Annotated in this window: 26 protein-coding genes and 2 pseudogenes; 17 read left to right on the top strand and 11 right to left on the bottom strand. The window is 56.6% G+C overall.

All coding sequences use genetic code 11. From position 1 onward, the window contains the following. Positions 1-9 precede the first annotated feature (9 nt). The 6 genes from NG895_RS15465 to NG895_RS15440 form a co-directional block, all read right to left on the bottom strand. On the bottom strand, positions 10-1575 hold the full coding sequence (locus tag NG895_RS15465; RefSeq protein ID WP_252853425.1) for a glycoside hydrolase family 55 protein: 1566 nt from the start codon (positions 1573-1575) through the stop codon (positions 10-12). 850 nt (positions 1576-2425) lie between these two features. Further along, a complete protein-coding gene (locus NG895_RS15460; protein ID WP_252853424.1) occupies positions 2426-3778 on the bottom strand; it encodes a PEP-CTERM sorting domain-containing protein in 1353 nt (450 codons plus the stop codon). A 447-nt stretch (positions 3779-4225) separates the two neighbouring features. Next, a complete protein-coding gene (locus NG895_RS15455; protein ID WP_252853423.1) occupies positions 4226-5464 on the bottom strand; it encodes a mandelate racemase/muconate lactonizing enzyme family protein in 1239 nt (412 codons plus the stop codon). Continuing rightward, on the bottom strand, positions 5461-6417 hold the full coding sequence (locus NG895_RS15450) for a DUF6807 family protein (protein ID WP_252853422.1): 957 nt from the start codon (positions 6415-6417) through the stop codon (positions 5461-5463). The genes NG895_RS15455 and NG895_RS15450 overlap by 4 nt, the downstream gene beginning before the upstream one ends. 33 nt (positions 6418-6450) lie before the next feature. Continuing rightward, positions 6451-7782 (bottom strand): Gfo/Idh/MocA family protein, encoded by a 1332-nt coding sequence (locus NG895_RS15445; protein ID WP_252853421.1) that lies wholly within the window; start codon positions 7780-7782, stop codon positions 6451-6453. Between the two features lie 18 nt (positions 7783-7800). Beyond that, the gene (locus NG895_RS15440; RefSeq protein WP_252853420.1) at positions 7801-8790 is read right to left on the bottom strand and encodes a DUF6807 domain-containing protein; all 990 of its coding nucleotides are present in this window, start codon (positions 8788-8790) and stop codon (positions 7801-7803) included. Between the two features lie 1428 nt (positions 8791-10218). Here NG895_RS15440 and NG895_RS15435 point away from each other — a divergent pair. From NG895_RS15435 to NG895_RS15395, 9 genes are all read left to right on the top strand, one after another. Beyond that, positions 10219-16671, top strand: a complete 6453-nt coding sequence (locus tag NG895_RS15435; protein ID WP_252853419.1) for a lamin tail domain-containing protein — start codon at positions 10219-10221, stop codon at positions 16669-16671. Positions 16672-17097: 426 nt separating this feature from the next. After that, complete coding sequence (locus NG895_RS15430; protein ID WP_252853418.1) at positions 17098-17637, top strand: sigma-70 family RNA polymerase sigma factor; 540 nt, start codon at positions 17098-17100, stop codon at positions 17635-17637. Between the two features lie 3 nt (positions 17638-17640). Beyond that, entirely contained in the window at positions 17641-19419 is a 1779-nt protein-coding gene (locus tag NG895_RS15425; RefSeq protein ID WP_252853417.1) for a LamG domain-containing protein, read from the top strand. Positions 19420-19503: 84 nt separating this feature from the next. Further along, entirely contained in the window at positions 19504-20556 is a 1053-nt protein-coding gene (locus NG895_RS15420) for a DUF1559 family PulG-like putative transporter (protein ID WP_252853416.1), read from the top strand. Between the two features lie 21 nt (positions 20557-20577). Continuing rightward, on the top strand, positions 20578-21006 hold the full coding sequence (locus NG895_RS15415) for a hypothetical protein (protein WP_252853415.1): 429 nt from the start codon (positions 20578-20580) through the stop codon (positions 21004-21006). A gap of 23 nt (positions 21007-21029) precedes the next feature. Further along, positions 21030-23396 carry a BNR-4 repeat-containing protein gene (locus tag NG895_RS15410; RefSeq protein WP_252853414.1) on the top strand — a complete coding sequence of 789 codons (2367 nt, stop codon included), beginning with the start codon at positions 21030-21032 and terminating at the stop codon, positions 23394-23396. Positions 23397-23400: 4 nt separating this feature from the next. Next, positions 23401-26235, top strand: a complete 2835-nt coding sequence (locus NG895_RS15405; RefSeq protein ID WP_252853413.1) for a hypothetical protein — start codon at positions 23401-23403, stop codon at positions 26233-26235. A 200-nt stretch (positions 26236-26435) separates the two neighbouring features. Continuing rightward, positions 26436-29303 carry a PSD1 and planctomycete cytochrome C domain-containing protein gene (locus tag NG895_RS15400; protein WP_252853412.1) on the top strand — a complete coding sequence of 956 codons (2868 nt, stop codon included), beginning with the start codon at positions 26436-26438 and terminating at the stop codon, positions 29301-29303. 18 nt (positions 29304-29321) lie between these two features. After that, positions 29322-30806: a DUF1501 domain-containing protein gene (locus NG895_RS15395; RefSeq protein WP_252853411.1), complete on the top strand. Its 1485-nt coding sequence runs from the start codon at positions 29322-29324 to the stop codon at positions 30804-30806. 96 nt (positions 30807-30902) lie between these two features. Here the strand turns inward: NG895_RS15395 and NG895_RS15390 are convergent, their stop codons facing one another. From NG895_RS15390 to NG895_RS15375, 4 genes are all read right to left on the bottom strand, one after another. Beyond that, a complete protein-coding gene (locus tag NG895_RS15390) occupies positions 30903-32420 on the bottom strand; it encodes a glycosyltransferase family protein (protein ID WP_252853410.1) in 1518 nt (505 codons plus the stop codon). 664 nt (positions 32421-33084) lie between these two features. Further along, on the bottom strand, positions 33085-34197 hold the full coding sequence (locus NG895_RS15385; protein WP_252853409.1) for a glycosyltransferase: 1113 nt from the start codon (positions 34195-34197) through the stop codon (positions 33085-33087). A gap of 368 nt (positions 34198-34565) precedes the next feature. Then, positions 34566-34940, bottom strand: coding sequence for a hypothetical protein (locus tag NG895_RS15380; RefSeq protein ID WP_252853408.1), 375 nt, complete (start codon positions 34938-34940; stop codon positions 34566-34568). A gap of 168 nt (positions 34941-35108) precedes the next feature. Beyond that, complete coding sequence (locus NG895_RS15375) at positions 35109-39713, bottom strand: bifunctional serine/threonine-protein kinase/formylglycine-generating enzyme family protein (protein ID WP_252853407.1); 4605 nt, start codon at positions 39711-39713, stop codon at positions 35109-35111. 2088 nt (positions 39714-41801) lie between these two features. On the opposite strand from NG895_RS15375, the gene NG895_RS15370 reads away from it, so the two are divergent. The 5 genes from NG895_RS15370 (at position 41802) to NG895_RS15350 (ending at position 48984) form a co-directional block, all read left to right on the top strand. Next, positions 41802-43271 carry a LamG domain-containing protein gene (locus tag NG895_RS15370; RefSeq protein WP_252853406.1) on the top strand — a complete coding sequence of 490 codons (1470 nt, stop codon included), beginning with the start codon at positions 41802-41804 and terminating at the stop codon, positions 43269-43271. A gap of 94 nt (positions 43272-43365) precedes the next feature. Further along, positions 43366-45150: a LamG domain-containing protein gene (locus NG895_RS15365; protein ID WP_252853405.1), complete on the top strand. Its 1785-nt coding sequence runs from the start codon at positions 43366-43368 to the stop codon at positions 45148-45150. A gap of 219 nt (positions 45151-45369) precedes the next feature. Beyond that, entirely contained in the window at positions 45370-47193 is a 1824-nt protein-coding gene (locus NG895_RS15360; protein WP_252853404.1) for a glycerophosphodiester phosphodiesterase family protein, read from the top strand. Positions 47194-47262: 69 nt separating this feature from the next. Next, entirely contained in the window at positions 47263-48291 is a 1029-nt protein-coding gene (locus NG895_RS15355; protein WP_252853403.1) for a DUF1559 family PulG-like putative transporter, read from the top strand. A gap of 72 nt (positions 48292-48363) precedes the next feature. Next, entirely contained in the window at positions 48364-48984 is a 621-nt protein-coding gene (locus NG895_RS15350) for a hypothetical protein (protein ID WP_252853402.1), read from the top strand. A gap of 182 nt (positions 48985-49166) precedes the next feature. Here NG895_RS15350 and NG895_RS30905 read toward each other — a convergent pair. Then, positions 49167-49514, bottom strand: a pseudogene (locus tag NG895_RS30905) (hypothetical protein); the annotation flags it as partial. A 79-nt stretch (positions 49515-49593) separates the two neighbouring features. On the opposite strand from NG895_RS30905, the pseudogene NG895_RS15345 reads away from it, so the two are divergent. The 3 genes and pseudogenes from NG895_RS15345 (at position 49594) to NG895_RS15335 (ending at position 57365) form a co-directional block, all read left to right on the top strand. Then, a pseudogene (locus tag NG895_RS15345) lies at positions 49594-50405 on the top strand (IS5 family transposase). Between the two features lie 764 nt (positions 50406-51169). Next, on the top strand, positions 51170-51448 hold the full coding sequence (locus NG895_RS15340) for a MerR family transcriptional regulator (RefSeq protein WP_252853401.1): 279 nt from the start codon (positions 51170-51172) through the stop codon (positions 51446-51448). Continuing rightward, positions 51408-57365 carry a chemotaxis protein CheB gene (locus NG895_RS15335; RefSeq protein WP_252853400.1) on the top strand — a complete coding sequence of 1986 codons (5958 nt, stop codon included), beginning with the start codon at positions 51408-51410 and terminating at the stop codon, positions 57363-57365. The genes NG895_RS15340 and NG895_RS15335 overlap by 41 nt, the downstream gene beginning before the upstream one ends. Positions 57366-57671: the final 306 nt, after the last annotated feature.

The following is a 57671-nucleotide window of genomic DNA, read 5'->3' as shown; positions in this document are numbered from 1 at the left end:
GCGGTTGCTTTAGCGGCGTTCTGCTTCCCGGCGCTTGGCAAGTTGGGCGCGATACAGATCTTGCGGGGTGAGCTGCTCCGGCGGAATCGGTTCAAACCACCGTCCGCTAAGCATGGTAAGTTCGGTCCCGGTACCAGGTACTCCCACGAAGTTGATCATTTCCGGCGCCCAGTCGGCCGGGGACACGATTGGCCGGTCGGAACGCAGGTTCCACCATGTCGTCCAGGCACCGCAGTGACGCCCCAGGTTAGCGCCACCCCCGGAGTGAAAAATGTTGCTGCCGGCACCGACGTCGATGTCGGTGAACAGGTTTGCGTGATTGGCGTACTTGTGGTGATCGAAGCACAGGTCCTCGCCCCGGCCATTCGCCACGACATTGCCTGCCGATCCGTGCGTCATCGTGATGTCGTGGATGAACTTAGTGCGAAAGTCGAAATCGGTTAACAACAAATCGGTACCGCCCAACGTTATGCCATGGTGACCGGTGCTATTGCGAGTTGGGTGCCGACCTCGATCGGAGATTATCGTGATGCCCTGCAGGGTGTTGTTGCTGCCACTAATGAACATTCCACTATCGGCATTGTGAACCGTCACGTTGCGCACCCAACTGTTTTGCACACCGCTGTAAGCAATTGCATTGTGTCCCAACTCGCTAAAATGGCCCGCATAGTCAGATACTGGGAACTCGAAGGTCAGGTTCTCGATCCCGACTTCTTCTACACTGCTCGCGTCTTCCAGCAAAGTTGGATCCCACTTGATGTCGGCATCGGTCCTCAGTGATCGGTCCAAAGTGATAGTCTGCTGGGCTGGATCCACCTCCAGCACGGTTGCCGCGAAGGTGACATTCTTGCACTTCCCGCGGAGTTTGCTGTAGTTGCCCGGATCGTTGTCGTAAAGATGCTCGATCAGGCTGTGCGTTGGATCGTCTGCCAACCTCAATCGAACAATGTCTCCCACGCCGAAGCTTTCCGGTCGGTCGACATGCAATTGAGTGTCTCCGCGGTGGGCCGTCTTTGTCACCTTTGCCAGCACCTTGGAACTCGGTCGCCCCTTGGCCCAGACGATGCCGCCGGACCAGGAGTAATTCGATGTGGCTTTACCACTGGTGGTTGCGCCCATATTGGGGCGGATTTTCTCCAAGGGGATGGGGGCGAAGATGGTCGTTTGTTGAGGGCCAGCACCCTGCAGAACGGTGCCCGAGTCGCGAATCTCCAAAATGTCGGTAATCAAGTAACGCCCTGGCGGGATGGCAATGACTTTACCTGCCGCCTGGGATAGAGCGCGCTGGAAGGCGGCCGTATCGTCCGTCTCTCCGTCGCCGACTGCACCATAATCCTTGACGCTCGTTTCCGCCTCGCGATCGGGTAGCGAACGTTCTCCGCGATGATATCCAGCGTAAGAAAAGTCCGGCAGTCGACCTACAGGCGACCAGAGTTCCCCCTCTTCGCCCCAAAGTTGCGAGGTCGCCGGGGCATCGGCCTGTGCAAGTGAGCTCGGCGCGTGAAGTAGCCCCAGTACCCCAGCAACCGCCAACCACGCCCCACCAAGTGATCTCAGTGTAATTTGGAATCGCATCATTCGCTCCCTACGGCACACGCGGTCCACTACTGCTGCGCCGGTGGTAGAAGTCCTGGTGTGAAGTCGTCGTGCTTCACCACGCGGCCAAATAAGCCGATGCACTCCGGATTAAACATTGGCCGTTCAATACTTCGGTTCCATCGTAGTCGATCCCACGCTCAGGGATAGGCCAGGCAGGACGACCTGTGGTCAGTCCAGGACCCATGGTTGGCCACCCTGATCGCGATTTGAATCGCCGATTCCTGTGGGGTGCGATGGGGCACCATGGCTTATGCCAGAATCGCATCGATTTGCAGAGACTCCTGACCCACTTCCTGAGAGACCATTTCCGCTGGGAACAGCCGGGTAGCTTACCCTGCCGGCGAAGAATCTACTGTGGCGGCGAGTGAGGCGCGCTACCGCCAAGCTTCCAGTCGCTCGAACTCCAACGGTTTCCGGTTCTCCTTCGCGCTTTCCTTAACGCGCAGATCTCGAATCCGCTTTGTGCTCATTGGCGCAATGTGCATTGCCTACGTAGACTGCGGGCCGCGTCGAACGATGTGCGACGTGGAGAAATAGCGCCGCGGCAACTTCCGGAGTCGTCGATCCGCATGGCATCTTACAGAGGTCGTGGAGCGGCGCTTTATGGCTGGCTCGAAGTTAACAAAGGGACCAATGACCGTCTAAATAGTCATCAGTGAAGCGATAGCAGATCACGATCTGCTTGGCTCGCATGAGTCATGCAGCGGCGGTAATCGCTTCAAAGGAGCTTCCCACGAGCGAAACCTCACCCGACAAATCACGCCTGTCAGCCCCAAAAATGGCCTTCAATCGTGTTGTATCGAGCCGCTCACGAATGCGCCGTAACCTAGCGGCGCAAGCGAAGCACCATCAGGCCGATTGCGCCAAGCCCGGCTAACCACAATGTGGCAGGTTCGGGTATACGGGTTACCTCGATGCCGTTGATCAGCGGAAATGCCTCCAGTGGCGGACCTAGCGAGAATTCTGCCAGAGCGTACTCAATGTCGATCGGCGAAGTGCCATCGGAAGTGACTAAGAAACTAATCGACGCCGGAGGTGCTGCCACGCCGGGGTCACCGTTGCCCATGGAGAACATAGCCGTCTCCACGCCGTTGACCAGCACATTCAGATCTCCCATGAGGTCTTGCGGATCGTGGTGGTACGAAGTGATTTCGTAGACCCCAGCTTCGAGATTGCCGAGCGTGACCATCAGAGACTCGTTCAAGCCACCACTGCGAGCATCGGCCCCGATCCAGTCGATCGCCAGGTCGGCCAGTTCTCCGCTGTAGGTGTTGCCCGTGCGATCAATGGCGCGGGCGTTGCTATCGACGGCCGGGCCGCCCAAAGCAAAGGGTTCGATCTCTACGGTCAGGTCAACCATCCCCGCGTTACCCAGCGCGGAGGCATAAGACTCGGTGCGAGTGACACCATCGGGAGCCCCATCGACACCGTCTACCGCGTCGTAAGACATAAAGCCGGCTTCGGTCATCCCGCCAGTAGCCTGGAAATCGACGTTCAACATGTTGCCACCGGACGCCAATTCAAATCCGTTGACGAGGAAAAAGATACCGCTGGTCGTGGCATACGACAATTTGACGTCGTCGACGCCGTTAGCATCGAACATGTACTGTACCGACGCGGGGTCGTTACCAGCGCCGGGATCGCCGTCGACCATCATGCCGCTGTCCCAGGCGACGCCGTTGACCAGAACATCGAATGTGCCATTGAGGTTGCCGGTATCCTGATGGTACGAGGTCATTGTGTACGTGCCGGCGGCCAAGTCGCTGAGCGTGAACGACATCACCCGGGCGCCGTCGCCGTCGCGGGTGTCGATGCCAATCCAATCTTGGGCGAGGTCGGGAAGATTGCCGCTAGAAACTGTGCTGCGATTAACGGCGCGGCGATTGTCCGGAACTACGGAAATGGGCCGATCTGCCCCCGGCGGAATGCTCACCGTCAGGTCAACGACACCACCAATTCCGATGTCGGATGCGAACTGCTCCGTGCGAGCGACGCCGGTTGGTCCGCTGAGCACCTTGTCAACGGCATTGAACGTCTGGTAACCCGCTTGCGCCGGCGAATCGTCGATACCGACGGTGTTACCAAAGTCGATTAGAAGGTCAGAGGCGACCACCGTGGCGGTCGGGATGAGAAGGGTCAAGAAACCGATACAGCTCAGCGAAGTGAATCTACGTTGCATTACCGCCTCCAGATATGAGTTGCGTCGTCTACGTTAGCGATCCTCTCCAAATACTATCTGTCCGCGCGGCACTACGCACTTATTGCCTAATGCCACCAGCTTGCCTCGGCAGTATGGCCAACAATTCTCTCGATGTCCAGCAATTCGAGGCTTGTCGCGAAGAAAATTCCACCTTTCGCTGAACGATTGCCTTATGCGGCCAGCCGCCGGCGGCGTGCGATTTCGGTACCAGATCGCAAATACACTGGATAAATTCAGTCGGCAGCGGCTCGCTTAACTTCTCGATCTGCCGCATTGAGCCTCGATCCCCAGACCTCGTCGCCGACGGGTCGTTTCCCCCACATTTTCTGAGGAAGCTGAGTACGGCAACTCGACAGGAACACGACTAGATGGTGATTGGCTGGCGTTTCGAATCCTGCGCGCCGGACAATTCTTGCCAGCGGGGCCTCACTGCCGAAGTAGTGTGTCGCCGCCGGTCTTCGCCATGAGTTCTTTCACCGCTTGCTCGTCCACCTCCACGCCAAGACCGGGGCCCGCCGGTGGATACGCTTGGTCGCCTTCGATACGCAAGGGCTTGGCAAGCGGGCTCGCGGTGAGGAACTGTGGACCATTCAGTGCAGCAGGCTTCGTCAGGCCGTACGTGGAATAGAGGGCCAGTGTTGCTGCCAGCGAAATGTCGGGGTCGGTCAGACCACTTCCAAGCCACATCAAGTTGTGTTCCAGACAGAGTTCGATCTGGCGCTTATTGGAAAGCAAGCCGCCGCAGCGTGCCGGTTTCATGGCCACACCATTGAACATGCCTAGCTGGCGAAATTCGCCCAGGTCCGTCGGTGTTACCACGCCCTCGTCCATGAGTATGGGCAGTGCGGCCTGCTGTCTCAGCCGTTGGTAGCCGCGGATCTGATTGGGGCGAAGTGGTGCCTCCAGTACGTCCACTCCGGCGTCCGCCAACAGGGGAGCCGCCTGCAATGCCACCTCCGGCGAGTAACCACCGTTGGCGTCGGCCCACAAGAATCCATCTGGCGCATTGCGGCGCACCCGCTTGGCCAGTTTGACGTCAAATTCGGGATCAGGTGCAACTTTAATGTTGAAATTTCTGAACCCACGCTCTTGGCCTGCGGACATAACGGACTCGACATCATCGAGCGACTTGACGTTTACCGTCCAACTCAATGTGATGGGTCCGCCAGGACTGCGCCCCCACATCTCGGCGAGTGATTGTCCGCGGAGTTTACCGGTCAGATCGTGCAGGGCGATATCCACACCCGATCGGGTAATGGGCATTCCCGTGGAGAATCCAGGTGCGATCGCCCCGTCCATGGCGGCCATGGCCCCTTCGATGTCCGTGGGATCCCGGTCAACAAGCACGGGCGCGTAGTAGTCTCGCAGTGCGACGGTGGCGGTTTCGAGCGTCTCGTAGCTCCACTTGGCGATTGGCAAACTCTCGCCCCAGCCCACCGTACCATCGTCGGCGGTGACTTTGATCACGATGGCCGCCCTTCCAGCGGACCCATGCGGTCCGGTAAAGAACTTGAAGTAGCCAGTCATCGGGTAACGTAGCGGGAATAAATCGATACGTTCTATCTTCACGCCAGGTGTCTCCTTAGCAAATGCAAGCCGCCCAACGGTTCCGGCCACGGCTGTTGCGGTGGTTGCGGCGACAAACTCACGGCGGCTTATTCTCATAGCTGTCCCTCCACGTACTGCTGGTAACGCTCGGCGACGCGTCCAGCAGTTGCATCTCCCTGGTGGACGAAAATCGCAGCCCGTCCCTTTAGTGGCTGTTCGGGCTTGAGCGCAAAGCGAGTTCCACTCAGCCGATCCGGGCGGCGGGGACCAAAAGTGCCGTACTCACGAGTGAGCCACTTGATGGGTTCCGATTGGGTGAAGGAGAACACGGCGACCCCTTCGCTCTTACCTTCGACCGTGTTGGAATAGTCGATCCAGCGAGCATACTTGTCATTGGTCTGCGACTGGCCACGAGCGCCAGTGTCGGACAGAATCTTCCCACCATTTTCGCCGCTGAACTGCGGATGAACGCGAAGATAGGGCCACGCGTAGTGCACCCAGTCGCTAACGATGGTCAAGTCCTCCCTGTCATTTGCGGGACGCAGTTCCCATTGTAAGTCGAGCAAGTACTCACCATTTCCTAATGCCACGACGCGGTGGGTGTGGGTTTCGTGAATGACCGGCGTCGATTCGTTGACGATCCACCGAAGACGCGATGTGAATGTCGCGGTTTGTCCATCAGCTTTTGCATCGGCGAATTCTTCGTGTCGTATGAAGTGCTTGTAGCCCGACTCTGGGACCCCACTCTGGCGGAAGTTCTTGAAACAGTGGTAAAAGTCGACATCAAGTTCACTGCCAATCTTGATGCGATCAGCAATCCACAACGACCGATGGTGTGGGAATGGATCTGGCTTTTGCTCAGTGAGCAATTTGCCCGAAGGACTGCGCAGCGGCCAGATGTGTGGCAGGGCGAACTCGGACGCGTATTGGTAGGTCAGCAGTTCGTGATCGTCGCTAAGAACGGACAGCTTTCCCGTCTCGTCGTCACGTTGCAGCACCAATTCGGCGTCTTGCGCCGCTACGTGATGGCACATTACGAGCAGCGGCAGTAGGCAAAAGCAGGAACGCATTCGAGTTACCTCCAGCTAAGAAGCCATGATCGTTTACGCCCATGGATCGCGATGTTCGTAGTCCAGGGTTTCGTTCGCTTCCTGGTCATCGATGAATTGCTCTGCTTGCGGGTCCCATCTAAGGTTCCGCTCCAGTTTCATCGCTGTGTGCGCAAGCACACAAATGGTATTTGATCGATGGCCTGTTTCGACCGGGCAGATTGGGTCCTCGCGACTGCGCATGCAATCCAGGAAGTTGCCCATGTGGTTGTTGCTGACATACAGACGCGTTTCGTCGTCGCCGATTTGGCTCTTCAGCACTTCCGGGTGTTCCGCCTCGATAAAACCGCGTCCGACGGTAAGCCAGCCGTCACTCCCTTCGAAGGTTACACCAGGGTCTCCGTTCACGGCGATGAGTTCCACGCCATCGGAATATCGTCCGTGGGCTTGGAAACCGACGTGAACATTGAACAGTCCCCGATCGGGGAACTCGCCGGTGGCTTCCATCTCGATAGGTCCGGAGTCGTCCGATCCGTGACCCCACTGCGCGATGTCGAACATGTGCGAACCCCAACCGGTAATCATGCCGCGGCAGTAAGGTTCGATCTGCAACCACCCTGGACGGGCGCCGATGCTCGATTGGGAATGTACGCGGTCTTCGGTATATTCGGCCAGTGGCGTGGGACCAAGCCAAAGGTTGTAGTTGAGGTTGCCTGGCACCTCCATGGGCGTCGGGTCTCCTGTCCCTTTGTCGGTCGGCACGCGGACGACGATTCTTTGCAATTTGCCAAGGCGTCCGTTGCGCACCAGTTCGCAGGCGTGGCGGAAATTCTTATCCGAACGTTGTTGCGAGCCGGTCTGCAATACGACGTTGTTGCGACGTACCGCTTCGATTAATTGCTGACCCTCACCAATCGTATAAGTAAGAGGTTTCTGCACGTAGATGTCTTTGCCAGCTTTCGCTGCAGCGACAGCCACGGGACCGTGCCAGTGGTCGGGGGTCGAGATGGTAACGCCGTCGATGTCGGAGCGTGCCAGTAGTTCGCGATAGTCGTCGAAGATCTCAACCTCGGCAGGCGATTCGTCCGGCGTTTTCTCAACGTAAAACTCCTTCACGACTCGCTGGGCGTGCTGCGAGCGATTGCGGTCGGCATCGCACACGGCGACCACCCGCGCTCGGGCCCCCGGGCGAAGCCCATTGCTGAGGACTGCCTGCATGTCACCGTGCCCCATGCGACCGTTGCCAATGCAACCGATCCTCAATGTATTGCTGGGGGCGTCTTTGCCAAAGACGCGCGGTGATACGATTGCTGGGAGTGCGAGACCGGACGCACCGAGGAGCGTGGCCTTGGCGAAGTCGCGGCGATTAATTCCTGACTTACTCATAGTATCCTCCGAACGGGGCTAGTCCTCTACTTCGTCGAACGATTCATGCTCTGCTTGCAGTCGTTTTGCATCCCACTGACCGGGATGCGCGATGAGGCGATAGCGGAGCTTCAGTTCCTTGTTTTCTTGCAGCTTTAGCGGGTTGTCATGCAGCAGTGCGGCGTTGATGTAGCCGATTCCATTTGGATAGCGAATGACGTACCACTTAGTTGGGTACCGGGGATTCGAGGCGTGATCGAGGAAGGCCAGCCCAATCGGCTGCCCGTCGATGGTTCCGTTGTAGTCCACGGCCACCCCTGATTCGCGATGACGATGGTCGGTACCAAACTCGAGCGTTCCCTCAACACCAATGGCTTGCCGGTCCGTCAATTCCTTTGCGAAGCGAACCGACAATCCCGCGTAGCCTCCACCCCTTCCCTGCCTTGCCGGAGTGCGGTCGAGCGTCACGTCAGCGAGCGCTGTAAAATGCGAAGTCCAATCGATCGATAATTCACCAGAGTCTGACGGTGGAGAGATGTCAATCGTGCGCCGCTCGACGAGAAGTGTCTGGTCACCGTCCGCTGGCCCGTAACGGAGATCCATTTCTATGGTCGCTGAAAAGTCATCGCGTGTCTCGATTTGCGGTTGCGACCACGACGTTTTCCCATCGGGCTTGCCCGTCTTGGGGTTGAGCTCCCAGTAGTTGACTCCATCGATGTACTTCCAACTGAACCACACTCCGTGGTGCCAGACATGATCCGGAGGGCTATTCCAAGTTAACGTTCGCCCATCCACAGAAACGGGGTGAAAGTAGGGCTTGGCCAGCTTGCTGCCATAGTTGAATTGCCAGACGACTTGTTCGCCGTCGAGCAAGGCAACGTCGGAATCCGTTTGTCGCCAACTGAACGCAGTTGAGTCGGTGTTAGCTGCGTGCGAATAGGAGAGGCAAGCAGTCAACACGACAGTTGCGACACCCGCAGCGAGGTAAGAAGACGATTGATGGACAAGCACAAGGTGTCGATTGCGCATCTGGTGCCCCTTGGAGTTGGTTAATACAAAACACCATCACAAGTCGAAACGACTCAGTGTTGCTGAGGGAACCGCTTTCGAACGCATCGGGCCAAAAGGGTCGGCTTGCTGGCACACCATTCGGACCTGGTTGCCCGCTACTAGCAATTGGGGTTGCCTGTGCAAATCTCTCGCCCGGTTCTCCTGTGGCGCTGAATCATTCTCAAGAACCGCTCCAATCGGTTGGGAGAGTTCCCGTGTTCAGCATCTCGAATCCCCAGGCGATATGCAAGTCGTTTTTCTCACCTGTCCTGGACGATCTTTGGTTTCTGAAGCGAATGAAGTTCACCTTGTCGACAGTTGAGCGAATGGTCAGCGAGGCGATGTGTGCGATTGCGGCACAAGGTGCGTCACTTTCGTCAATTATTTCGGAACGCAGGAGCCCCAGCTGAACACGACCGCGAATGCGCCAGTTACGCTGCAAAGAAAATGCACGAACACCGACCGACCTATTCCAACAGGAAGTGGAGCTGCATTCCTGTGCATTGACGAGCGCACGTCAGCGCAACAGGCGCCCGAACTCCATGGCGCCGCAACCGTGAGGATGGCGAGCAAGCAGGCGGACGACGGTTCGGGCACTGCGACATTGGTAAATGCCACCGCATGGAGTTGGGAACGATTATCGTCGTCGCTCCGCTGCCCGTCTGCTGTGCATCCAAGGCGGACCAGCCAGTCTCGGTGATGGAATTGTCGGCGCCGTTGATGTCGATCAGGTAGCTCTGACTATAGCCGGAAGTTGCCGACGCGAAGATTCAATTGCTGCTGACAAGGAGAATGATCTAAAACGGCGTATCGCTAGACTATCCCCCGTCGAACAGGTGCTTGGGGGGTTTGCTCTATGTCCACAGAAGTCTCAGCAAAGAAAATGCCCATCAAGAAAACCAGAAGAATAGGCTATGACCGATCTCCCACGGTTTTCGGTCCGCCGGACGTGACTATAGTAAGCATCTCGGAGAATGTGAAGGAAAATGGACGAAGTGTATCGATTTCGTCTTGGCGGCTAAACGCAGGTGAGGGTGAGAGAAGGGCCCATTCTTGCAAGCGATATCCTGCAAGAATACGACTTTTCGTTTGCGTTGCGCCGGACGATGGACTTCAAATCGCCGGGCGTCATGCCGTTGCTGACTGAAGTGGTAAGCCATATTCGCCAGTCGTCAATACACATGTGTCACCGATGCCCGATGATGCTCCGCAACCCACTTGGCTTGGCAAGACGCCGCCTCGGCGAATGAAGCGAAGTGGCGGTGCTGGATTCGATTGCGGGTTCAAACGCGTACGATTTTTGGCAACTTTCTGGACGCTGATTGGGGGTTGTGGGTTAAGATGCGAAGTAGCTTGTGTTTACTCCGCAAGAAAATTCGCTCCGGACTGGCAGGTGGGAACCTTGGCGTGAAGTACTCTTTTCTGCGTTTCGAAGAACTTGAACAGCGGCACCTTCTTGCCGCCGATCCTGTCATTTCTGAGTTGCTTGCAGCGAACGATGGTTCGCTGCAGGACGAAGACGGCGAGTTCGCTGATTGGATCGAAATCAATAACCGCGGCGATCAGGCGATCGATCTGGCGGGGTGGTATCTCACGGATGATGAGGAGGATCTGACCAAGTGGCAGTTTCCTTCGCACTTCCTCCAGGCGGGGGAGTATCTGGTCGTTTTTGCATCGGGCAAGGACCGCGATATTAGCGGCAACCAGTTCCATACGAATTTCGCCATGTCCGCCGATGGGGAGTACCTGGCGCTGGTGCAACCTGATGGGCAAACAATCGCCAGCGAGTTTGCACCCGAATTCCCACCTCAGCGGGACGACGTGTCGTATGGGATAGGCAGCGAGTACCTGGCGACCACCGAGTTGGTTGGTTTCGGTTCCCCCGTAGACGCGGTGGTGCCAGCGGATTCGTCGTTGGGATCGAGTTGGGTTTCCCCCGGTTTTGCGCCCGACGCCAGTTGGCTCTCGGGGACGGTGGCAGCCGGCTATCAGGAGAATGTGATCGAAGAACCCTCGGTGGTGCTATTGCAGATCGACTTCAACGACCGAGGCGCCAGCAATCAGACGCATGCCGGGTTCGCCCCTTACGTAATTAACAGCGGGAGTGAAACGCAGTTCGGTTCGGTCACTCGAAACTTTGGCGCCTACAACGTGACGATCGACGACGCGTCGGGTGGAGAGGGTTTTCAAGATCGCTATCGCGGCGGCAGCCCTCCGAACAATGGCGATTTCGATGAGAGTCTGTTACTGACAGATTTTGTGTTCTCCAGCGATCAAGATTCCGGCGGGTTCGACGTGACCATCGACGGACTCACTCCTGGAAGCGTCCATACAGTGACCCTGTGGTCGTACGACGAAGTAAGTGGAGGCGCGGATCGTGTGTCCGATTGGACCGCGAACGGAGTGGTAGTTCAGGAGGACTATACCTTCCGCGGGGGCAATTCGCCGACGGATAACGACCGCTACAAGATGGCCGTGGTGGTAGAAGCCAACGCGCAAGGGGAGATTCAACTTCAGGGGCGGCGCGACCAAGAGCTTTCTTCCAGCTTCGCCGTGTTCTTAAATGCGTTGCGACTGGAGACAGGTGATACGCTGCACTCCACTGGTGGTGCTCAACAAGTGCTGCGCGTCGACTTCGACGATCGCACCCAAGGTGAGTCAGGACAGTCGAATACCGAGTTCGGCTACTCGCAGATGACACTCGACGAGAACGGGTCGACGTTCGATGGCGTGAAGCTGACATTCTCGCCGTTCAATGGCGGTGCACTTGACGATCGCGACCGCCCCTTGCCGCCAGAAAGTGGCGACTTCACGCTCGACCAGATTTACGACGATCACATCCTCTCCACGGGCGCTGCCGGGTCGGGGCTCGAACTGCTGGTCGAAGGCCTGGTGCCAGGTGTGGAATACGACGTGCTGCTGCGGGTGTTCGATTCCGAAGCCGGGGGCCCTAGATCCTCCACCTGGACCGAAGAGAGCAGCGGCGGGTCGGTGGACATCCAGTCGCCCTATGTCTTCGATGGCGATATCAATCCCACCGATAACGACAGCTACACCATGAAGGCCACCCTGGTTACTTCCGCCCAGGGTACTCTGTTGATCCGTGGAGTGCAGAACGAGGCGAACCGCAGCGTGGCCCTGTGTGGAATCGAACTCTCCAGGGCTACTTTTGAGGGGCTGGTGGGGCTGGACCTTGGCGGCGAGATGCACGATAGCAACGCATCGGCCTACCTGCGTCATGAGTTCAGCGTGACCGATCTCGATAGTGTGGATCAGTTGCTGCTGGGCATGCGCTACGATGCAGGGTTTGTGGCCTACCTGAACGGACAGGAGGTAGCGAGACGCTTTGCCCCAACGGCCGCGGGCGTGCCTCCCGCGTACAATGCAGCAGCAACATTGGAGCGTAGTACTCCAGAGGCGCTAGCCGTTGAGGATTTCGACCTGACAGCCTTCAAATCGCTACTCAACGAAGGGAGCAACAATGTCCTCGCGATTCATGGCCTGAACAGCGAGGCAGGCGACCAGGATTTTCTGATTCTGCCAACGCTGCAATCCATCACCACCTCGGAGGAGGGATTCCGATACTTCCTCACCCCGACTCCCGGCAGCGTGAATGGAGAGGGGGTGTTAGGTTTTACCGACTTGGTGGATGTTTCGGTTCCACGGGGAATCTACGACACGCCTTTCAGTGTCGAGCTGACAACATCCACACCAATGGCGACCATCTACTACACAACGGACGGCAGTTTGCCCGCAGCGACAAATCCCGCTGCTTCCATCTATTCGACGCCGATCGACATCGACTCGACAACCACCTTGCGAGCCGTGGCGACCAGCGTGCAATTTGCCGATTCGTCGTCGATTAGTTCGACCTACGTCTTCCTGCAAGATGTACTAGTACAAGATCCGCTTAGCGACCCCACTGCGCCCGACTATCCGCTGTTCTGGCAGGCGAACGCTGCAGGCGACTATGGGGTCGATCCGCGCATTGTCGCGGACTGGGATGATAACAACCCGGCCAACACGGACTTTGGTATTCGCGAAGCTCTCCAATCGATCCCTACCATGTCTATCGTGCTGGACCATGACGATTTGTGGGATTCAGCCAATGGGATTTATCCCAACGCCACCAGCGAAGGTTCGGCCTGGCGACGTCCGGGGTCGATCGAGTATTTCGATCCGGCAACCGGCGAGAACTTCCAGCACAACGTTGGGGTGCAGATGCACGGTAGCGCAAGTCGCGACAACAACCGGCTGAAGAAACACTCGTTCCGCTTGATTTTCAATCCCGAGTTCGACGGACCAGGACGACTCGAGTATCCCCTGTTCGACAACACCGACTTTGCGGACATCAATACCGTAGTCATGCGGGCGTCGTTCACCGACAGCTTCGCAACTCGCACCGTTTCGGGACGCTACTCGCCGCTCGATTCCACCTACACGCGCGATGTATTTATGCGCGATACCCAGCTCGCCATGGGAAGTCTGTCGCCCAGCAGCACCTACGTCCACCTGTACATCAATGGGCTCTACTGGGGACTCTACAGCCCAGCCGAACGGACGGACGATGCCTTCCTGGCAGCGCACTTGGGAGGCGAAGAGGAAGATTGGGATATTGTTCGCGACTTCAACGAGCTCTACCGTGGAAATCGCGATGTTTATGACCAGATGTTCGCCATTTCGCGTCAAATCGACTCCGCCAATTCAACCACGGCAAACACGTTGTTCCAAGCACTGCAGGGACGCAATGCCGATGGCAGTGATGACCCGAGTGGCACGGTGTATTTGGACGTCGACAACTTTATCGACTACATGATTCTCCATTTGTATGCGGGTGTCGAAGACTGGCCGTCGCACAACTGGGTGGCCGCTCGCAACCGAGTGGACCCTGGCACTGGTTATCAGTTCTTCACTTGGGATCAAGAGATCGCCCTGGACGGCCGATTCCGCGATCGCACCGAAGCCAGCAACACGTCGACACCCGGTGAACTGTTTGTCAATTTGCGCAACAGTTCGGAGTTTCGCCTCCGATTCGCCGACCGGGTGCAGAAGCACATGTTCAATGAGGGAGAGTTGACCACCGAGGCCAACACTGAGCGGTGGTTGGCAAGAGCCGAGCAGGTTGAGGCCGCCATTATTGGCGAATCGGCTAGATGGGGCGACGCACGAGAAGGCGAGGTGGTTAACGTGCCTCCCTCGACGGTAGTCCCCTTGATGACCGTCGATCATTGGCGACAGTCGATCGATGAAGTGGTGGGCTATTTTCCCCAAAGCCACAACCTTGCCATCAGTCGATTCACTTCCGATGGGCTATTTCCCACGATTTCCGCTCCACAATTCAACCAGTACGGCGGCCTGGTTTCTTCCGGCTTCGATTTGACCATGGACAGCCCGTCGGGGGGAACCATCTACTACACCTTGGATGGTCAGGATCCGCGCCTGCTCGGCGGAGGTGTGAACATCGGTTCGGCCGCAGCGTATTCCAGCTCGCTCGACATCACGCAGTCGGTTACCGTCAAGGCGCGGACGCTCGTGGGTGGCACCTGGAGTCCCCTGAGCGAAGCCACCCTGCTGGTGGCCACGTCGGGATCGCAGGGGGTGGTGATCAGCGAGATCAACTACCATCCCTATGACCCGACCCCCAGTGAGTCCGCTGCTCTGCCGGGCGTGGTGGGCGATGACTTTGAGTTTATCGAGGTCCTGAACACCCACCCATCGCAGACGGTCAATCTGCTGAACATGTCTTTGGCGAATGGCTTGAGCTACACATTCGGTAATGTCTCTCTTGCTGCGGGTGAAAGAGCGGTCGTCGTCGAGGATATCGCTTCTTTCCAGGCGCGCTATGGGACCGAGATTCCGATCCTGGGAGAGTGGAGTGGCGGAGTCAGCAACTCGGGCGAGACGCTCGAGCTGCGCGATGGTGTGGGCAACGTTCTGGTCTCGGTTTCCTATCTCGATGGGAACCCCTGGAGCGAAGCCCCCGATGGAAACGGGGCGACGCTCGAACTGACCGATCCCTACAACACGCCCCCCAGCGAACTGGGCAAATGGTATAGCTGGCGGGCCAGTACCGAATGGGGTGGCACGCCGGGTGCCGCCGGCGCGGGGCCGATGGGCGTCGTGATCAACGAGGTGCTGTCGCACGCGACAACGCCCGAACTTGATGCGATCGAGTTGTACAACAGTACCAATCATGATATCGACATCGGCGGCTGGTATCTGAGCGACGCCGGTGGGACTTTGCTGAAGTACCCCATTCCCGGCGGCACCGTCCTGGCTGCCGGGGCGTATATGGTGTTCGACGAGAACGATTTCAATCCGGCTGTGCCGAGTGGCGGTCAGATTCCGTTTGCGCTGGATGCCGAACAAGGCGACGACGTGTATCTCGCGATTCCCGACGGGCTGGGGGGCGCGAGCGCTATCGTCGACTCGGTCGACTTTGGCGCTACGTTTAATGGCCAAACATTGGGGCGAGTGACTGACGGCTCGGGCCGCTTGGCACCACTTGCCAGCAATTCGCTGGGCGAAGTGAACGGACCGCACGCGCCGAGCGGTCTGATCATCTCGGAAGTCGAAGCGGACGCAGGCAATCCCTCGCCGGGGGCGCAGTCCCTCGACCCCACGTTGACTTCCGACGAACTGCGGTTCATCGAGTTGTATAACGGATCGTCTGCGCCAATAGATCTCGCCAACTACATGTTGGATGGAGACGTGCTGTTCGCGTTCGAGCCGGGAGAAACGCTCGCCGCGGGCGAGGCCCTTGTGGTGGTCGGGTTTGATCCCCAGGCCGACGCTAGCAAGGCGAGCGCCTTCCGGGCCCACTACGGGGTTGCAGGAGATGTGACTTTAGTGGGCCCCTATTCGGGAAGTTTGCTGCCCTCTGGATCGCGGATCGAGCTGCAGGCCCCCGACGCCCCACCGCCTGATGCCCCCGATTTCATCCCGTTAGTCCTGATCGACGAGGTGCTATACGACGACCAAGCCCCCTGGCCAACGACGTCCGACGCGGGTTTCTCGCTACAGCGCAGTGCCGCCACCGCCTTCGGCAACGACGGGCAATCGTGGCGGGCACTGGCTGCCAGCCCGGGCAGTGTTGGGTTCACCGCCGAGATGGGCGACTTTACCGGCGACGGTGTGGTGGATCTCGAAGACCTGGAGATGCTGGCCGAAGCGGTGGAAAGCGGAAGTTCGCTGGCTTACTTCGACCTGAACAACGACCTTGCGGTCACGTTAGCCGATGTGACGTACTTGATTGATGTCATCGTCTCACCAATCCCAGGCGACTACGACTGGAATGGAGTGGTGGACACGGCAGACTACGCCGAATGGAAGAGTCGATTTGGCACGACCGTTTACCTGAACGCCGACGGAAACGCCAGCGGGGTGGTTGATCTTGGCGACTATGTGGTTTGGAGAAACAACCTGGGGGCGACGGCCCCTTCGCCCGCCTCGCTTGTGGTTGCCGCCACTCCGCAGGAGCTCGAGCCTGCTTCGGTGCTCGTGTCGTACAGCGGGGCTGAGAGCCAGGTGGACAACGGCCTGGCGACGGCTCGCCAGCCTCGGGAGTCTTCGCCCGACGCCTTAAGATCGCCCGTGGGCGTTGCCCCAGTTCCATACCCCCCTCGCGAGTGGAGGGGATTTGCGCAAGGCAGGCCTGAGATCACCGCAATCCCGGAAACGAGCGGCGAATTTCATCGCAATGACCTGGAGATTTTGTTAGCTTCCAATGATAGACGGACTGAACCGTCGCACACCCCTCATCGCTACTCCTCCCTCCGCTGCGGTCTGGACGAGAGGAATGATGACGAAGACACCGAGGTTGAAGTGGCTGCATTAGATGATGCCTTTGCGGTGCTTTAGGCGAAGCTGGGAAGACGACCCGCAAACAAAAACTATCACCCTCTGCAAAAAACGTATGCATTCGCGTGATGAGTCGGGTGTGCGAACAACTTGTCGCAGAAAGATGGCTGGGTGCCGTCGTTCGATACTCGGTTGTAGTTGATTAACCCAAGAGAAGGCTTAGTTGGCGTGTTGCGTGAACGCGCAGGCTACCACTGCTCGTCGAGCCAGCGAGTTAGTGGGGTCCTGAGCTCGGATGGCCTCCAGCCAAAGTAATTTGGACTTTTTGGCTCAAAGCTCCAGTTTAGACCGCCACCTGCGCGGGGTGTTTTGGAGTATTTCGGTGGGCCCTACGGTCCAGCGTTGCTGGTCGATTTCCTTATCTCACTTGTCTCGTTGCCTTTTTCCGCTGCAGGCGTGGCCGCACAGGTCTTCGCGCGTTGGAGTATGAATCAGCGAACCAAACAGTACACCGATAGCTATTTGGATTCCCTGACGCAGTACCAGAAGCATTTGCACGGGTACATTTTGGCGTCGTTGGGAAGCCGAGCAGATGCGGACGATGTACTGCAAAAGACGAACCTGGTGTTACTTCGGAAAGAATCATCATTTCCCGAAGACGGAGAGTTTCTGCCTTGGGCAATTGCGATTGCCAGGTTCGAGATTCTAGCCTTCTGTCGCGAGACGAATCGTGAGCGGATGGTCTTCGCCAGCCAGCTCGTCGAGTGGATGTCGGACAGGGCTGCCGAGGTCGTGCTAGACACCAGCGATCGACAAGCGGCTCTCGAACGATGTCTCAGTAGGCTTTCTCTTCGCCACCAGGAGGTGATTAAGCAACGCTACGGCGAAGATGTACCCCTTTCGCACATTGCCAAGGAGATGGGGCGATCGGTCGAGGGAGTGAAATCCATGTTGTTCCGACTCCGAAAGCGGTTGGAGCAATGCGTGGAAGAGTCGTTATCCCACAGACTAAGGGCGGAGGATTAGCGTATGGCCAGACCGTCAAAAACGGATGAGCTCCAACGGCTGCTCGCTCTTGGCGTGGAGGGAGACTTGCAGCCCGCCGAGCGGGATCGCCTCGCGGCGATGCTAGCTACCGACGACGAAGCTCAGGAGGCAGCTATTGCCTACCTGCTAAACGATTCGTTGCTGAGCAGTTCGCTCTCACACGTCGATGCCCTCGATCGTCAGTCGATTCTGGCACAGTTCTCCCAATCGGTACCCGAACCTGCGGTAAGTCCCAGTGCCGATGCTGCGGCGCCCCACGATCAGCATCGTTCCGCCATTAGCTCGCAGTCGATCCTCGAGCGCAGCCTCGTTTGGCGCCCTCGCATGTTATGGCCAATCGCCACTTTGGCGGCTGTGATTGCCCTGGTGGTCTCGAACGTCTTTCTGTTGCGTGAGTTACACAAGGGGGAAGAGGAGTCACTTCCCGTCACCTCCATCGCTCGTCTGTCCGAGTCGACGCAATGCCTGTGGGACGGAGACATTCCCGCCGTCCCTGGCAATCGTCAGGAACTAAAACTCAATCGGTCGCTCCGGCTACTGGAAGGCATTGCCGAGGTGGAACTGAGTTATGTGCAGGCTGGTGACGCGAGCGTGCACGTGGAAGGGCCAGCGGGTTGGTTGATTACCGATACCGGCCAGCCGTGTTTGAGCTATGGCAAGATGACGGTGAACTCCAGTTCGGGCTCCCACATCCGGTCTATCGACACGCCGATGGGGCGTGTGAGCTTTGAAGGGTACACATCGCTTGGTGTGATGTACTTCGGCAGCGAACTGGAGATACACGCTTTTAGCGGTGCAGCAACTTTAGACTCTCTGTGGTTCGAGAAAAATCCTTTTGGTCCCAATTGTTATATCGAGAGCCCGACCCAAACCATCGACTCTGGCCAGATGATGCGCATCAGCATCAGAGACAACGCGCCGGCCAAAGTAACGCGGGGCCTGGCCGATCCCTCTCGCTTTGCTTCGATGCTCTCGATGGCCGCCGACAGCATCCACTTCGATGCAAAGTACGAACGGGCCGTTCGCCGTGATAATCCGCTCGCCTATTGGCGGTTTGACCACATCGACGACAAGACGATTCCCAACGAAATGGGCGATGAGTTCGATGCCAGAATCGTTGGCGAAGTAGAAACCCAGGGCGACCGCCACAATCGCTATCTGGTGTTTGGCGAATCCTTGGATCCAGCCCACGTCGATGCGGCAATCGTGACCGACACCTCATTCGGCCAAAGGCTGTCTCGAAACTGCACGGTCGAGGTGTGGGTAAAGCCCAGCCACTACCAGCAGGCCAGCATCATTGGTTTGGTAAAAGGTCCCAACGACGACGACATGCGCGCCCGCCACGGATTGCTTCTCGAGCTCACCGGTCCGCGAGCGGTTGCAGTAACGGCGGCCTATCCGGGGCGCGTCCGATTTCTAAATCGCTTCCCCGCCGATCTGTCGCCGAAGAGTTTGGATGAGTCCTCTTTTTCCTCCGAGGTTTACATGCTCAGGCGTTGGCAGCATCTCGTAGCAGTGAAGGATGAGGACGAACGTCGACTCTACATCAATGGTCAGCTTGAATCGCGAGAGCACGACACACGGCCAATCGACGACGATTTGACTCTAATCCTGGGACGGCTGCATCGCGATCGTCCCGAACGCTCCTTTGTGGGGCAACTGGATGAGTTGGCAGTCTACGACTATCCCTTGTCCGAGCAACAGATCCGCCGACATCACGAACTTGTCCGAAGTGTTCCCAGCGTCCAGAAGGGCATCTGACGCACCGCGGGGTGCCTGCACATACCCATAGCAGATAGGTGTTCATACATTCCTGCTCTCATCCCTAAAAAGGAGTCCAGTTTCGTGGATAACCAACGATCCAGAACGCGATCCAGCAAACGAGGTTCCGAGCGATTGACGCGAGGTTTTACGCTTGTCGAACTTCTTGTGGTGATCGCCATCATCGGGATTCTTGTCGCGCTTCTGTTGCCGGCTGTGCAAGCAGCTCGCGAAGCTGCGCGTCGGACGCAATGCCTCAACAAGCTGAAGCAAATCTCTCTCGGTATCCTCAACTACGAGAACACCAAGAAAAAGCTACCCTACGGATCTGGCTATGGCGGTGATCCCTGGATTCCTGGCACCTGGGTCACCGAGGTGCTTCCTTTTGTCGAAAACGGCAATCTAGCCGACCGACTCGACTTCACAAAGTTCATGGATGACGACACTCGGAACGCTTCGGGCGTTAGCAATTACTCGCTGACGTCGACCGCGATTTTGCCCCTATTTATTTGTCCCAGTGATCCGCTGGCGTCATCCCCCATTCAGAGCCAAAGACGCCAAAGCGGCCACAACCCGAATCCGTGTCAGGGGTTGTGGTACAAGGGCAGCATGGGGCCCACCATTCCCGATCGCTGCGATTGGGGGGCGTCAGACCCCTTACTCTGCATGGGAGCCAATTACGGAAGCAGCCGAACGAACGCAGGATTCGAGTCGCAATGCTATTCGGCCGGAAGAGGGGCCAGCCGCGCGCAGCCTTGTCCCGATCAAAGCCGATGTGTGGGTTTGCTCTGTCGCAACGAGGTTGGTTTGGAGTTGCGGCGAGTTACCGATGGCATCAGCAATACTTTCCTCTTGGGCGAGACACTGCCTGCCCATAGTACGTACAACTCGCTTTTCGGCGACAACATGCCGGTCGGCTCAACCCACGTTCCGCTCAATATCATGGAGAACGAGCTCGAGGAGGGACACTTCAATCATTGGAGGACCAACGGTTTCAAGAGTATGCACCCCTCCGTCGTTCACTTCGCCCTGGCTGACGGCAGCGTGCGGCCAATTGAAATAACGATCGATAAGTACGCTTACAACGCCCTGGGCACTCGTGCTTCCGGTGAAGTTATTGCCAACGCATCGAATTGAATGACACAAGGAAATGGATTGATGCATTGCTTCTTGTTGCGATTTACCGTCCTTCTGTCGATTGCATCCATTGTTGGGTGTGGCGGCGGTGGACTCCCCATGGTTCCCGTCTCTGGTAAAGTCACCTTCGACGGAGCCGCGCCACCAAATAGCGGCAACTTGTCGTTTATTTCCATGCAATCGGATCCCGGCTTGCCGCAACGCGATGGTAGTTGTCGCTTCGAAACCGATGGTCTGTTCGTCGTGACCTCGTTCGAAAAAGGGGATGGTTTACTGCCTGGCAAGTATCGGGTGGAGGCAAGTTGCTACAAGTATCAGCCCGACTACAGCAAGAAAGACCCGTTTGCCGACGCCACGGCCGTCGATCCCAGCTACGAACCTATCGAAATAAGTGTAGAGAAGGGGACGCCGATTCGGGATCTAGTGATTGACATTCCGCTGAAAAAGTAACCGACGGACGGCAGGCGACTTTGATGGGCACCCGGCCATATACCATTTCGATACCAAAGCAAACCGGCGCCAGGCGACTAGCTGGTGTAGTGGTGTGTCTCTGCGCGTTGCTTGGCCACCGCCATACAGATGCCAAGGACGACGTCGTAGGGTCGCTGAAACTGCTGAACGACAACGGCGCGTGGTCGTGGTTCGAAGACGAGCGAATCATCATCGATCCCACGCATGGCAAGTTGCTCCTCAGCAGCGTGGCGGACGCCAGCGGTACGTCGGGAGGAGCACGGAACGGTGACATTGATATCGTGTCCCTCGATCTGCAGTCTGACCAAGTTGAGCGATTCGTCTTGGACCCAAGCCTGCAGGCAGACGACCACAATGCCGCTGCATTGCTCATTCGACCCGATGGACGTTATCTAGCGGTGTGGAATACACACGGCAGCACTCCCTATCACTATTACCGCATCTCGAATCAACCTGGCGATGTCTCGAACTGGGGTCCCATTCAGCTCTTCGATAACAATGCCGGTACGACCTACTCGAACGTCTATCGCTTGTCCGACGACAATGGTGGGGCTGGCCGGATCTATAACTTCGCGCGGACCATTGGATTCAACCCGAACTACAACGTGTCAGACGACGAAGGCGAAACGTGGAGTTATGGTGGGCGGCTGATGTCTTGGACGGCGGCAGACTTACAGGGCGACCCGAACTATACCGGCATCGATGGTCGGCGACCCTACGTGCGATATACCTCCAACGGCGCAGACGAAGTTCATTTCATTACTACGGAGGATCATCCGCGGGCGTACAACAACAGCATCTATCACGGCTACATCAAGCTCGTGGAGGGAGTGCCCGTGGTCTTTCAAACGGATGGAACCGACCTGGGGCCGCTCAGCAACACGAGCAATTCCTCGCTCAAGCCCAACAGCTTCACAAAGCTGTTTGCGGGCGATGCCGACAACGTGGCGTGGACTTCAGACATTGAACTCGACGATCAAGGCAGACCCTTTGTCGCGTTTAGTGTGCAGAAGGATGATGCCGGAGTGCCCACGGGCTCGGGCGGTTTCGATCACCGCTATTTCTCTGGTCGGTGGACAGGAACAACCTGGGACGTGCATGAAATGGCGTACGGCGGCAGCAAGCTGTATGCAGGCGAGGACGATTACACGGGTAACATTGGCCTCGATCCGGACAATCCCAACCGGGTCTTCATTTCGTCCGATGTTCATCCTGCAACGAAGACTCAGCTCATTGGCCCCGATGGCAAGCGGCATTACGAAGTGTTTCGGGGCGACACGGTGGATAATGGCGCTACCTGGCAGTGGACCCCAGTGACGTACAACTCGTCAACGGACAACTTGCGCCCGATTATCCCCGCCTGGGACGAAAACAATGTGGCCGTGGCTTGGTTGCGGGGTACTTACTCAACCTACACCAATTACGACCTCGACGTGGTGGCTCTCATCAACCCACCCGATCTCAATCCCGAAGAAGTGCTGAAGGTGGACTTCGGCGCTACCGGGCAGATCGTTCAGGATGGCTTTGCCCAGTTCACCGGTTCCACCAGTGCAGCGTCGCCACAATCGATGGCCTTCACGACGGATGGGGAAGACCTAGAAGTGGAGATTGCAGGCGACGGCCTTAGTTTCCGAGATCGTGGCGACGATATCGCCGGTCCGCTGGGTCGCGTGCAGGATGATTTTGTCTTCGCCCAAAGTGAGTTGTCACTGACATTCGACACTCTTGCGGCAGGCAGCTACCACTTAGTGTTGTACAGTCATGACCGGAACTTTGCGCAATCCGGAATGGAGATACGCTTGGAGGATACTCCGCTTGGCCAATTGATCACCGAAACGGGAGTCGATCCGCTGGTAGGAACGGCATCGGCCCGCATCGCCTTTTCTTCCGATGGTTTGTCTCCCCTGCAATTGATTTTAAAGTCGACCACCGGCGATCCGGTGGTGCTCAATGGCTTGGAACTCTACACGGTCGACTTCGCTTCGCCCCCGGATTCGCTCGCGGGGGATATTAATGGCAATGGCGTGGTTGACGTTCAGGACTATCAGATCCTGCTGCGCTACATGAGCACGATCCATCATGGTAAGTTGCCTACACAGACCTACGCTCTGGGTGACTTGAACGGTGACCTGGTCACCGACTTCTACGACTTAGCCCATTTTCGTATCGCTTTCGAAAGCATTACTGGAAACGGACGTCTCACCGACGCCCTGCATCAAGTACCTGAGCCCGCTGCTGTGATGGCGGCGGGCATAGGAATCAGTCTTTTCTGCTTGCAATCGAGGCAGCTTGCCACCCGGCAGGTTGCCCACGAGGCAGCACAAAACTCGTCGTTGCCTTGCTCCTCACCACGGACTATGGAGAACTGAGATCATGAGTATTTCGCTATCGGGCATTCGCTGCTGGCTATTTGCAGCTATGGCTTGCGTGTCTTGCAGTGTAGCTGGTGCTGTTGGCCTGACCTATGTGGATGGTAGCGACGATCTTCCGTTGCCAGGAAACAGCCCTTACACGACTACGCCACAGAACCTCTTTGCAGCCAATGGAGGTCCTTTGTCGGATGCCCTCGACGCCATCGGTGGCGATGCCTCTAACTTCACAGATGGCAAATGGGGCTATCGATCCAACGGCTTTGGCGCGCGTGGCACAATCTATGAGGCCAGCGAGGATACCCCGGAAATATATCAGCTTCTTACGGGGCTTACACCCGGCGCCTCCTACGACGTCTATGTTGCCTATTGGAGTGATCCGGGTAATTGGGGACTACGGGCCGGCCCTACTTCCAATCCGGGTGCGAATCCTATTTTCAACGCTCGAGGTGGTTACGGTGGAACGCAGGGATACGCCGCCCTTTATGCTGACTTTGATGTACTACCCGAGGATAACTACACCACGGCGGACGACGACGACGAGGATCCGATCGAAATTCCTCCCGTGCTCACTCAAACTCAAAACGCCGTGACCATGGAAGGCAACCGCGACCTCTTCCTGGGGCCCGCTGCACTCAACTATCAGGCAGATGGCAGCGGTGAAATTCGTATCTATCTGGATGACGTGGAAGACGTGGCTCCCGGCCAGCGTTCATTCTTTGATGGAATGGCTTATGCTCCCGCCGGGACTCCGATTGCACTTCGGATCGAGATCGACCGGACAACGGGCAATGCCCAGTTAATCAATGAGACCGACCAGGATTTTCGAGTAGCACGTCTGGGAATCAACTCGCCAGCGGGAACATTGGATCCATCAGAGTGGATCACGATCGCTGGAAACACCGATGGTACTGGAGATCAAAGCCGTGACACCGATCCCTGGACGGTTACCGATCCTGACCCAATGGCTCCGACCCCCGCTCGCGCAGTGTCGCTTCGCGAAATCGAAGTCGACGACGACGAGATGGGGCTCGACTCAGACGGGGCATTGATTCCCGCCGGTACGAACATCGACCTGGGCGACATTTGGATTGCTTCTCCCTTCGAAGACGTAAGTGTGTTGTTCGCTTCAATCTTGGAAGCTCCTACGCTTCCGAGCCCTGTGCTCAACCATGCTGTCCCTATTCAGGTAAATTTCGTCAACGGAACATCATTGCAGTTTGGCGACTTTGACCAGGATGGCGACATCGACGAATCCGACTACAGCACCCTGATTGGTAACATGCATCGCAGTTTTACTGACATGACTGGTAGCGAGACGCACATGTATGGCGACATTTCTGGAAATGGGTTGATCGATTTCAGCGATCTGGTCGGGTTCAAGACGGCGTATGAGGATGCGAACGGACTGGGCTCGTTCGCAGCCGCCTTCGGAACCGGAGTACCCGAGCCGTCGACAGTTACCTGGGTCGCCGGACTGATGATTGCAGGTCTGTGTTACCGCTTTCGTCGCGTGGCGGCCGGCGCGGTAGCCGTCAGTGCCTTTGCTTTCACTTTCATCTTCCTCAGCGGAACCGCTACGGCACAGAACGCCGTTTACATCGACGCGGATCCTTCCAACACGGTTGTCGAGGGTGTGGGGGCTGTCTCGTACAGTGCGGATGCAGGCGGTGGAGGGACTGTGATCGGCACGAACGATGGAGCCGATGGGTACTGGCGAGCCCGCAATTTTGCCAACGACAGCACTTCGGCCTGGTTAGCGGATAGCGCGGTATCCATCTTTGAAAGCGGCGGCAGCGAAGATGTTGACCGGCTGGTTACTTCGTTTACTTTGCCGGCTGCCGGGCTTTACCAGATCTATGGATTCTATTGGGACGATACTCCCGGTACAGGTTGGGACATCGACTTCCAGCTTGGTGACCGCGAGGTTGCCTCCTTTAAGGCACTTTCTGATGGAGTGAGCTTCGAAGCTGCCAGTTTCGACTCGATTACAGGCAACTCGATTGCAATGCTTCCCGGTACGGGAACGGGTAACGACGACGACGGCAATCGGAATATGTATGCAGCCCCGCTTGGCATCTGGAGCACTGAGTCAGACGGTTTGGATGTCACAGTGGCGGCGGACAGTTCTTTGATCTCCACCGAACGATCCTGGTATGACGGAGTCGGATACGCACCAGTGGAGGACCCCATTCTCGTGCTGGAGGTAGATCGTTCCACGGGGGTGGTGTCGCTGAGCAACACCTTCAATGCGCCGATTGACCTAAGCTACTACGAGGTCCGCAGCAGCGCGGGTTCTTTGGATCGTTCGGCTTGGAACAGCCTGGACCAACAGAACTTGGATGCGGTAGACGGCTCTGATGACGGATCCGAAGCTGGGGATAGCCTACTCGAAGGTTGGGACGAAAATGGCGCGGGCACCAACCCTGGAGACTTCAACGGCAATGGTACCGTCGACATCGTTGACTACACCGTGTGGCGAAACAACCTTGGAGGTCTTTACACCGCTGCTGACTACGACGTGTGGAAAGAAAATTTCGGCCAGACTGGCGAGTTGGCCAACTCGGTGCTCAGCGAGAACTTCTTGCTCGGTGTAACTTCGATCCCAGCCAATAGCTCGATTGACTTGGGCTCGATCTATAACACCGCGATGGATGCACAGGACCTTAACTTCAGCTATGGACTGGTCGGCGAGGGCGCTCTGACTCCTAGCGCCGTGGTGTACAGTGGCGGCAGTGGCGCGGTTGCTTCGGCCAATGTACCGGAGCCGAACAGCGTCGCGATCCTGGCAATACTGGTCGCAGCAGGAATGATTCGTATCAAACTTCGACGGGTGTGAGATTGCAACCGGGCAGCGTAGTCTCACAGCCGATACCGAGCGCCGCTGTCGGTCAACTTCCGGCAGCGGCGACTCTCCACCTGATCAGCGTTTTGCCGGCTTCCGGCGTCTCTGGCAGTTGTTAGAGACTGTCGCCGTTGCAGTAGGTACGCACACATTGTCTTGCTAAATCAAAACCAATAGTGCCATACGTATTCTATTTGCCTGATTCACTCAGAGGTACCGCGACTGTTGTCGTCGCGGTCGCCGTGTTGGTGTTGGCCGGATCCACACGACTGCTAGCAAGCGATTCGTCCGCGGCAATTGACTTCAACAGTCAAATACGCCCCATCTTCAACGCACACTGTTCAGCATGCCATGGTGGGGTCAAGCAGAGTGCTAACATCTCATTCGTCTATCCTGAACAGGTGGTGGCACCAGACGGCTGGATTGTGGAACCCGGCGAACCTGAATCGTCGTTGCTGCTCGAACGGGTAACTTCAGCCGATTCCGACCTGGTCATGCCCCCACCGGGCCATGGTCCTCCATTGTCCAACACCGAGATTGCGCTGCTTCGCCAATGGATTGCCGAGGGCGCCAAGTGGCACGTTCATTGGGCGTTCGAAAAGCCCGTGAAGGCGGAGATTCCCGGAGTGCAGAACGCAGCCTGGCCTAGGACGAACTTAGATTACTTTATCTTGGCCAAACTTGAGTCGCAGGGCCTAACCCCATCAGAAGAAGCCGAGCCGTTCCGTTGGCTTCGTCGAGTCAGCCTCGACTTAACCGGCCTGCCTCCTACCGCAGCCGAGTTGAAGCAGTTTGGCGAGTTGTTGAAGGTCGACAGGGAGGCCGCCTATGAGTCGACCGTTGATCGACTATTGAGTTCGCCCCACTTCGGCGAGCGTTGGGCGAGCGTGTGGCTCGATCAGGTTCGCTACGCCGATTCGCAGGGGCTGGGGCTCGACGCGCCCAGGACCATCTGGGCGTATCGAGATTGGGTGATTCGTGCCTTCAACGACGATCTGCCCTACGATGAGTTTACGGCCAAGCAGATTGCAGGCGATATGCTCCCCGATGCCACCCCCGGCGACATTCTGGCAACCGCATGCCATCGGCTGACCCAGACGAACGAAGAGGGAGGTACAGACGATGAAGAGTTTCGCGTTGCCGCCGTGCTCGATCGCGTCAATACCGTATGGCATACGTGGCAGGGAATGACTTTTGAGTGCGCCCAGTGCCATAGCCACCCCTACGAGCCATTCAAACACGAAGAATATTACCAGTTCGTAGCCTTCTTTAACAATACGGTCGACACCGATCTGGGCAGCGATGCTCCGCTACTCGGCGCGCCTCTGAATCCAAGCGACCACGAAAAGGCAGGCGCCCTGGATCATCAAATTGCTGATCTGGAGGAATCGATCTGGCGACGGGGATACAAGCTCCTTTCGGACAGCAGTGCTTGGACACCAATCAAGCAACTGGTTGCCAGTACGAGTAATTCCACGGTGGTGAAGACCGAGGTCCACAACGGCCATGGTGAGTTTCGGACCGTAGGAACGGTAACAGTGCGTACGCCGATAACCGTGGAGACGACCTTCGACGAGCCGCGTCAAATCACCGCGATTCGGCTGACCGGGGTGCCACAGGATCGGGACAAGGCCATCGCAGACTCCGAGTGGGGCTTTGTTTGGTCTCATGTCGCCGCCGAATTGGTCTCGGCAGCAGACCCGACGGCGCAGCCCATCACTTTTGCCCGCGTATTTGGGGACGAACCTCACCCACTGTTCGATCCCCAGGAAAGCTTGGATGAAAAGTCGCATCGCGGCTTTGGGGCTTATTCCCGCATCTACTATCCTCGTGCCGCAGCCTTTGTGCTCCGTGAGCCCCTATCGGTGGCACCCGGCGACACGCTTCGCATCACTCTCTCGCACAACGTGGTCTCCGTGGGAGCGTTTGGACTAGTGACCGATCGCGGTCATGTGTCCGTGTCCGATGATCCTCGGTTTACGGACACGGTCTCGAGCGAGGGCATGTTGGCCGAACTCGAGCAGTTGGCGCAGCTCAAAGAAAAGCGACGCGATATTCGATCCGTCAACACGCCTGTTCTGCGCGAACGTCCGAGGCATCTCGCCCGCCAAACACATGTCTTCATTCGGGGAGCTTTCCTTGACAAAGGCGAGCAAGTCGACCCGGATGTGCCGGAGAGTCTGCCTGACTTGCCCACCGGTGTTGAGCCCAATCGCAAAGCGCTAGCCGACTGGCTGGTTTCGCCTGACAATCCACTAACTGCCCGTGTAGCGGTCAACCGACTCTGGGCACGGTTGTTTGGTGTGGGGTTGGTAGAGACGGAAGAGGATTTTGGGACCTCCGGCGAGCCGCCGTCTGATCCAGAACTCCTGGACTATTTGGCGGTTCAGTTTCAAGACGACTTTGACTGGAGCATCAAGAGCGTGCTGCGTGAGATCGTGCTTTCGAGTACCTATCGTCAGAGCAGTAAGATTACTCCCGAACTGTTGGAACGTGATCCCCACAACAGACTCATTTCACGTGGTCCCAAGCAACGTCTGTCGGCGGAGACCATTCGAGACCAGGCTTTGGCCATTTCCGGCCTTCTGAATTCGGACATGTATGGTCCTCCCGTTCGTCCCCCGATTCCCGCGGAGGTTTGGCAACCGTTCGTGGGCGACAGATGGCCAGCGACGGAGCCGGGGGACCCCAGCCGGTATCGTCGCTCGATCTACACATATACGAAGCGAAGCATTCCTTACCCGATGTATGCCACGTTCGACCAGCCATCTCGCGAGTTCTGCTCGCCTCGACGCCTGAGATCCAACACCCCCCTGCAGGCGCTGGAAATGTTGAATAGCGAGACCATGGCGGAATGCGCCACCGCATTGGCTGCTGAGATGCGAAAACATGGCGATACCCTAAATGACCAGATCATTTGGGGATTTGAGAGAGCCACTTGCAGAAGTCCCAACGAGGACGAACTCAGCGCCCTCACCAGCCTTGGTCGCCGACTAGGCGACCGCGGCCTGTCCGCAGTGGCGACTGCCCTGCTTAACCTCGACGAAGTGCTGACCAAATAGTCTGTATTTCAATCTTCCATGTCATTACGCAATCTCCAGGTTGAAACTCACCGTCGCCTTACGTCGCTGGCGTCCCGCCGCACGTTCCTTGCCAATTGCACGACGGGCGTTGGTGCCTTGTGGCTGGCTGCGCAGGGACATGCATCCGACGCTCGAGGAAGTGCCGGTGATGTCAGTGCTCCATCGTTATCGGTCCATCCATCCAATCAACCGGCAAAGGTCAAACGGATCATCTTCCTGCATATGATTGGCGCTCCAAGCCAGTTGGAGTTGTTCGACTACAAACCGGAGTTGCAGAAGTACGATGGCAAAGAGTGCCCGGCGGAGTTCCTGGAAGGAGAACGATTTGCATTCATCCAGGGTGTTCCACGAATGCTGGGGCCTCAGTACCCCTTCGCGCAGCATGGCCAAAGTGGCGCATGGGTCAGCGACCGCTTGCCGCACCTCGCTCAGCATACCGACGATTTGTGCTTCATCAAGACGATGCAGACCGACCAGTTCAATCATGGTCCAGCCCAGTTGATGGTACACACTGGGCAACCGCGAATTGGCTATCCCTCCATTGGATCGTGGGTGACATGGGGCTTGGGGTCGGACAACGCCGATCTGCCGGGCTTTATCGTCCTGCTGTCCGGCGGACGTTTGCCACGGGTTGGCAAGGCCCTGTGGAGCAACGGGTTTTTGCCATCGGTGTATCAAGGTGTTCAATGTCGCTCTAAGGGACCTCCGGTATTGAACCTTTTAAATCCCGAAGGCGAAAGCCGGAGCGACCGCAGAGTGCTGCTGAACACGTTAAAAACTCTCAACGAAGCTTCCTATGCCGAGTTTGGCGATCCGGAGACATTAACGCGGATCGATCAGTATGAACTCGCCTTCCGCATGCAGATGGCTGCTCCCGAGGCCATGGATATTTCGCAAGAGTCCAGTAGCGTGCAGCAAGCCTATGGGGCGGAGCCTGGTGTGGAATCTTTCGCCAACAATTGCTTGTTGGCACGGCGCCTTGCAGAACGTGGTGTGCGGTTCATTCAACTCTACGATTGGGGCTGGGATACTCACGGATCGAACGAATCCGAGTCGTTGAGCATTGGTCTCTCGAGAAAATGCAAGCAGGTCGATCAGCCGATCGCTGCGCTCCTGGCGGATCTCAAGCAACGAGGAATGTTCGAAGATACGCTGGTCGTCTGGAGTGGCGAGTTCGGCCGCACTTCCATGCGCGAGAATCGCGGTGGTGCTGAAATGCGGTTCATGGGGCGCGATCACAATCCCAAGGTCTTCACCTTGTGGATGGCCGGCGCTGGGGTAAAGTCAGGCTTTACCCTTGGAGAAACGGATCCGCTGGGCTATACGGCCGCGAGCCATCCGGTACATCTTCGCGACTTTCATGCCACACTACTGCATCTGCTCGGCATGGATCACACCAAGCTGACCTTTGCATTCCAAGGCCTGACGCAGAAGTTGACAGGTGTGAAGCCGGCCACTGTGATTCGAGAGATTCTTGCCTGAGCGTCTTCGGCTATCGCAATGCCCTTGATGCCGTCCTGGAAGGTGCTGTATTTCTCAACAGGTCAGAGGCCGGTGCCGCTGTTCACAGATCACCAGTTAACAAGATGGCGCATAGAGTGCGATCTGACTGGGATTCAAGAAGATGCGATCAAAGCCGAGGCGTCTCAGTTCGTCATGCAAAGCGACATGCTCGCATTCAGCCCCAACATACTCAGCGGCCTGCATACACGCGAGCCTGTAGATGGCCAGTCCGCCAAAACATGATTTTACAGAGATAAGAGGCTGCCCCCTCTCGACCACCAGCTCACCATCGAAGTCTATCAAATCAGTGCCAATGTCATCTTGGGGTTGAAACGACTGCTCGTCGAAATGCTCGAATGGTCCTTTTCCTTCCTGGCGCATACTTCGATATCGCAGGCCATAGGACCCTACTACATCCCAGTCGTGGGTGCCGAAAGTATGGGCAATTCCATCGAAGCTCCACCCGCCCAGCACTTGTGTGTCCAGCACCATCACATAATCGACATGAGCGTAGTGCTCGAGGACATAATCCCGGCAAACGTTGCGGCATTGCACCAAGTTTGCCTTGGCGTGGTCTACGTAGCTTGGGGGACGCCCGGGCATCTCAAGTGTGAGTACATCGACTCGGTCATTGACTTGTTGCCAATCGTACAGAAACTCTCGAGTGACGTCAGATGACTGGTGATCGCAAAACACAATTCGAAAGTCGCGGAACATGGCAGCCAGTCGTTCCAGACGCGCAGCGATACGTGGCAAGGCAGGCCGCGCATTGTGACACACTCCACATATGGCAACACGCAGGTCTCGCATGCGTTTACGTCCGCGTTCAATGATTTCGACGTATCGACTACTATGTTCCTTCTTGCAGGGAAATAGCTCCTCTGGGAAGCTCGAAAGGTCTTCTTCGACTGCGAATTCGGACTCCGTACTACCACTGAACCAGTTGGCCCTTCTGCCGCCGGAGATTGCTGCGTTTCCCCAGATCGTACTTGTATTACCGATGTGTTGAGTCAGACTCGGAATTGCATACCAGGTTTCTATGCCCCTACGCATTACCCATTCGAAGATGAGCTCAGGAATCGGTATGTGATTCTCTCCTGAAGCTGCCAACATCGAACGAGACATTTCGACATCGGTCACAAATGCACGGGCGACCCCGGCCGGAAAAATGAAAGCCTGTGCACCCCAATCCCAGTTTCCATCGGCACGATGCCATCCAGCGGTGGTGTCGTGACCGGTATAAAACAAGGAGACGAGCCCGGGGCGGTAACCAGGCCAGAGCACCTGTTCCAGATACTCGCGAAGCGACTCCCGGTCGTGAGCCATAACGTCGTCCTGCAACAGCATATAGGCATCTGCATTGGGGTCGTGAAGGATCATTTCGACCATCGCCAGATAGAACGCAGGCCACGCACCCACGCGTCCTTCTCTCCACGTTGCACACAAATGTTCGTAACGCGCTGGTACGCGGGCCGACCCGTCCAGGAAAAGTCTTGGATTTTCCCAGCCGGCTCGAGCAAGGCTGTCCAGGCAATCCTCAAGCGTCGACTGTCGCCGCGGTGTGGTGGTGATGCCAACGGACCAACGTTGCACGGCTGGCCCGCAACGAATCTGCGGGTGAGGTACAATCTCTGTTAGCCTCAGGGGGCGAGACACAGGAATGTTCTTTGACCAATCGCGGCATTTGCGGCATTGCCCCAGCGTGGTCACTTCATGATCGGGATGCTCGCAATGAAAAGCTTGGTTGTTTGTATCGATGTCAGGTAAAGCCGCGCCACGACTCGGTGCCACTTGCCTTTCGCCAGCTGACACTCCCTTGCCAAGCCAGCAGCAGGGAATGGTCGCCCGCGCCGGAGTTAGGCGGAACTGAGGAGGAAATGCTAAGTGAATCGCCCCCTCGGCGACTCGTTGTAGTTCGACAGCTTGCTCTCGAGTGCAGTCGTTCGTTCCCCCTGCGTCGAGGATGTCAGCTGTCGCCTTCATCACCAAACTGGCGACTACGGGATTCAAGTGTTTGGGCGACGGCGGAAAGGACTGGCAGCATGCATCGCACACACTCTCCGGCACGACCGCATGCTCGTTGTTTCCGATTAGGGTCTTAATCACACCACATTCCGCCGACGGATCTGCGACACGTTCGAGCCGCCAGGGACACATGGCAATGGTACGCCGCGCAGAGTTTTCAGGTTGTGGGTACATTGGCCCTCACTTCGCTCTGATCGTAGGTCCACAAAGGAACATGAATGTGCGACAACGCTTAGCGGGCAGCTCCTGCATGTCTAAATATGCAGTCAAGTATTCTTGGTTTTGCGGTGGGCCAGTCGTGCTCGCGCTCGATGAATTTCCTGGATTCGAGACTTGCATCAGTAATGTCTCGCCCATGCACCGAATGCAAGACGTCCGCCAAGGCTTCACTGTCTATTCTGGCGGCCGGGATGCAAAGCTCGGAATCTAAAAACACGGCCTCGACCTCCGCGGGAATGGCGGCCAGCGGCTGGTGTTCGTTCATGGGCGGCAAGTCAGTGGTAATTAGCGGCATACCACTTGCCTGGCATTCCAAGAGCGGCAGCCCTAACCCCTCCCAGTGGCTTGGCTGGATACAAACGTCACCGTGATGGTAGAGCTCTATGTTGTGCTTTGGCGCTGGACGGCATTGGACATTGGGAGGCGTGCTTCCTATGTCTTTGGATTGCGCGTAAACGATGACGGGAATATGTGGAACCCGTCGAGCGGCTTCCACCAAAACTTCGAGTCCTTTGCGCTGCATTACGACAGAAGATGTCTCCCCTGAAGCGGCGATGGCACCGCCAGATCCATTAACAAAGACAAACTTGCGACACACGGTCCGTTGTCGGAAATCAAAACTTCCAGTATCAATAGGCCACGGTACCACTTCGACTGCCCATGTAAACTGAAACTTGGTTTTCCAGTCGGATAGTAGCTGACCGGTATATCGCGTAGGACACAACATCAAGTCTACGTCTTCAAGCCATTCCATGCCCGCATGAAGCCATTCCCAGTTTGGCACGCAAACGACTCCCACACCCATTTGCCGCGCACGGGAGGTTAACTCGCGGACGATTGGCGATTCCACAAAGATCACCACGTCGATCCCACTTAGCCAATCGACCAGTTCAGACAAACTTGGCTCAGTTGACACCAAATCAATTCGGCACTTCATCCCGTGAGGCTCAAGGTCGCCGCAGCCGGAGAAGTGGGGTACAAGCCAACGATCAACGTTTAAGTGAACGGCAATATCGCGATTCTGGTGGCCAAGGCCAAACTTCGAGTTTCGTCCGACGAGGCCGATCCGTATTGCGGGCTGCTCTTCCTCCAGTTCTGCATGCCGCGAAGCATGGGTGCGGCCCATGTACCCATCGTTTTTGCACTCTGCGAGTGGCGACCCTCGAGGCGGCACCGTGTCGTCTGCGCTGGCAAGCCAACGAAAGGCGAACTGCCGCAATTGGTGATTGACTACTCGTTGCCGTGTGTCAGGTTGATGGCCAATTGCATGACCGTTCGCGGCTCGATAAGCCAGCGAAGCCACGACAGGATTCAGGCGAGGACCATCGAAAAGCGGATGCCGGCAGCAGGCGGAGCAGATTCTAAGGTCCACTTCGGCCCCGTTGTGCGCCGTTCCTTGTAAGAGGCGTCCAACTAGATCACAGGTCGCCTTCCCTTCCACACACTCATCGCCCCGCCGAAACGGACACGATGCGGGTCGGCGCGTGATCGGATTCATTGTTCCGCCCCGGGGGTCCACTTCTTGACGTGATCACCATCGAAGGCACCGGGATTTGACGGTGGAATGCCGGGGTCAAATCCTGGCGGCACCAAGGAAGATACTATCCACCTCTTCTCGCTCTCACGCCATTGCCAGATCGTGAAGAATCCATGATCAGCGAGGGTACGCATGTGCAAATGGCGACTCCAGTGATAGAGCCGCCTTTGGCGACCGGAAGCAACTGGGTACTCGCTGAGCAACGCTGTCCGCATAGCTTCCAGTTGTTTACCGATGCTCGTCACCGTCTGCGAAATACGGAATCCAAGAACAGCAAGCACTACTACACCGGCAAATGTGCCCGCCAACATGAGTGCGGAAAACGTTTGCATTTTACCCCCCCCCGTGAAATGAGGTAACAGGAACTTACTACACGTAATCAGTAGCCATTGAGTTCGGCAGACCTGTCGCGCACTGGTTGAGGACACGACGCTTGTCGAGGCAAGTAGTTTTCCCAACTGCAGATTGCATTACACAACGGCTGTCATAAACAAAAGCACCTACTGTTCATCTGGCATAGTACGGGCGATTCTAAAGCCGGTATAACTCCATCCGTTTTGCGACTGGAAATAAGCTGCGCCGGAACGTAACCCGCGTGGCGGATTGGTATACTGACCACCGCGCAACAGAAATGCGCTCTTGCCATCCTTTAGCGACGTGTGGCACCACTCGGATACATTCCCTGACATGTCGAACATCCCCCAACAATTTGGCCGGAGCAATGCTATCGGTTGCAGAACCTGATCTGTATTCGAGGCGAACCAGGAAAAGTAGGGCATGTGGCCATCTTCATGGCCCCAAAACCAGGGAGTATGCGAACCAGCGCGGCACACACACTCCCATTCAACATCAGTGAGTAGTCGATAACCGGTTCTGGAAAGTCGTTCTTCGTCAATGGAAGCGTCTTCAGGAGGCGTACTGTGTAGATCGTAACACAGCTGGTTTTCACCGATTCCTTCCTCTAAGCTCAACCACCGACAATACTCGGTGGCCTCAGCAAATGTAAGCCCATTGGCTGGACAAATATTGGCGTCCTTGAAATCGCCCATCATCTCTGCATCAGATTTGAATCGTCGATACTGTTGCATGGTGACTTCGTGCACACTGACGGCGAAACTGTACGCAATATTGACATCAACCAGTACGCCTTCGCCATCGCGTTCAGGTCTCGGAGTTCGTATTGATGTCTTGAATGTCCCTGGGGCGCGCACAACTCTCATCGTGTGTCCCTCGGAAGTAATCCACCAATCTCGTTCACCTAAAGATTCGATTGATGGCGGTGTTGTGCCTGTGGATGCGGCATTGATCCTTGCAATTTCGTCAGGTAGGCCTAACTGTCTAAGCAGCCATTCCGCAGCACTTCGCTCAGCTTGATGCTCTCCATCGCGGTAAACATCCAAAGCCAACCTCTGCAGCAACTGTTTTTCCGCAGCAGGCATCTGCTGGCTTATGTAAGGCCCGAGCGCCAACATCACGGCCTGGCGAGCGGATGGATCATTCCATTCGTCAAGTAGCCGGATAAGCGATTTGGGCGACACCCCAAAGTCACGTGCTTCGAGAATGACCATTGTGCGGGCAGTGGTATCCTCCGACGAGGCGAGAAGACGTTCTACCTTTTCTGATCTACCAAGTCGGATCAACGTTATTGCCGCGTTTCTCAACCGAGCTGCGATTTCAATTGGGTCGCCGCTGTTCTCAGCCTCGTTCGTCTGCCTCAAAGCCACTGTCATCGCAAAGGCAACTTCATCGCGATAGTAAGAAGTGACCGGTATGAGCATCGAAAACTGAGCGGCATCGGCATTCAGTAGAAGTTCGCTGAGGAGTGACGCATCCGCGTAACGGGCGAGCGCTCGAGCAGCGGCAACTCGATCCGCATTCGTGGCTGCCTCGTCAGAGAAACGGTCATGCAGCACAGGTTTCAATTTGTGCGAAGCAGGCCTTAGAAGTTCCACCCAAGAGTCCAGTTCGAGTGTGTTCTCCGCTAATAGCGCTTCTACAATCGGCTTCGATGCATCTCTCCAACGTTCTCCCTTAGCGTCTGCTATCGCAAGCAATACCCCCACTCGAAGGCGTGCCGAAAGCTGGCCAGCCTCGTGCTCAAAGGCATCCCATAAGGGCTCCTTCAACTCACTAGCATATGGCGCGACGCGCTCCACAATTGCCGAGATAGTTGGTAAATCGGCAGTGAGAGCAAATTCAATTAACTGCTGGCTGTAACGCTGTGGGCCGTTGGCCAACGCAAGCGTCGCCCGTAAGCGCTCCGCGTCGGGGCGAGTGGCATCGTTCGCCACATCCATGAGCCGCCGCTGAATAGCCGTTGAGTCGGTTTCCAATACCTCAACAATACCTGGCACTTCCGCAATATCGGCGACCAGCAATTGCTCAATTGCTGCGTTCTCCTGTGTCGTTTGATGGGCCTCAATCACCCTGTCTCGCACCATCACGAATCCGAATGCCAACGCACCCAAGGCAAGGCCAGCAGCCAGAGACCTCAGCCCGTGAACCCGGGAAGCCGCTTCCATCATCCTCTGTTCGGCGACGGACCGTCGCCTGCGCGACGTGAGAACAGCAATGCGCAAGTATTCCCAGATTGTCGGAAGATGCTTGCGTTCTGGCCGCAAGTTCCAGATGGCGGCGCGCTCCTCCAGACGCAGTTCAGCTCGACCACGGCGTGTTTCGCGTTGTTTGCTCGTCAACCAGGCTCTCAGTACTGGTACGAGGTAGTCATGTGTCAGTTGAAAGTGCTTCGCATCTGCAACATCGGATGGACCCGTTGGAGCGTTCTCCGAATCTGTCGGCGTGATGAGACGAAGATCGCTATCCATGATTCGGATTAGCTCGCCAAAGTCAGACTGGCGATTTGCATAACCAGAAGCTTCCATCAACTCGAGTTGAGACCGTGTATGCCCTTTGATATCGGTGCCAACTGCTGGCAATAACGCCTTAAGAACTGCGCGAGCAGCTTCTTGATGGCGGCGGTACTCGGGGTTCGCCGAACGCGAGTTGAAAGTCTCCTCCAGAAAGTTCAACCCAATCCCCTCTGTGCCGCCGACTTCCTGCAGCGTAGCAGGCACCCAGGGCCTGTTTTTGACCATTTCGGCAAAGAGTGCCAATCTTACGGATACAACCTTGCCGTCGCGTGCTAGCCCTGACGACACCTGACGCAAAAATTCCTGTTGTTGCTCCGAGATCTCACTAGTTCGATCGGGCAATCTACCAAACGCCTGGCCAAACTTGATTAATACCTTCTGGGCATGTTCGACGCCGAAGAAATCGACAACTGCAAAATTGTGATATTGTCGAATCGGCACCTCAAGATCGTCCATGAATCGAGCGGCGGCCATGGCAAAATCGTCGCGGACCAGTAGGATCGTCTGCAATGCCTCACCGTCGCACTGGCGTAATGCATTTACCAATTCGTCTTCCTGTGCTGGCGCTTTCACGGACAGCCACTGTTCGAACTGATCGAGTACAAGCAGAGTCTTGCCGCTCTCTTGCCGGCGCAAATGAGAGAACGTTTCTGCAAGTCCCATGTCGTGCAACGATTGCGGTAGCTCTTTCCGTATTGCCTGCAGAATTCGAGACTGAGTTTCGCTCGGAGTCGTCTCGATATAAATCGTCTTGATATAGCTCGGCAATCTGGGCAGTAGCCCCGCCTTGATTAGCGAGGATTTGCCGCACCCCGAAGGTCCGAGTATCAAGCCTACTGAGAACGGCTCGTCTGAACTTGTCCCTTCGATGCGTGTTTTCCAAAAGCGAATGCTTTCGGGCAAATCGTCACGCCCCCGTGGTCCAGGCAGCAAATCAAGAAAGAAGTCGGCATCGTCTTTGTCGAAAGCCCGCAAACCTTGGGGAACAATTCTGTGTTCCACTCTGTCGTGCGCTTGTTGCCATTGAAGCAGGTCGGCTGCGAATGCGGCAGCATTTGCGTAGCGTTCCACAACTCGCTTGGCAAGTGCGATGAGGCAAATACGCTCTAACTCAGGCGGAATGTCTTCGTCAATTTCTCTTGGGCTGATTGGCTCCTGACCAATTACCGATTGCAGAAGTTCTTGATTGCTACTTCCCCGAAACGGCATTCTGCCTGTTAGCAAGAAATAGTAGACGATGCCGAGTGAAAATACATCGCTGCGCCCGTCGAGACGATGCCCTTCGCCGCGCGCTTGTTCTGGACTCATGAAGGCCGGTGTTCCGCTGATGATACATGAGGGGACATGCAACACCTCGTTAATGGCCAAGCCAAAGTCGGTTATATAAGGCGTATTCGTAGCCTCGTCGATTAGTATATTTGCTAGCTTGACATCGCGGTGCACCAAACTGTGTTCATGTGCGTGTTGTAGCGCCTGGGCTATTGTAGCTACCAATTGAGTGGATTCCTCGAAGCTCAAGCGTCTACTTCTCAGCACGTCCTTCAACGACCCACCTTCGATAAACTTAGAAACAATGTAGAATGCCCCACTCTCCAGGCGTCCCACATCGTGCACCGGAACAATGTTCGGATGATCCAAACTCGCGACAGTGCGGGCCTCCGAGAGATATGTCTCGTGGTCCTTCATTTCATGTTGCGTCGTAGGGACCTTGATGGCAACGCGTCTTTGAAGCTCGTCGTCGAAACCAAGATACACGCGGCCGTAGGCCCCTTCGCCGAGTATGCTCAGCACCCGGTACCGCCCAATAGACATCTCGCCGAGAGCAGACAACTCGATAATGCTCTTGGTGGTCGCGGAGTCGGAAGATTTGGCACCATTGTCGAGCACTCCATCGCGATGCGACAGTCTGCAACGTAGGGCGTCAGTAACATCTGAGAATCTGGAAGTAAATTGCTCTCGGTCAGGTTCCATTCCGTTACGCTGTAGCGCCAGAAATTCAGCCTCCGCCAATTGCAACTTAATGTCAGGATCGGTATCGAGATCAGGCAGACCTTTCAGGTAATCCTCCACTAGCAGTGGCTTACCGCGCTGCCAGCGGCGTTTCTGATCGTGCAGAAGCACAAGCAGTTTTTCTGACTTATCGTGCTCCGCAAATTCTTGGAGGAACGCAAATACATCTGGCGGCGTACCCGCAGAGTCCCACAGTGCGCAGTATTGGGATACTAGATCGTTCATCGCAAACTAGCCGTAAAGCGTGTAACCGCCAGTGGAAGTTTAGCTGAGAGCTCGTGCATTATAGCAGTTTCAGCCCGCGATACAGTATCACCGGAAGCTGTATTTTCGCTTCATTTGCCTGCCATGCCTGGTCGCGCATGCCACGACAGCCCATGCTGAGTGTGGCCTGCCTGGTCTGTCGGCGGCCATCGATAGATAACGGCGTTCGTGCCACGGTGGGTGCAACTTCTCACACGATTACGGGGCGAACATATCGTGGTGTTTCCGAGAACAGGGCGTTAGCAGTTGATGGAACCAATCGCTACCCAGGGAGTGCGGTTTAAAGAACTGGCCACGCGTACGTCCCCCCGTGCCTTGACCTGGGTTCGCTGCCACCAAAAAAGGTGCGCCCCTGGTGTTACGGTAAGCCAGTAGTCGGTCCCCACTTCAATTCCATCGCCGCCTGGGGGCTCTCGAAGTCTATGGGACCAAGCTCTTCAACCGGCTCTAGCTTGTCAAAGAAAGGGAGAAGCCGTTCTCACGTCTCAAGGTAAACTCACCATGACCGGGCTGTCAGCTTCCCTGCGTCGCGCATGGTGGCCTTCACGGCGCGGAACCTGTTCCACAAATCCTCCAGCTTGTAGCCTCGTGTGCATATGTACCGGTTTGGCGAAAGCGTCGTTTGGCCTTTTGGGCTCGCGGTCGAAGGCACGCTTCACATTCGCCACTTATGGGTCAGCAAGTGGCCGCTCTTCGGGTAGAAGTGAACGTAGTAGTCGATCGATGAGGGTGGCGGTGTTCCTGTGGTGTTTTCTTACCCCGAAGCTGAAGCATAACCGGTCGAGACGGAGGAGGTGGAGCTTTCGGCGGATGATTTGTTTCCCAGGCTGCAATGAGAACGAAGCCATACGGCAGGGACGCGACGCGAGCTTTTTCCCCCTCGTCCCCCAGGCTTGCACTGGGGCCATGCGTCCATATCCCCGAGTCCAAGGAGAGATGGAGCTTGGGGCTAAAAAAGCAGGGAGGGATGAGCAGAGCTAACGCCAGCGGTTGTACACGCCTCGGAAAGTTTCCGTTGTCTCGAAGCCGCTGAGGGGAGCTGCGCCGACGCGGATTGCGGTGACCCGAGTGGTAGTCGCCATGCCCCCCTACATCGGTGAGGCTGGTGGGCCGGCAAACTGCCAAGGTCGTCAAGACCGACTCGCCGGAGCTCGATGGTCAACCGAGCGAAGCCGACGCATCCTCGTTGAGTTCGCATGGCAGCCAATTGCAGGCGCGGTGAGTCGACCGATGTCCGCAATTCTCTCTGCATTGCTGCCTCGCGACGCCACAGAACTTGACGCAGTCTGCTAACCCGCGTAAGCGAAGCGCTCACAAGGCCAAGTCGCTCCAGCTACTATTCGAAGATAGAGCCTAGAGCCGTCATAAGCAGACAGCGAGGTCGCTTGTAACCCTCCGGCGAAGAGCCAGTGCTTGCGGGTATTTACACGTTCCACTTGAAAAGCGTATAGGGATGTCCGGATTCCAATGTTAGTGCCCTCGATCTGCGTAGCTGAGCAACATCATGTTTCGCTACGTCGCATTGAAGTGTGTCTTCGGCCTGAATTATGAGAATTGCGCGAAATCGGATCAGAAAGTTGTTGTACCTCGGTAGGCCAAGCCATTATGCTGATCGCGTCACCTCTTTTCTCACCGTATAGAAACTGAGTTTGGGGTTACGCGTTACGACATGAGTACATGTCAGCACGAGTTATTCAGTTGATTTCGCCGGCAGAATGGCGACTTTATTGCCGTGAGGGTTGGGCTTGCGAGAAAGGAACCTTGATGCCCAAGGCGGACTTTACAGCGATTCTTATTCAATTTGATGGCACAGCACCTCTTTAGCTTTGTGCTAAATCAGCGGCAACTCGGATGAATGTGGGAACGTTCTTCGGCTAACTCACGATTGGTGAAGTTTGCCGTACTGTTGATTCACAACTGTGAAGGGAGAACTTGCGACTCATGAGAAAAATATTTCTGCGTTGGAGCATGACGGCAGCAATTGCTGGAGGCGTTTTAGCTGGACATTGGTCCACAACCCAGGCTCAGTCGACCCCATTGCAGAATGGGTTGATTAGCTATTGGTCTCTGGCCGAAGGTTCTGGCACCGAAGCGGGGGACACCGCTGCTGGAGGTGCGGTTGCCGACAGCGGTACTCTTCGCGAGTCACCTGCATGGATCAATGGCATGTTCAATGCCGGATTGCAGTTCACTGGTACGGAAGACGTGTTGATTCCCAACAGTGTTGATATGGACCTGGGCAGCGACGCCGTGACCCTGTCGGCATGGGTGAAACTCGATAAACTCCCCGCCGATCTCGCCGGTTCGTACGCCGGTGTCCTAGATTCCCAGTCCGATAGTTACGTCATGTACCTTGACAAGGGGAACAACGAGCTGAGGTTCAAAGTCACCGATGCCAACGGCACATCGACTAGTGCACATCCCGGTATACCCGCGGCGATGCTCGACACCACCGACTGGCACCATGTAATGGGTGTTTACGATGGCACGGCTGGGTCGGTAAAGATTTACTACGATGGCGTTCTAGCTGACATTGCCTCTATGCCTACCACTGTCGGAACTGTCCGCCCTGGGCAGGTGGCTTCGCTGGGATCGCAGCCAACCACCGATGCTCCGCACACCGCGAGCAACTTCTATGAAGGGGGGATCTCCGATGTGGCCTTGTGGACGCGATCGCTGGGCGAGGCGGAGGCTCAGTACTTGTTCAATGGCGGAACAGGCAATGCGGTGGGAGTCGCGAATCCCTCCATTGCTGCGGCAGCGCCACTCGTTCCTACGCAGCCAACTGCCCAACCCGTGATTTACTACGCAATGGACGGCGATTTGACAAACCAGGGTACTGGTGGAGCAGCATTGGACGGTGTGTTTCACGATGGGCCAGGGATGACGGGTCCACAATTTGCCCCTACCAACCACGGGCAAGGATTGGACTTGTCTGCGAACCCCGAGGCGACGGCCTCGACAGAAGCTGACGCCGACATGGGACAATATGTTTCAGTCGACTACAACTTGCCTGACCAAGGGACGATCGAACTCAAATTTTCGTCCGAGAGTTCATATAACTATCAGACCGTGTGGGCAAATTCAGTTCATTCGAACGCTTGGGAATCTTGGGTCTACGGCAACGAGCGACTCGCTGCCCGTGGAAACAATGCTGCAAACGCCTCGAACCTCGACTACTTATTAACTTTGGTCGGCGGGATCGGCGAGGATCACCATATCGCCTTTACTTGGGAGCGATCAGGCGACATTATGGAAGCCGGCCTGTACATCGATGGTGTGCTGCGCGAAGTTTCAACGGAAAACTGGATGGCTCCTGGTTCTACCTTCTACCTTGGAGGAGGGCCAGGCAACCATTTGGGAAAAGGTATCTATGACGAATTTCGCATTTACGATGTTCCACTGACCGCCAGCGAAATCCTCTATCTTGCCGAAGTCCCTGAACCGGGCAGCCTGCTGATGATATTGCTTTGCATCGCATCAACCGGCGTCTGGTACCGGCATCGAAGTGCAAGCTAATCGCTCGACACAATCGGAGTGCTTGTTCGGGGCGTCGCGTCAATCATGGCATGCTCGCCCCTGCTATTTAAGAATTATATTCGGAGTTCTTCCTATGAGGTTTGACCAGCTGCGCGGGATGTCGTTGGCAATTTTCGCCGGTATTGGATTGGTGTGGTTCGGCCTAGTCAATCCGACAATGGCCGTGCCGTTGCAGGATGGGCTGATAAGCTACTGGCCCCTCAATGAGGGATCCGGTACCACGGCAGCCGATAATGGTCCTGCAGGGAGCGTGTTGGACAATGGTGAAGTACGGAACGGCCCTACCTGGATTGCCGGTCAATTCGGCGCTGGTTTGCAGTTCAACGGCGTTGACCAGGACGTACTGATACCTGCCAGCACCGACATGGATTTCAACTCCAGTGGACTGACCCTCTCGGCATGGGTGAAACTCGACCAGCTACCAGCCGACATTGCAGGAGGCTTCTCCGGCATTTACGATTCGAACCCTGATAATTATGTGATGTACCTGGACAAAGGGAACAACGAGTTGCGTTTCAAGGCTACCACATCGGGAGGTGGTGCCGAACGCCCTGGTATTCCTGCAAGAGATCTTGATACCACAACATGGCACCATGTGATGGGGGTTTTTGACGGTATCAAAGGATCGAATGAAGTCTACTTCGACGGTCAGTTGGCCGACCGGCATTCTGCCATAGGACTCGTCGATATCGTGCGTGCGGGCCAGATTGCCAGCATCGGCAGCCAGCCGGGAGTGGACCCTCCTCATGAACCCAGCAGTCTTTTTCAGGGAAGCGTTTCCGACGTAGCAGTCTGGAATCGCGCTCTCGGACAGGCGGAGGCCGAGTATCTCTACAACAGTGGTACTGGCAATGCCGTGGGGGCCGCTAATCCCAACATTTCCCCGGCTTCGTCGTTAACGCCAGTACAGCCTGCGGCGCAACCCGTGATCTATTACGATTTCAATGGAAACATGGCTAACCAAGGAACAGGTGGTCCCACACTCGACGCCACGCTGAATGATGTGGCCGGTAGGAACGACACGCTTTACACTGCGACAACCTTTGGACAAGGACTCAATCTGACCGAGAATCCGCTATCGACTTCGACGGACACGGATCCCGGTGACTATCTATCGGTCGATTATAAGCTGGCTGAATCCGGCACGATCGCAATGCGGGCTTCGCTCGACAAGCTCTACAATTACCAAACGCTGTGGGCCAATTCTTCGCAAGCTAACGACTGGGAAGCTTGGATCTATGAAGATGGCCGCTTCGCTGCACGAGCGGATCGTGGTGCTACTCGGCTTGAATACAACGTTTTTCTGTTCGAAGATTCGCTGGCGGAGCATCACTACGCTTACACATGGGAACGTGATGGCGATAGCTTGATCGCATCGATTTACATCGATGGCGAATTTCAGGGGCAGTCCACCGGCCCCTGGCGAGACCCGGGTGATACATTCTTCCTGGGCGGTGGGCCCGGGAACCATCTGGGAAGCTCGATCTTCGACGAATTTCGCATCTACGAGTCGGCATTGAGCGAAGCGGAGATTCTCTATCTCTCGATGAATGCTCCCGAAACGACTTTGCTTGTTGGGGACTACAACGGCGACGGAACTGTCGGATTGGCTGACTACACCGTCTGGCGCAACACATTGGGTAGCAGCGTCTCTGCAGGTACCGGCGCCGATGGCAGTGGTGATGGAATTGTGGGCACCGAGGATTACTCTCTTTGGAAGTCGCACTTCGGTCAGTCTGCCGGTGGCGGTGTTCTAGCTAGTTCTGCAGTTCCCGAACCTGCTTCGTGTGCGCTGCTGTTAGTCACATCGCTAGGCGCGTTGGCGTGCCTAACGCGGAGGGGCAAATCGTGTGAGTGATTCCTGATCGCTATTGTCCTTAGAAGCAATTGACATGGCGGTCTTCAAATGCAGCGGCGCTAGATTGGTGACCCAGGCCGTTGTAGATTTGACGACTGCACTGTTGTTGAGAACCGAAGAGCCGTCAGAACGCAATCCATGCACAGATGTAGTTTCTTGAAAAGAGCACCACTTTGTTTCTTCCTTGGCATTGCTTGGCCATGGTTGGCTCAGTCTGCCATGGCGGTTTCTGTGCCATTGCACAATGGGTTGCTGAGCTACTGGGCGCTCGATGAGAACTCAGGAAGTACGGCTTTCGATTCGGCACCGGGAGGAGTGGTTGCCGACAACGGTTCATTGCGCAATGCACCGGTCTGGATCGACGGTATTTTTGGCGCCGGCTTACAACTGAATGGAACGAACCAGGACGTCCTCATTCCTAACAGTCTCGACATGGACATTGGAACAAATGCTGTTACGCTGTCCGCGTGGGTGAAACTGGATCAGTTGCCCGCGAATATTTCCGGATCTTATTCCGGCATCTTCGATTCTCAGCCAGACAACTACGTTCTTTATCTCGACAAGAACAACGATGAATTGCGATTCAAGGTCACCACCACTGCCGGTGGCGCGGCTCGACCAGGAGTACCGGCCTCGTTGCTCAACACCACTGACTGGCTGCATGTGATGGGCGTCTACGATGGTGAGGGCGAAGCCCGCATCTACTACAACGGCGAACTTGCCGGAGCGCTTTCGGCAGCTGGGATGACAGCCGCTGTACGATCGGGACAAGTCGCTGGAATTGGCTCTCAGGTGACGGGCAGTGCGCCGTACTCATCAAGTAGTCACTTCAAGGGGGGAGTTGCCGATTTAGGGGTGTGGAACCGAGCATTGGGATTGGCAGAAGCCCAGTACCTGTACAACAACGGCGTTGGGAACGCCATTGGCGCGGCCAATCCCGCCATCAAGCCTATTGTTCCAGAACCACCAGACAATCCCTCCATCATCGTCGAAGCCCATCGGGGCAATTCGGTAGTTGCTCCCGAAAACACGTTGGCTGCATTTACGGCGGCGGCCGGTTTCGCCAACTACGTGGAATTCGATGTGCGAGTTTCGCGTGATGACCGGCTGATTGTCATGCACGATAGTTCGCTCGACCGCACAACGAACGGATCGGGAGCGGTTGCCAGTAGCGATTACGTGGGATACATCGATGGCCTCGACGCAGGCAGTTGGTTCTCCTCCGAGTTTTCCGGCGAACAGGTCCCGACTATGACGGAGGCCGTACAAACCATCTTCGCCAATGGCATGACGCCTCTGATAGAACGCAAAACCGGTAGTGCCTCCGCTTTTGTCGATGATCTCAGTGGATTGGGCGTGCTGGACGAATCAGTGATCATCGCGTTCGACTGGAATTTCCTCGAAGATGTCCGCGAACTTGACTCCGAAGTGAAACTGGGCGGACTGGGAAGCGGATCGCTCAATGGTTCTATCATCAGTAATGCCGTCAACGCCGGGCTGGATTTCATCGACTGGGGAGACGGTGGATCGATTAACGAATCTACGGTCGCCATGGTTCATGCGGCTGGTCTGGAACTGCACGTTTGGACCGTGGATAGCCTGCTTCGCATGCAGGAATTGATCGACATCGGAGTCGACGGCATTACCACCAACGCTCCCGAAACACTGCGATCGATTGTGCCCTTCGCGCCAATACCGGGCGATTACAATGACGACGGCACCGTCAACTTGGCCGACTACACCGTTTGGCGAAACTCGCTTGGCAGCACCATCGCCGCCGGTACTGGCGCGGACGGCAGTGGTAATGGCTTGATAGACCTAGCGGACTACAGCTTGTGGAAATCGAATTTTGGCACCACAACTGCCACTAGTTTGCTAACTGACAGTGTCCCAGTAAACAGCGTGTCGGAACCCGGCGGAGTAAGTGTAGTGATGCTAGGTGGTGTGGCAGGATTGTTGTTCCTGCACCGCAAATGTGCTCGGTCATCTTCGGTGGTGGGGGAAGTGGATTGGTATAGCGGATTCACAGAACCAATGGAATAACCCGTAGCAGAACTTCTAAGCAACCAATCTTGAGGTTTCTTTATCCCCTATGAGTCGAAGGAGTCAGCGATGTGCTCTTCCCTTTTCAAGCCCAGGCAAACGGGAAGTTCGTCTCGTTTTTCAGGATTCACACTTGTCGAACTATTAGTCGTCATTGCTATCATCGGCATCCTGGTCGCGTTGCTTCTGCCGGCGGTGCAGGCTGCTCGCGAGGCTGCGCGACGCACGCAGTGCACCAATCAGCTCAAGCAAATCGGCCTTGCCTGGCAGAACCATCACGGCACGCACAAACACTTTCCGACAGGTGGATGGGGTTGGAACTGGCAGGGAGATCCCGACCTGGGCTACGGAGTCGATCAACCCGGCGGTTGGGTTTACAACGTGCTACCTTACATGGAACTGGGCACACTCCGAGACATGGGCGCCGGTCAGAGCGACGCCGACAAACGTATTGCCTTGACTCAATTATCGCAAACCCAACCCCCTGGTTTCATTTGCCCAACCAAACGCGCTTCCAAACCAACGGCCCCTAAGAATCACTGGGCTCCCAAGAACATTAATTTCTCCGTGGGGGATTTAGCGGGCAAGAGCGACTACGCCGCCTGCAGCGGTGATCCTGCAATTCCTGAGGCTGCCTCCAATGCAGCCGGCCCGCCTAACCTCAATGTGGCACAAAGTGCCTTGTGGCGTTGGGCTCCACCACATAACGGTGTCTGCTACTTGCGTAGTCGGGTGAAAATGAAGGACATCGTCGACGGAAGTTCTAAGACCTTCATGGTCGGTGAAAAGTACCAACGCCCCGAAAGTTACGAGGGCTCATTCGCGTCGGGCAGTTCTACCTACGACTTCGGCGATAACGAGTCAATGTTCTCAGGTTACAATCGTGACCAGCATCGGAGCACTCACCCCAGTCTGATCCCTCACCAGGATCGTCCGGGTGTTCTGGACGATTATGCCTTCGGCGGAGCCCACTCGGGTGCCTTTGGAATGTTGATGTGTGACGGATCGGTGAACAGGATTAAGTACGACATCGATATGGTTGCCTATCGCTGGATGGGGGTTGTCAACGATGGCAACATCACGGACGGTGCCAACTAGGGACTTTTTGAGGTGTCGATCGATGCCATCAAATACGATTTGCGTGCTCGTTTATTTAGAAGGAAGTGATGAATGCCTGGGAAGTCTGCAATATGGCACGTAGCGTTACTGGCCCTGCCAGTAAGCATTGGTTGCGGTGGCGGTCAGTCGCGTCTGGCGGCACCTGGAGTCGCTGGTGATGCCTCCGAAGCAGCGATAGCCGAGTACGACAGCAACGGAGATGGAGTGATTGGTGGCAACGAGCTTGACCAGTGCCCTGCCCTTCAGTCTTCACTTCGACGTGCCGACCTGGATGGTGATGGCAAAGTATCCGCCGACGAGATCGACAAGCGAATCGCGGTCTGGAAGAATTCGGGACTGGCACTAACAAGGCTCGCCGTTACGGTGAAGCAGGGCGGACAACCTGTCTCCGATGCCGAGGTGACTTTCATCCCCGAGAGCTTTTTGGGGCCAAGCATCAAACAAGCCCAGGGAGTTACTGACTCGGACGGAGTTGCTCACATGAGAATCTCCAGCGATCCAGACGAGGCCGGAGTACACCTGGGATACTACCGTGTGCAAGTATCCAAGAAACTACCCAATGGCAAGGAGACTCTGTCAGCGAGTAATAATGCGCAAACAAAACACGGAGTCGAAATAGCCCCGGACGATCCCCGTATGAGCGGGGTCACTTTGAACCTGCTTGGAGATTGAGAAGTCGAGGCACAGTGTGGCGATACAACTGATGTTGCAGGGTTCAAAACTAAACCGACCTGCAATCCACGGGCGTTTAGTACAACTCCGGGCATTTCCCGGGGCCTTACATGGTTGAGAGGACCGGTAGAGTCGGCTCCTGCAGCCAACCAGGTTTCTTGGGCAACTTGTGCGGTCGCTCCATTACTAATCGTTAGCATCCCGCTACCGTCGTTGCCAATCTTCAGCCATCCACTGCTGGTCCAACTGCTTCCCTCGTCGCCGATAGACACTTCACCAGCGGAACCAATAAAATCACCAAGTGTGATGTTTCTGGACGCAAGATGGTCGCATCGTCCACAGAGAGCATGCCCACTGACGAGCGGCCAACAACCACCGAAGTGGTACTTGACCAGAAAAAAGGTGGATACGTTGGAGAAATATCTCCCGACCACTCGACTTCGGCAAAGGCGATATTGGCACCAAATGCGAAAACTATCGCGAGCATGAGAGAGGTGGTGCCGACCACCCCTCGCGGTCTTAGTGCCCATCCGAGAACTGAACTAACGTAGGGGCATCGCCGTACTACAGGGAACGGATTTCTTTTCTCTGCGAGCACGGAGGTGCGTCTTGTCTCGGAGTACATCATCGGAGTTTTTCGAAGTTCCTGAATCTTTGTGGCAGCGGGTCGAGCCGTTGCTGACGAAGTCGCCAGGGGGGCCGCCCGCGGTTGCCGATGCGGAAGGTGTTGGCTGGCATTCTCTATGTTCTTCGCACTGGATGTCAGTGGAAAGCCATGCCGCGGGAGTTCGGTTCGGGCAGCGCCATTCACGACTACTTTCAGGAGTGGACCGAGAGCGGCTTGTTCGAGAAGCTGTGGCGTCTGGCTCTGGACGAGTATGACGAGCTGGTCGGGATTGACTGGCAGTGGCAGAGTTGGGACGGGGCGCTGACCAAGGCGCCGCTGGGCGGGGGAAAAAACCGGCCCCAACCCGACCGATCGGGGCAAACTGGGCGTCAAACGATCGGTCCTCGTCGACGCCGCCGGCGTGCCGCTCGCAGTCGCCATCGGCGGCGCGAATGTGCATGACCAGAAGCTGGTGACCGAAACGCTCTCCAGCATCCCCGTGAAGCGTCCGCGGCCGACGCCCCGCAAGCGGCAGCATCTCTGCGCCGACAAGGGGTACGACGCCAAAGCCGTTCGCACCGCAGCCCGCCGACGACGGTATCAAGAACATATCCCGAAGAAAGGCGAACCGGCTTCCACGCGCGGGCGACGCAAGGCCAAAGCCCGCCGCTGGGTGGTCGAGCGAACGCACTCGTGGACCAACCGCGCACGCCGGCTGCTCACCCGATGGGAAAAGAAAGCGGCAAACTATCTTGCGTTCGTTCAGCTTCAATTCGCTCTCACCTCGCTACGCGCCGCTGGGGTTCTCGGATAGGTTCTAAGAAGAACACGCAGGTAAGCCGCGTGACACGCGGTGAGCGACGAGGCGGGCGACGGCACCGCGGCACGAGTGATCGGCGTTCAGAACCTGGCTCAGGAAGACCCACAGCGTCATCAAGGGTGTGTAGATGCGATCGTTCCAGCATACCCCAATCGTGGACATCGCTTCGTCGATGCATGCAGGTGATAGCACGTCGGCAAAAGTTCGCTTGCCGTCTTGGAGAAACTGACGTCGTAGAAACTCGCGCTGCCGGCGGTACGTTACTCGATTTCAGTATCTCATCCTTGAGCCTCCTTGCTGAGATGGGTGTCTTTCCAATCTCCATCTACGCAAGGAGGTCTCTTCGTGTATATGTCACTTCAGCAAAACGACTTAGGGAAAAGTAAGCGACATTCGCTGGACCAACCGACCGGAGTTGCGCCTGCACCTAACCTGCAGCGGTCGTGTCCGAGAATTGACACCGCTGCGCTGTAGGCGCCTTTCTTCGAGATGGCGGGCGATGCATCCGACGCGAGTCTTGTCGAGGACGGATGGACAGCGGTGCGTAGACCGCCGTAGATAAGTCGCTTGGCAGCCCGGCGACCACCCCCTGCAAACGCTTCGATCCTGCCGCTCGATGCTCCGACAACAATAATGTCCGTCGACGCCATATGTCACCCTCCAGACACATCGCGTAGGCTGACAGGCCATGAACTTGTGGTTGCGCGGCGTGATAGCTAGAGTCTATGTGGTTTCCTAGGATTTCCAAAGGTTGCATTATGATCAAGCACGCTTCGCCTACGACTGCCCCAGACGCGGTTTTTGATCAATTTCTCACGGTCGGCCAAGCGTCGGCTTATCCTGCGGTCCACCCCGACACGCTTCGCAATTGGGACCGGGCCGGCAAGCTCAAGCCCCAGCGACACCCAATCAACGGCTACCGCTTCTATTCTATTGCAGCATTGGAACGCATTGCCGCCGCGGTCGCCTCTTCCAAGCGGTGGGAAGGAGACGAATATGGCGAACAAGAAGAAAAGCGTCGACCGTACCAGAGCTAAAGCCCCCAACCAAACAGTAAATGCTGAAAAGCCCAAGACGCGTGTGAAGGAGGAGTCTCGCTCCACAACCAGCAGTAGGAGAGAGAAAGACGCGTTTGGCAACCGATCAAGCGAGGATGGATTGGCCGCAAACAAAGAAGCTGACGACAAGCGACGCCACGAATGCGTGGTAGTTGGAATCGGCGCCTCTGCCGGCGGGCTGGAGGCTTACAAGCGTTTGCTGCATGCGTTCCCCGCCGACGCGGGAATCGCCTTTGTCTTGGTCCAGCACTTAGACCCGACACATGAAAGCTTGATGGTCGAGCTGCTGTCAAAATACACTTCCATGCCGGTCATGCAGGTCGAGGACGCAACGCCGATCGAACCGAATCATGTCTACATGATCCCGCCTAACCGGTTTATCAAGGTCCAAGATGGCGGGCTGTTTCTCGACGAGCCGATAACCAAACGCGGCGTCCGGCTGCCAATCGACTACTTCTTCCGCTCGCTCGCCGAGGCGCGGCAGGAACGAGCCATCTGCGTGGTGCTTTCCGGGACGGGCAGTGACGGCGCCGCCGGCGTCCGCGAGGTCAAAGCTGCCGGTGGGATGACCGTCGTGCAACAGCCCGATACGGCCGAATACGACGGCATGCCGCGGGCGGCGATGAGTACTGGATGCGTCGACTTTGTGATACCGATCGATGATATGGCGGGGGTGATTGTCCCCTATGCGAAGCACCCGTACGTCCAGGCGAAGCCGCACTCCACGCTCGCCGATTCTGCGCCTGACCATTTCCGAGCTATTTTGAGTTTGCTGCGGGCTTACACCGATCAAGATTTTTCCCGCTACAAAAAGGGCACCCTCACCCGCCGGATTGAGCGGCGGATGGGGCTTCGGCAGATCGACACCCCGGCCGACTACTTAAAACTCCTGCGGGAGGACGGCGAAGAACTGCAGTCGCTCTTTAAAGACCTGCTGATAGGCGTGACCCGGTTCTTCCGGGATGAGAGTGCCTGGGAGGATCTATCCAACGTCGTGCAACGCATCATTGCCGATAGGGCGGATGACGAGCCGTTTCGCATTTGGGTGCCAGCCTGCTCCACCGGCGAGGAGGCCTACTCGGTCGCGATGCTGCTCGACAAGCAACAGCAACGTCAAAACCGCCGCCTCGAGATCCAGGTGTTCGCAACTGATATCGACAGCGACGCGATCGAAGTGGCCCGGCTGGGCGTTTATCCCATGAACGTTGCCAAGGATGTTTCTGAGACGAGGCTTGAGACTCACTTTCAACGTGAGGGCGAGAAATATCGGGTGCGGAAGAAGCTCCGCGAGCGGTGTATCTTTGCGGTCCAGAACATCCTTTCCGACCCGCCCTTTTCGAGTCTCGATCTGATCTGCTGCCGCAACCTAATGATCTACCTCGAGCCGGAAGTGCAGCGTCATGTATTCGACATGATGCATTTTGCTCTCAAGCCATCGGGATTGCTGTTCCTGGGCTCGTCTGAGTCTCCCGTCAAACGCAAACACTTGTTCGAGACGATTACTCAGGCATCCCGCATCTATCGAAAGATCGGGCAGGGCAAGCCGGGGGGCGGGGGCATCCCTATGAACACCGAACGGCCTCGCAAAACGCACCTGAATACGTCGCGCGAAGACACGAACACCCTGTCAGTCAGCGCTGGCGAAATATCCACACGCGCTTTGCTGGATCAGTTTGCTCCGGCCTCGGTCGTTGTCAATCATCGCGGATTGATTCAGTATATCCACGGGCCCGTTAGCAACTTCCTCGAACTACCATCCGGCGAGCCGGACCTCGATCTTACTACGATGTGCAAGGAGGGGCTGACGTCGAAGACGCGGACCGCCTTGAATCAGGCCCGCTCCACCGGTGAGACGATCTCGATTCTCGCGCCACGTGTGCGGCGGAACGGCGGATACGCGTCAGTCCGTCTGCTGGTTCAACCCCTGCCGACCTCCAACACAATGGACCCGCTGTTCCTCGTCAGCTTCCTCGACGAAGCGGCTGCTTCGAACGCGACGGACTCGACGCCGCCTGAAACGTCCAACGAGGCCACGAACGGTGAGGTCGACGCCGTTGCGACGGACCGTCAACTGGCTATCGAACTTCAAGCTACGCGGGAGGACTTGCAGAGCACGATCGAGGAGTTGGAGAGCGCCAACGAAGAATTGAAAGCCTCCAACGAGGAGGTGATGTCGATGAACGAGGAGTTGCAGTCGACGAATGAAGAACTGGAGACGTCCCGTGAAGAGCTGCAGTCCCTCAACGAAGAACTGAGCACCGTCAACAACCAGCTCCACGACAAGGTCGAAGAACTCGAGGGCACGACCAACGACCTGCAGAACTTGCTCTCGAGTACCGACATGGCGACCCTGTTTCTCGACATCGACCTGAGGATCCGCCGGTTCACCCCGGCGACCGCGCGGCTGATTAATGTCCTCGACACCGACATTGGCCGGCCGGTAAGCGATCTGTCACCGCGTGTGAACGACCCTGATTTGGTCGAGGACGCTCGCACGGTGCTGGACCGACTCACGCCGGTCGAGAAGGAGGTCAAGAACGCCAGCGACAAGTGGTTCAATCGGCGGGTCATACCGTTCCGCACTGCTGAAAACAAGATTGAGGGGGTTGTTGTCACGTTTGCCGACATCACTAGGGTTAAGCAAGCGTCCAACCGCCTCGCCTTTCGCGAGAACCAGCAAGCGGTGATCGCCAAGCTGGGCCGCACAGCGCTAGCCAGCAACGATTTGCAGCGGCTATTCGATCGTGCCGTAGAAGACATTCCGGAAACGCTAGGAGTCAAGTTCTGCAAGCTACTGCGACTGATGCCTGAAGAAAAGGCGTTTCAGCTAATTTCGGGGGTAGGATGGAAAGACGGGTTGGTGGGCAAGACGACCGTTCCCGCCGGCCCCGGGTCCCAGGCAGGGTACACCTTACAGTCGGCTACGCCCATCATCGTCGAAGACCTCAAGACGGAGAAACGGTTCAGCGGCCCGAAACTGTTGAATGAGCACAAGATTGTCAGCGGGATGAGCGTGATTATCGGTCCCGAGGAGCAGCCTTGGGGCGTGCTCGGTGTGCACTCCGACGAGAAGCATCACTTCACGCCGGATGATACGAATTTCGTGCAGGCCGTCGCCAATGTGTTGTGGGAGGCGATTCGACGGCAAGAGCAAGAAGAATCGCTTCAACGCAGCGAATTGCGGTGGCGGTTTGCACTCGAGGGAGGCAACACCGGGGCGTGGGAACTGCGACAGTCGAGCATGACGGCTTGGACTTCTCATCGGCACGATCAGATCTTTGGCTATGAAGAACCGGTTGAGAATTGGTCCTATGAGAGGTTCATTGACCACGTCCTAGAGGAGGACCGGAAGGGGGTCGACGATGCATTTAAGCTTGCGCTACAAACTGGCGAGAGCTGGAATTTCGAGTGCCGCATTCTGGGGGCCGACGGCCAAGTTCGCTGGATTCGCGCAAGCGGAAGACCAGAAAACCCCCAGCAGGCAGGCGAGCCCCAGATTTGGGGGTTGGTCGAAGACATCACTGACCGAAAACAAACCGAAATCGAGATTGCCCGCACTCAGGAACGCACGCAGCTCGCGATGTCGGCGGCGAGCCTTGGCTTTTGGGACTGGAACATCGACGAGAACAAGTTGCTCTGGGCGGGTGCCGAAGACTTATACGGGGTGACAGCCGATGAACAGCGCGGCATTGACACGTACGAAAAGTTCTTGGAACGCGTGTATCCAGAAGACCGCGACCGGGTCCGGTCGGCGGTTGAAAAGGCGCTCTCAGGCGTCAAGAAATACGAGGTGGATTTCCGTGTTCCCTGGCCGGACGGCACGGTCCGTTGGCTCATGGGTAAGGGGAGCGTGACCCGTAACGACGAGGGCAAGGCGGTGCGGATGGTGGGAGTCAATTTCGACATTACCGCTCGGAAGGACGCCGAAGAGGCAGTCAGAAGGAGCGAGGAACGCCTCCGTATGGCCGCTCGCATGGCCCAGTTCGGCAGTTACTACGGCGACGTAAGCAGTGGCGTCGTTACCTGGTCGCCTGAACTAAAACGAATCTTCGGATTGGAGCAAGACGATCCTGGGGACATTCCCATCGGAAAAGTGCCAAACTTTGTCCACGAAGAAGATCGAGAACGAGTTTTCCAGAAAATCAAAGACAGCTTCGATCCCGCCGGCGACGGCAATTTCCACGACGAGCATCGAATCCTTCGTCCGGACGGTCAAGTGCGCTGGGTACTGATGCAGGGGCGGACGGGCTTTCAGGGCAAGGGGGCGAATCGCGAGCCCTCCCGAATTGCTGGCGTGGTGTTGGACACTACCGAACGCCGTCACGCGCAGGCCGAGTTAGAGCAAGCCCGCCGCGCGGCCGAAGCCGCGAACGAATCAAAAAGCGTATTCTTGGCGAACATGAGCCACGAAATTCGCACGCCGTTGACAGCGATCCTCGGCTACACGGATGTCCTGCATGCGCAACTCGACGACTCTGACGCCCAAGCCTGCCTCCGCACAATTAAGGAAAACGGTAAGTACCTGTGCGACATCATTAACGACATCCTTGATTTGTCGAAGATTGAGTCGGGAAAAATGACGGTTCGGCGAGATGAAACCTCGCTGATAAAGATCCTCGCCGACATCCGGTCGCTAATGAACGTGCGCGCTACGGAGAAAAGCCTTGCCTTGTCGGTCGATTTCAAGGGCGAAGTGCCAGAACAGGTCGTCACGGACCCCAAAATGGTCAGGCAAGTGCTTGTGAACCTGGTTGGCAACGCCATCAAGTTCACCGAGCGCGGTGGCGTGCACATCTCGTGCAAGTGCTTGGCGAAAAAAGAGCTTATCGAGATTGCTGTCAAAGACACAGGCATCGGCATCAGCGAGGAAGATCTGGAAGACCTTTTTTTGCCGTTTGAGCAGCTCGACAACTCGTTCACACGCACCACTGGCGGCAGTGGGCTCGGATTGGCAATTAGCAAGAAATTGGTGGAAATGCTTGGCGGTGAGTTGAAGGTCGAGAGCGTACTCGGCGAAGGGTCCGTGTTTCGTTTTACCTTCGCCACCGGTCCGCTCGACGCTGCCGAATGGAGTGAACCCGATCCGAAAGATCTCTCCAACTTATTCGTTGAAGCCCCCGAGGACGAGCTTCCGGCGCTCTCGGGAAGAATCCTCGCCGCGGACGACCGTCGCGAGATCCGGTTCCTGGTTCAATCCTTCTTGGGGAGCGCCGGGACTCAATTGGTGTTGGCGGAAAACGGCCAGGAAGCGGTTGAAGCTTACCAACGCAGCGTCGTCGACGAACGGCCTTTCGACGCCATCTTGCTGGATATGCAGATGCCGGTGCTTGATGGGCTCGAAGCCGCCCGAACGCTGCGATCGGAAGGATATCGCGGCCCAATTATCGCTCTCACGGCCAACGCCATGAACACCGACCGAGAGAAGTGCTTGGAAGCCGGTTGCGACGATTTTATTACGAAACCGATTGATAAGCTCGAATTGCTGCAATCCATCGCTCGACACATCGAGCAGCATTACGGCGATGACGGGGCAAATCGAGGCGTCCAGATCTTATGTGTCGACGACTCTGAAGCAACCACGCGAAGCCAGAAAATTCTGCTGGAACGTCTGGGGCATCGTGTCGCTGTCGCCACGTCGGGGCATCAAGCCCTTAGCTTACTGGCGGAAATGACCCCCGACGTCACTATTCTAGATCTTGGTCTCAGAGAGATGTCCGGCGGCGAACTTCTTTCGCAGCTCAAAATGAAACCCGAGCTGACGAATTGCAGGTTCATCTGTCTGTCCGGTCGACCCGAGGACGAGGTCGACTGGCAAATGATGGGCTTCGATTGTTATCTGCAGAAGCCAAAGGAGATCGATGAAATCGATCGAGTGATCCGTCAGATGACGCGGTAGTCGAGGTGTGTCGCGGAAGTCCTTAACAGGGTACTCGCGGACAATCCTGTCCGGCTGTGATAGCTTGTGCCTTTCGAACGGGCCACGCTGGAAATGCTTTCGTCAGTGTGGCGTACCTGTCCCAGCGATATCTGATTGGGGTGACTTTCCTACAGACTAGCTGGGGTCGTCCCCGACAGAATATTTGTGGCAAGTATACTGCCGCGGCTGGCGTAGAGCATGGGCATGGCGCAACGCACAGCGGTCGTGTCCGAGAATTGACACCGCTGCGCCGGAGGCACCTTTCTTCGAGATGGCGGCCGATGC

It is taken from the genome of Aeoliella straminimaris (assembly GCF_024054565.1).
Taxonomy (GTDB): Bacteria; Planctomycetota; Planctomycetia; order Pirellulales; family Lacipirellulaceae; genus Aeoliella; species Aeoliella straminimaris.
This window is presented reverse-complemented; position numbering and strand designations above follow the sequence as displayed.

Bases quoted from the DNA above. Each gene is read 5' to 3' on its own strand.
- NG895_RS15465 (WP_252853425.1), bottom strand. From the start codon at position 1,575: ATGCGATTCCAAATTACACTGAGATCACTTGGTGGGGCGTGGTTGGCG.
- NG895_RS15460 (WP_252853424.1), bottom strand. From the start codon at position 3,778: ATGCAACGTAGATTCACTTCGCTGAGCTGTATCGGTTTCTTGACCCTT.
- NG895_RS15455 (WP_252853423.1), bottom strand. From the start codon at position 5,464: ATGAGAATAAGCCGCCGTGAGTTTGTCGCCGCAACCACCGCAACAGCC.
- NG895_RS15450 (WP_252853422.1), bottom strand. From the start codon at position 6,417: ATGCGTTCCTGCTTTTGCCTACTGCCGCTGCTCGTAATGTGCCATCAC.
- NG895_RS15445 (WP_252853421.1), bottom strand. From the start codon at position 7,782: ATGAGTAAGTCAGGAATTAATCGCCGCGACTTCGCCAAGGCCACGCTC.
- NG895_RS15440 (WP_252853420.1), bottom strand. From the start codon at position 8,790: ATGCGCAATCGACACCTTGTGCTTGTCCATCAATCGTCTTCTTACCTC.
- NG895_RS15430 (WP_252853418.1), top strand. From the start codon at position 17,098: ATGAATCAGCGAACCAAACAGTACACCGATAGCTATTTGGATTCCCTG.
- NG895_RS15425 (WP_252853417.1), top strand. From the start codon at position 17,641: ATGGCCAGACCGTCAAAAACGGATGAGCTCCAACGGCTGCTCGCTCTT.
- NG895_RS15415 (WP_252853415.1), top strand. From the start codon at position 20,578: ATGCATTGCTTCTTGTTGCGATTTACCGTCCTTCTGTCGATTGCATCC.
- NG895_RS15410 (WP_252853414.1), top strand. From the start codon at position 21,030: ATGGGCACCCGGCCATATACCATTTCGATACCAAAGCAAACCGGCGCC.
- NG895_RS15405 (WP_252853413.1), top strand. From the start codon at position 23,401: ATGAGTATTTCGCTATCGGGCATTCGCTGCTGGCTATTTGCAGCTATG.
- NG895_RS15395 (WP_252853411.1), top strand. From the start codon at position 29,322: ATGTCATTACGCAATCTCCAGGTTGAAACTCACCGTCGCCTTACGTCG.
- NG895_RS15385 (WP_252853409.1), bottom strand. From the start codon at position 34,197: ATGGGCCGCACCCATGCTTCGCGGCATGCAGAACTGGAGGAAGAGCAG.
- NG895_RS15380 (WP_252853408.1), bottom strand. From the start codon at position 34,940: ATGCAAACGTTTTCCGCACTCATGTTGGCGGGCACATTTGCCGGTGTA.
- NG895_RS15375 (WP_252853407.1), bottom strand. From the start codon at position 39,713: ATGAACGATCTAGTATCCCAATACTGCGCACTGTGGGACTCTGCGGGT.
- NG895_RS15365 (WP_252853405.1), top strand. From the start codon at position 43,366: ATGAGGTTTGACCAGCTGCGCGGGATGTCGTTGGCAATTTTCGCCGGT.
- NG895_RS15360 (WP_252853404.1), top strand. From the start codon at position 45,370: ATGGCGGTTTCTGTGCCATTGCACAATGGGTTGCTGAGCTACTGGGCG.
- NG895_RS15355 (WP_252853403.1), top strand. From the start codon at position 47,263: ATGTGCTCTTCCCTTTTCAAGCCCAGGCAAACGGGAAGTTCGTCTCGT.
- NG895_RS15350 (WP_252853402.1), top strand. From the start codon at position 48,364: ATGCCTGGGAAGTCTGCAATATGGCACGTAGCGTTACTGGCCCTGCCA.
- NG895_RS15340 (WP_252853401.1), top strand. From the start codon at position 51,170: ATGATCAAGCACGCTTCGCCTACGACTGCCCCAGACGCGGTTTTTGAT.
- NG895_RS15335 (WP_252853400.1), top strand. From the start codon at position 51,408: ATGGCGAACAAGAAGAAAAGCGTCGACCGTACCAGAGCTAAAGCCCCC.